This window comes from Lacticaseibacillus suilingensis (assembly GCF_016861845.1).
GTDB lineage: Bacteria > Bacillota > Bacilli > Lactobacillales > Lactobacillaceae > Lacticaseibacillus > Lacticaseibacillus suilingensis.
Genome location: NZ_BOLV01000013.1, coordinates 1 through 55,050 on the forward strand (window position 1 = coordinate 1; position 55,050 = coordinate 55,050).

Genomic DNA, 55,050 nt, shown 5'->3' on the forward strand with positions numbered 1-55,050 from the left:
ATTCTTGGTGTGGTTACTGATCCAACCACGGCTGGCGTAACGGACAGCGTTCAGGCACTGACGTATGACAAGCCTAAAAAGGAGGACAAGTAGCATGACAGTTTCTATTGATGGCACCATCAAGTACATGCAGCAGATGCGCGGCCGTGTGACATATAGCATGAATGGTAGCCGGTCTGGTGCAGACGGCACGGCCGATTGCTCAGGGGCCGTAGTCACGGCTCTGTGTAGCGGTGGTAAAGCCCAGCCAACAAAGACGTGGATATATAACACCGAGTACATGCACGACTGGATCAAGTCAATCGGCTATGTGTTGATTGCCGAGAACCACAGCTTCAACCCACAGCGTGGCGACGTTTTCATCTGGGGGCGGCGCGGACGCTCTAGCGGCGGGTTCGGCCACACCGGTATCTTTGTCGACACCGGTCACATCATCCACTGCAACTATCACGACAACGGGGTCAACACGACCGAGTATATGGATCGCTGGCTTGGTGCTGGTCGTCCGTATTACTACATCTATCGGTATGGCGGCAAGGCTGTTTCAGGCGTTGGCTCAAACTATTCCCCAACTTCGACCTGGGGAAAGTTGGTACTAGACGGTGACTGGGGCCGGGCAACCACACAGGCTTCGCAGCGGCTCTACGGATCACCTGTTGATGGGGAGGTATCTGCACAATACCCGTGGAACAACTTCAAGAACGCGGTATATGGCTTTACCTACGACACTACGAACCCAGCCGGTTCTCAAATCATCGCAAAGTTCCAGCGCGCCCTTGGCCTGAAACCTGATGGTCTGCTTGGTCCAAATACCATCAAGGCCATGCAGCACAAGCTCGGTACTCCAGAAGATAGTAAAATCTCCAAGAACAGCCGCATGGTTATCGCAATGCAGAAGAAGCTCAACGAAGGTGTTAAGCCATTCTAGCTTGCCACGATTAGCCTCACTCGCTTCGGCGGGTGGGGCTATTTTTTGTGTTATGATTACATCGAGTAAAAGATGGATCATCACCAGGGCCGGACTAGTCACCCGGACCGTCTTCCACGCCTTCCGCCCACCGGAAGGTTTTTATTTTGTCCTGAGCTGCGGACGAAGTGGTCGCCGGGATACAAAAAGCGGGACTGATTAAACCACAGAAATAATCGTTGAGAAAATCGTTGATATGAGGTGCCAACGAAGCAAGCAATGCAACCTCTGCAATCGTCAAAAAGCCTGCCGTTACAGCGTTCGTGGGAGAGTTGTGCCCCATGAAACCGGCCAGCCAATACAAACAATATGTTTGCCCTGCTTGGCCGGCCTGGGTTTGAGGATATGACCAAGGAACTGAACGCACGCTTGTAATGGCGCGGGTTATAGCGATTCTGAACCAGAAATAAAAGCAAAAAACAGCGTCCATAAAGGAGCGCCAAGGATGGGTGGTTACTATATTGGTTACCATCATCGAATTTTGGGAACCCGATTTCGGGTTCTTTTTTGTTTCCAGTGGTGAGGGCCCTCTTAGTGCATCAGCAAAATGTAAATTGAGAAGAATGGAAGTCACTCATCATTGAGGGTTATTTGAATTGCTGGAACCATGGCCATGCTATAATCAGTTCATGAAAAAAGAGGCGAGTTCGATTAATGGCGAAGTCCATCACTATGTAAAATTTTTTGACATGGGGCAAAGAGAGCAATTTCAGGATCTAAGTATTGCGGTGATGCATAGTTTTGCCTCACAAGCCAGGCTTCACGTGCCAAAGGGGACCAAAGTTGAAGCTCAACTAATTGTCGAAAGCGGTTTGGGCTATCTGCAGCTATCTTTGGAAGACAAAGCGGTCGAAACGGTCGGGCTGGTTGCTACTCCCGAGGTTTTGATCCCGGATTTGTCGATGTTTGAAGTCATCAATGAAATGGCTGAAAAACTGTTCCGGGAAGAATCGAGATACGGGTTGAAGGATCCTCAAAAACTGGATGCCATCATTAATGCTTGTATGGGTGAATTCTTTGGCCATGTTCAATATCCAGGCATCGTTGAAAAGGCGGCTGCCTTTTGGTTCAAAATCGCTGACGCGCAATGCTTCCACAATGGAAATAAACGGACGGCGTTGTTGACTGCCTTGTTCGTGCTCTCAATGAATGGGTTTGAGTTGGAAAACGTTGATGGCGATGAGCTTTATGCAATCAGCTTAAAAATTGCCAATAAGCAGATGGATCAGCCAGCAGTGGCTCAATTTATTCGGCGTAATCTTATGGCCAAACTATATCCTACCCGGACTGAGGCTGAGACAATTGAATCAAGCTTTGAAATTAACATGAAAATTGACAATTTTGACTAATGTCACTTATAATACTGGCACAGTAAAAGGGAGGTGCTTAACATGTCACAGGATATTGAGGTGGAATGGAATCAAGCGGCCTTGAACAACATCAAGACCTTCTCGCTTGATCAGGTCAAGCACGACTCCGCCGATGAGAAACGGCTTCAGACCGTACAGGCAGTCACCAATTTAATGCGGGATAAACAAGTTAATAAAGCGATGAAACTTTTAGCGGCTGAGTGATTTTCAGCATTTTGGCAAAGGTTCGTGAAGCAAAAAACGTCATGCTGAGGCATGGCGTTTTCGATTCTTAGCGCTTGGCTTTGCGATAGCCCGCGGCTTGGGCCTGTTGTTCGGTTTGGAAGTAGACAGCGTTGCTGGAATTCATGCGATACCCAGCTTGACCGGGGACGTGATAAATATGTGAATTGCGGTTGCCAATGATTTTGCCGCTATCATTGGTATTCATGTCACCGCGCTGGGTCGTGGTGGCAGCCGGGGTGCTGGCTTTAGCGGCCGGCGCCGGGGCAGCGTTTTGCGTGCTGGCTTGGGTGCTGTTGACGACGCTGGTGCCATCGGCATAATTCAAGGTGACGCCTTCCTCAATGTTGAAGATGTACACGTTGAAGCTGATGCCGTTGGCGCCGACACTTTGGGCCATCATGTGCACGCCTGAGGCCAGCAAGTTATCGCCTTTGAACACTGGCACCACGGAATAGCGCACATACGCCTGTGGGTTAGTTTTCATGAAGTAAGCAATATCATCTTCGTAGCGTAGCATCTCAGGACTATTCAGCGAGCGGGTACCGGTGATCAAATTCTTGGGGTTGTTGTTCTGACCGGTGAGCTGATAGCCAATCAGATGGCTGCGGTTGTACAAGTAGCCGCTCGCAATGCGCTTGTTGTGCCAGCCGGTAGGATCCCAGGTTAAGGGTTCCCGCTCGGCGGTCGGCATCATGGCTTTGTTCATCAAAGCTTCAGCGTCCACTGCTCGGTTCAGGCCATCGAGGTCCGCGTAGGTTTGCCAAGTGCCGTGGCTGGTGCTCAAAGTTGCAGCGTCAAACGTTGGCTTGCCGCCGTTGACGTCGATGGTTTGCGTGCCGTTGTAGGCCAAGTTGGCCAATTCGGGGTTGGTCGTGGTGGCTGGGGCCGGCGCCGAGCTGCTTGCCGCGCTGGCACTAGATTCGCTTGAGCTGGCTTCGGCCTCGCTACTGGACGCCTTGGTCGTTTTTTTGACATGATGGGTCGTGGTTTTGGGACTACTGTCAGTGTCGCTGCAGCCACTGAGGGTGGCGCCGGCCAGGCTCAACCCCAGCATGAGGGTCAATATGAGCTTCAGTGGTCGTTTGCCGTGCCCGTGATGGGACTTTATTTTTTTCATTATTTCTCCTCCGTGATGCCTAACTTTTCGCTTAAATTCAACCGCCGCCTTTGACCCGGTGCTGGGGCTGTGCTAGCGTGAAGATATCAAAAACGAAAAGGTGATTAGATGTTAAGTATTGGGGTTATCGGGCTTGGTAATATTGCCCAAAAAGCATATTTGCCCGTGTATGCAGAAATGCAAGATCAGGTGCAGTGGTATTTGGACACCCGTGACTTGGCCAAGCTTACCCGGCTGACCAACCAATACCATCTGCCGATGGCGGGGACGGATGTCAAAGATCTGGATGGCTTGAAACTGGATGCGGTGATGATCCATGCGGCGACCCCGGCCCACTTCGAACTGGCTAAGCATTTCCTGACCCGAGATGTGAATGTCTTCATTGACAAGCCGCTGGCCACCACCACGGCGCAGGTCACTGAACTCTACCTGCTGGCGGCGCAGCACCGGAAGCTACTGACAGTGGGCTTCAATCGCCGCTTTGCGCCATTGATGCAACAATTGCAGGCGGTGCCGAATAAGAACGTGATCGAAGTGGTGAAAAACCGGGTGGCGGATCGTCAAGTACCGGCCGAAGCGATTTTTGATTTGCTGATTCATCCGCTGGATACGGCCTTGATGCTGGCTGGGTTCCCAACCGACATCAAGCCGCACTACAGCATGCATGCCGATCAAGACGGCAACTTGCAACAAGCCACCATCAGCTTCGGCGTCAATGGCATGAGGGTCGAAGCCGGCATTAACTTGGTGGCTGGTGCGAACCTGGAAGAAGCAACAGTCAGCGCGACGGCTGGCGTCTACCGCGTGCAAGACCTGGCGCAGCTAACGGCTTATACCCAGGCCGGTCAGACCAGCACCAAGGCGCCGGATTGGGAACCGACACTCACCACCCGCGGCTTTGCGCCGTTGGTCAAGGCCTTTGTGAAGGCGGTCGCCGAACAAACCGATAACCCGATTGCACCGGAGTCAAGCCGGCTCACGCACCGGGTGCTGGCAGAAATGGCCGATCAGCTGCAAGCCTAGCGGCGAACGGCACTGTGAATCGCTAAAATGCCGCTGGCCAAAGCGATGGCGCCGCCGATGAGAGTGATGCCGCCGGCCACAGTGGTTAAGATGCCCAATGGTAGGGCTGGTTTGTTGGCCAAGATGGTTGCCTCCTTTCCCTTGCTTACCTCTAGTGTACGCGCTCACAAGGGGAAAGCCAGCAACATTTCGGCCATCCCACAAAATGATGATGGTTTGATGAGTCGACCGGTAGCCACCGGCCGACTTTTTTGCTGTGCAGAAAATAGGTTAAATGACGACCGTTATCAGTGCATGTAGAAAACTGAACATGCTAAGCTAAAGTTAAACCTGGTAAACAGTTATGGTTTAGATAAGGGGGAACCAATATGGAGAAGCCAGCTAGCGTCCCCAAGGTGAAAGCCCCGGCCAAAGCAGCAGGCCGGACAGGGACCATTATTACCTTAAGTGTCGGCATTCTGCTGGCCATTTTATTCGCCGCTTCCACTGCCTATTCCGGCATGAAAGCTGGTCTGACCGTGGCCGCCGGCATTCCTGGTGCCATCATCGGCTCGGCCGTGGTGCGCGCTTTCGCCAAGCGGTGCGGTTATGCCGGGACCAACGAAATGCAAGGCATGGCCAGCGGTGGGGAAACTATCGCCAGTGGCATGATTTTCGTTTTACCGGCGGTGCTGTTGATCGGCGCGCAAATCAATTTTTTTGAAGCCGTGCTGGTCGGCACCATGGGCGTGCTGTTTGGGATTGGCACGGCGGCGATTGTGGAAAACCACTTGATCATCGCCAGCAAAGATACTTTGCTTTATCCCGAAGCCATGGCCATCAGCGAAACCATTCGCGCTAGCGCGGAAGGTGGGGCAGGCCTGAAAATGATGGGCGCGGGTTTTGGCATCGGGGGCTTGCTGACGATGCTGACCGGGTCGATGTTTGGGCTCATCAACAATCATTTCGTCCTTTATGGGGTGCGCGAATTCAAATGGAAGTTTGAACTGGAAGTCAACCCGCTGCTGGCCGGCATCGGCTTTATCGTGGGGATGCAGGTGGCCATTCAAATGTTCGCCGGTTCGATTTTGGCTAACTTCGCCATTGCGCCGTTGATCGGGTACTTCACCGACATGGCGCATGGCTCCAATGAAGTGTGGAATGCCGCTGGCGTGACCGTCAACTCTTTAGGCTTTGATGGGATTGCCGGTGCATATAACCGCTACCTAGGCGCCGGCATGATGCTAGCCGGCGGGCTAATCGGTGCCATCAAGCTGATTCCGGTGATTGGCCGCTCATTGAAAGCCACATTAGGGGGTAATGAAAAGAAGTCGAAATTTGGCATCTTCCTGCTTGGCTTCTCCATTGTGGCGGTGTTCATTCTCAGCTCGCTGTTCTCTGGCAACTTGATGATTGGCCTGCTCGGCGGCGCTTTGGCCATGGTGTTGGCCTTCGTCTTCGTCGTTGTGGCCGCTAACCTGACTGGTACATTGGGGACCTCCAATTTACCGGTGTCAGGCATGACCATTGCTTCGTTAGTGCTACTGACGGTGCTGTTTGTGGTGATGGGCTGGACCTCAGAATTTGATCTGCGCTCCTTGCTCCTGCTGGCAACCTTTGTGGTGACCGCCATCAGTATCGGCGGCGGCTACTCGCAAACGCAAAAAGCCACCGAGCTGGTCCATGCTGACCGGCCGCAAATGCAGCGCCGGTTCCTGATTGCGGCAGTGCTCGGGACGATTACCGTGGTCGGGGTGATTGTGATGCTGGCGGGTCAGTTGGCGGATACCAGTGAAAATGCCAGCTTCGCGCTCCCGCAGGCGAACCTGATTGCCGCTTTGACCTCTGGTATCATCACCGGTAAGTTGCCATTCACCATTATTTTCATCGGCATTGCTATGGGGATTGTGCTGCACCTGTTGAAACTGCCAATCATGACAGTAGCGATTGGTTTCTACCTGCCCATGGCCACGACGGCGATTATCTTAGTGGGTGCGATTGTCCGCTTAATCGTGGAAGGCCGCAACAAAGAAAAGAACGCCGGCCGGGTGCAAAATGGCATCAGCATGGCTTCCGGTTTGATCGCTGGCGGCTCAATCATCGGGTTGACCGGCATTCTGCTGTCCATCAGTGGGGTGTTGACGCATGGTACGCCAACTGGCTGGCTTGCCGGCAATGCCGCGGCTGCAGCTTTGCTAGGGATGCTTGTCCTGGCGATGCTGTGGGTGCTTCGTAAACGTAATGTATCGGCAAAAGCAACGAAATAAGACACTGATAACGGATGAAGTCGAATCAATGTAGCGATAAAAGTGGCGTCAGATGTGAGCTGACGCCACTTTTTATATGGATAAAATAAAAAAGTTTGTAAACACGGTTTGACCTTTTGTAAAGTTTGTGTATAATAGAGTACATATTCAGGAAAGAATTAAGAATCTTCACGGAGCGTCTATCCAGACGGCGATGTTCAATCGACCCGCGGGGAGTCCGAATTTTTAGCAAAAAGGAGGATGACGCAGATGGTCATTTTATTAATCGGTGCTGCCGCACTAGCAATCAACGGGCTTTGGGTTTACGCCATGTTTGATCGTGCCGGCCAGACTTGTCAGCATCAAACATTCAACCCGACGATGGTGGTTAAGAAGTAATCCCGTCGCAACCTTGATAAAGAGGCCTCGCTGCAAATGCTGCAGCGAGGCCTTTTTTAGCAGACGGCTTACGGTTTGATGTAGGCAAAGCCTTCGTGCTGACGCTTGGCTAATTCGAAGACCCCAGCCGGCACGACCGTCAAGCCTGGCTGCAAGTCGGCCGCCGTGATGGCGTGACTGCGCATGGCGTTATTGCACACCGCGACTTCAATGCCTAACGCAGTCAGTTCGCTGAGTGCAATGTCACTGCCAGCTTTGGCTTGGACAATCGGATCACCGTTGATCAGAAGCTCAACTTGGCCCGAAACATTTTGATCCTGCGCGGTTTTCAGGTAGTTTTTGATGTTGCCGAACACTACCGGCCACTTGCTGCTTTCGTCAATATGGAAAATCACATCCATTATTATCACCTCGGCGTTAGTATAGCATGTTGCAGTGGCGCCACTGCAGGTGGATTTTGGCCGGTTTCTTGTTGACAACCGCCTGAATTCCTGTAAACTATTATATGTGCTCGAGCGAGTGCGAGCAGTTTATTGCCCGTTGGTCAAGAGGTTAAGACGCCGCGTTCTCAGCGCGGAATCATGGGTTCGATTCCCATACGGGTGATCATAGGTTAAAATAAAAGCTTTCGAAATGCCTTTATCAAGGCATTTCGGAGCTTTTTTCTGCTGTGTGAACGAGGCAACCGGGCGGATTCAGAACTTCAGCTCATCCTCGTCGTCATCTTCCGCCAGAATCTTCGCTTTTTGCGTGGCAAACTCATCCGCGGTAATCGCGCCTTCATCCAGCAACTGTTTGAACTGCCGAATGCGGCCGACTTTCGAGCCTTCGATGGCTTTTTTCTGGGCGGCGGCTTCCGCTTGCTTAGCTTGCATGGCTGCTGCGGCGGCTTCCTTGACGTGCTTTTGGTGCAGGTAGTACCAAACCGCACCACCTAAAACCGCCGCGGCCAAAAAGAGATACCAGTAGGTGATCAGGAGGGCGAGGCCAACGATAATGATGCCGACCGTCCAGCACCCGGCGTTATTTGAACTTTGATGAGACACGTACTTACCTCCAAAGTGAATATAAAACAAGGCGCCAGTCAAATGACCATCGCCAAGTTAGTCGTTATCAGGAATGAAGACGATAGGTAGTTGGTGTTGCTTGCCCATGATAATGGCCACGTCATGATAGCTGAGCTCAAGCACTTGGCCGCTGGGTTGGATGATGTATTCATCGCGCAGCAGGTACAAGCCGCCGAAAATAAAGACAAACATCAGCGGCACCACATCCAACGTTTTGATCGTCAGATGGACCGCAATTAAGGCAATCACCGCGGCAATCAGTAGGTAGAGGTAGCGGCCTTGCTTGCGGACGATTTGCGGCGTACCGCCAGTTTGGCGCATGAGGTCATTGAGCTGCTCATTGCGAAACAACCGGCCATCTTGACTGTGATACCGCACCATCATCTTCTTTCTTATTGGGCAAGGGTGGCTTTAAGCTGCGTCAGGGTACTGGTGTCCAAATCTTCATAAGCTTGGTACGCTTTGACGTAATTGCCTTGGGCCACGGCTTCACGCAGCGGCGTGAGACTATCCGTATTGAACAAGGTGCGGGCCGCCACTTCCGCGGTGGCACTAGAGACGCCTGTGGTGTTCTGCAGCAGGGTGGCCATTTTCTGCTCATCATTGGCGGCGGCGATAATGGTACTCATTTTGGTGGAATTGACCGTGTTGGCCGCGCGGTCGAGCAGGTTATCCGTGGCGGTGTTGCCGGTTTTCTGTGCTTCAATGCGCTTCACAAGTTCATTTTTCACGGCGCTATCGGCGGGGGTGTCATTGCCGGTGACGCTGCGGTAGGTGTTGTTGAGGGGCGTGAAGAAAACGATTCCTAGGACCACTGACAGGACCAGCAGGCCGACGATAATGCCGAGGACCTTGGGCCATTTTTTCTTTTTGGTTTGGCGACGTCTTGCTTGGCGCATGTGATCACTCCTTTTAGCATCCATTATACCGGTAATTAGGCTGGAGGGGGGCGGTCATTCCTCTTTCTTAATGGCTAAATGGACCACGCGACTGAAGCGCAGGTAAGCGAAGAAGTGAAAACCCACCCCGGCGACGAGTAGCAAGCCGGCAATCAGGTTCGAAAAGCTGGTGGCAATCATCGAGGCTAAATAGATGATCACACTGCGCGCCGGATCCAGCCGAATGCGGTCGTAGTGGGTCGCGATGCCACTGCGGGCCAGTGTTTGCAGTTCGGGGTGGCGTTCGAGGTAGCGATAGAGTACCAGAAAAGAAAACGAGATGAGTAGCGCCACGGCGTCGTACACGATGAAAGCCAGCTGGATATCGGCGTTATTACCATTGGACAGGGCCTCAATCAACAACACCATGGCATAGTTGATTAACGTGCTGGTGAACAGCACCCCGAGGTTGATGACGTTCAAGGTGCGGTTGGTGCGCTTGACATACTGAAAATAATCGTGGTGAAAGAGCCAGTTGGTGCCGACGTAAAAATACGACAGCAGGTACATCAAAAACAGCGGCGCCTGGTGAAACACCACGACATGCAAGGTGCCGGGTTTTACCGTTTCGGGTTGAAACTCCAAGATTAAAATCGTTAGGAGGATGGCAAAGACGCCATCACTCAAGGCATTAATCCGTGATTTGCTCATGGTGCGCCACCTCCAGATAAATTTGCTGCGTTAATCGAGCGGTTTCCCCAGCGGCCAAGACCTGCTCAAAGGGCAGTTGGTCGCCTTCGCGCCACCAGCGCCGCAAGTTGGTTTCCCCAAAAGGCGCTGGCTTGAGAGCATCGCGCCTTAGGGTGGCAGCGAAGTCCATGTTGAGATAATAAGCAAAGGCGGTGGGCCGGAATTGCGCGTACAGCGCCGCCAACATGTCGCCATAAACATCGCGGCGTAAAATGCCTTCAATGATGACGTAGCGATAATGCCGCTGGCCAAAGGTAGCCAACGTGGCGATTAAATCCACGGCGGGAGTGCCTGCGTGGTCGCTGGCATGCAGCAGCTCGCGGCGCAGCAGGTCCTGATGCAGCACCAACGTGGCCTTGGCTGGTAGCCGAGCGGCGAGCTGATTGGCTAAGGTCGTTTTACCGCAGCCAGAATTGCCACGTAGGAGAATCATTGTTGTCATACGATCACTTCCAATTGGCCTTATTATGCAATAAATGATAACAAAAAACACCTGCCGAGTCGGCAGGTGTTAACAACAGTGGTTTACAGGTTTTTGTCCATGTTGAAAGTCAGTTTGGATAATTCCAAGCCTTGCATCAGCATGCTGGCAATTTGGCGCTTGGCTTCAGCTTTAACCGCTGCCACCAGCTTGTAGTTGGCCTGGGTCAAAGCGTCGGTCAGGTCCTGACCAGTGAGGTCCTTGGTCGCTTCATCCGTGGCCGCAATATGAATCCGATACAAGCGATATTGTTCGGTCAAATAATCGCGGTTTTGCTGGATGAACTTGCTGTAGTGGCTTTCAACCAACATGCCTAAGCTGCGGTGCAACCAGTAGGCTGAGTCTTGATCAAGATCCAATTCCAGCGGCGTCTGCGAGTAGGAAGGATCGGTGTCGTCAGCGTTGCAGTAGAACGGCACGTAAGGGCTGTATTCCGGAATGCCGATGTTCAGCCACATGATAGCAGCGTGGCCTTCATCAATGTCATTGCGCAGCTGCAAAATATGGGAGTTCTGGGTCCGGTTCAAGCCAATCGGCCGGTAGCGCAGGCGGTCAGCATCGGTGCTGTCCTTGGCGAAGGGGTCAAAGCGCGTTTCGTTATAATGCGAGCCCAGGATTTGGGCAATGTCCTCGCGGGTGATCTTGTGATCTGTGCGCATAATGAACGGCATTTCGGCTGATTCCGGTGTTTCTGGGGTTTCCGGGTTTAGGATGTGATGGGCATACCAGACCCGCGGGGTGTTGTAGTGGCGGTCTTTTTCATTCATCGTCCCGAAAATGTGGCGGAAGTTCCAGCCACTTTGGTCCGGGTTTAAGTGATGCTCGGCGACGAATTCACGGATGCCTTCACTCCAGATGAAATTGTCCGCATCGTCGAAGTCAACTTGTTGAATGGAGACCTGGTTGGCCGCGACAGCGTAAGCATCATCAGGAATGCGTTGGGCGACCCAGTGATGGCCGGTGACGATTTCCATGTACCAAACATTGTCTTTATCCGAGAACAACACTGAGTTGCCAGCAGGGGAGCCGTATTGTTTGATTAATTGCCCCAGGTACTCCACCGCGTGGCGGGCACTTTCAACAAAGGGCAGGGTCATGTTGACAATTAAGTCTTCATCCAAGCCGTCTTTGACCAACGGATCGAACGCCAGGGTGCGTTCGTTGCCGTAGGTACTTTCGGTGGCGGACATGGCCACGTTCTTTTCGTTGATGCCACTTTCTTCGTAGTCACCGAGGTGTTCGGTGTCCACATTTGGCACCGCGTTGTAGCGGTAGCCGTTTTCTGGCAGTGGTGCTTCAAAACCGTTCAGCGGTGACTTCACGTGCAAGTCTTTTTCACCATGCCATGCGGGATGCATGTAGAAACGGTGTGGTGCTAGCACATGAAAGGTGTCATCGTTGCGGGCGATCATGGTACTGCCATCGATGCTGGCGGCTTTCCCCACCAAAATCGACGTGCAGGCAGATTCAATTTTCATTGTTACCCCTCTTTTCCACAAAGTCTATCGCTAGTGTACGCCAATGCGGCGAAGTTTGCAGGCTAAGGGCCGGTATTCTGAGAAGGCAATGGGATTTCGGTGAAATCGCTGACAGCAATTGACAAGCGCGCCATTATTTCGTAAGATATTACTCGTTCGTTAGTCTTATTGGGTAGTAGCGAAGTGGTAACGCAGTGGACTCTGAATCCATAATCATAGGTTCGATCCCTATCTACCCAATCAAATGCAGAAAGCTGTCTTGGCCGCGTTGGCTTGAGGCAGCTTTTTTCGTGAATTCACGATTTTTCGTTGACATCATCGCTGCTTTTTCCTAAACTGGTACTCGTGCTTAAGAATATTGGGTAGTAGCGAAGTGGTAACGCAGTGGACTCTGAATCCATAATCATAGGTTCGATCCCTATCTACCCAAGTGATGGCTGTCGCAGCGTGCGATGGCCTTTTTTTAAACTTTGACGGGCAAGAGGAGGCAATCATGAGCAAACGTAAACCGCAAATCGAGCTCCTCGCGGCTGTGCTGGCGCTGATTGGCCTGGTGTGGCTGTTGAGCCATTACCATGAGGTGTTTGCGCTGGTGCGGCATGCCGATTTTTCGCAGGCGACTTTAGTGCATGCCTTGCGCGGTGATTCCTGGGCCATTATTCCCTTGGTGATTTTGCTCAGTGCCGTGTCGGTCATTCCTGGGGCCCCGAACGCCGTCGTGGCGGTGGTGTCAGGTATCTGCCTTGGTGCACCGCTGGGCTTTGTCGCCAATGTGTTGGGCCTGACGATTGGCAACAATATTGGCGCTCTGCTGATTCATCATCTCGCGGATGAGCACAGCCAAGCTGATAAGCAAACCCGCGTGCTCAAGTGGTTGCAACGTTCCCGCAATCCGCGCTTGGGCTTGTTGATTGCTTATGCCGTGCCGTTTATTCCCAATACGATTACCCATGTGGCGGCGGCCCGTCTTGGCATCACGGGCAAGCGGCTGGCGCCAGTGATTGCCCTGGCGTCGGTGCCCACGGCTTTCTTTTATGCCTTTGGCGGGGATGCGGTGCTTCATTTGAACTGGCACCGACTGATTGTGGTTGGCGTGCTGCTCGGTCTGGGCGCGCTCGCGGCGTGGGCCGTGATGCGGCGCCGCGAAGATGAGCAAAAAACCGCACATTAATGAAAACGACCATTCCTACCGCTAGGAATGGCCGTTTTGATGTGACTGCTATTTCAGGTGAATCGCCAAGACCCCCGCGGCCCGCTCCTGGGCAGGGGTGTAGTGCGCATAAGTCTCCTGGGTCATTTTGGCCACAGAATCGTCAGGCGCGGCGCCCACCGCCAAGCCGCCAAACTGCGTGTACAGCGCTGTGAACGAATCAAAGTGATCAATGGCGCTGACTTGCTTGGTGATTTTTTCGCCAGTGTCCAAGTCGGTCAAGGTGAGGTGGTTGCCAGGCCGTAATTGGCGGCGCTTGGCGTCATTTAATCTAATTTCAATCGTTTTGGTGCCAGCTTCAATCAGTAAGAATTGATCGTGGGTAATGGCCATGTCCATCAGGATGCGCCTCCTTAATTTAGGGCGATTATACCGCATGCGCTGACAAGGCACCAATATCAGTGTTAAAATCAAGCCAATAGCTTGAACAAGGGAAGGGTGTTAGGGTTGCAAGATAAAAAACAAGCCTCGCAGTTTCTACTGCGGCAAATCATCGATCAGCTGCTGGCGTTGGTGATTTTGCTGGTGGCCTGGATGATGCGCGCGTCTTTGGCGGCGCGGTGGGCCAAAGGCATCGTCATTGTACTGATTGCCTTGCTCGTGGTGGATTACTTCATGCATTCACCAAAATTGCCAAAGAAAAAGCGTTAAGTTGAAGTAAAAAGAAGGCGGCGCCTGCAGAAATGCAGCCGCCGTCTTTGTGTCTATTTTTGGTTGACCCGCCATAAGAAGATGGCATAGCCGAAACATATTAACCCATAAATCAGCACCGCGATGACCACAAACAACAGCCAGCGCCAGCCGAACGCCATCGCGCTGGCCCATAGCAGCACGCCTAAAATCGCCGCTTGCACGGCGCGCTGCAGCATGGCGGCCATGGGTTTATTCAAAGGAAACCTCGATGAACAGCACGCCGGTGGCGGTGACGTGACTCAAAGTGAGCCAAATTGCCGCTGGCGTAGTGGGTTCATCGGGATTGATCAACTCAGCTAGCCACTGCACCAGCCGGCGGTGATGGCGGATAAAACCGTCATCGAGGCGAAAGGCGTTGAGGCGGTCGTCTGGGAACAAAGCCGCTTGCTGCGGAAAAATCACTTGATCCGGCAAGCGAAAGGCGACCACGTTTTGATAGCCGCGATTGATCAATTCAGCGCTTTGCGGGTGCGCTTGAAGATAACTCAAAATCATTTCTGCGCCGTCCAAGGCGTTCACCTCCGACTTTAGTCTGTGTGGGATTACCGCCGAATATGATAACATAAAGGTAAGTTAAAACCCAGAAAAGGGGGCTTTTTGATGACTGTTCACTTGTATCTGGTCAGGCATGGCGAAACCGAGATGAACCGGGCGCAGCGCCTGCAAGGCATCACAGATGGCCCGCTGACCGCCAAGGGGCTGGCAGCAGCGGCAACGTTAGGCACCATCCTGAAGCACGTGCACTTTGATGCGGCTTACAGCTCGGATCGGCGCCGCGCCAAGCAAACCGCCAAGGCAATTTTGGACCAGCATCCTGATGCCCCACCGCTGCAGGAGCTGACCGGCTTGCGGGAGTATTATTTTGGCGGCAATGAAGGCATGAAGAACACCGCCTTGATGCGCAAGACCCAGCGCCGCTTTGGGCTCGGGGCATTTGCCAAAATGTGGCTGGTCGCGCCGCAATTTCGGACTTTGGTGCGAAACTTCCACGCGATGGATGACACCGGCCAGGCCGAAACCTTTGACGCTTTAATGACACGGATCGACACCACCTTTAAGCAGATTGTCGCCGCTAATCAGCCAGAAGCCAATGTGTTGGTGGTGGCGCATGGGGTCAGTTTGAGCGCGTTAATTTACCAGCTGGCACCTAAGCAATTGCCCGTGACGCTATTGAAAAACACATCGGTCAGCCTGGTCGATGCTTGCGCCACTTGGCAGGTGCGGGGGGTCGATCTGACTTCTGAAAAGGCGGTGTTAGCGCTGACGCCTGACGCCAGGCCGATGGCGAACCACCCGGCTCAGTAGGCGGCACTTAAGGCCAGCGCCGCGCTGATTCAGCTGAACAAAATAAGTTTTGAAAATTCTGTGAAAATAGTTGTAAAATAACCTGAGGCGCGTATAATGACAGTTTGTCACATGACATTCTGTCATATTTATTTTGGCTTTTTTGCCAGAAAGGAGTCTCATGCCTAAACCAACTTTCTTCCGGCTGGCTGATGAAAAACGGCAGCGCTTGATCAAAGCCGCCTATGCCGAATTTGCTCGGGTGCCGTTTCAAACGGCCAGCATTTCGAACATCATTCGTGATGCCGGGATCCCACGCGGCAGTTTCTATCAATACTTTGAAGACAAAACCGATATCTTCTTCTATTTACTTGATCAAACCCGCATGCAAACGACCTCGCTTTACGAGCAGGCGTTAAGGCGGCACAACGGGGACCTGTTCGCCGCGCTCGATGAATTTTTCAATGCTGCGGCGGATGTTTTAATTGAAGGACCAGACGCAGAATTTTACGCCAACGTCTTTTTATACATGGACTTTCAAAGCGCCACGCATTTTTCCCCGAGTGATGCGAAGCCACCGCATAAAAAAGAACTGCTTCGCACTACCTTATCGTTGATTGACCGCGATAAACTGGTGGTAAGCAGCGATGAAGAAGTGGGCATGCTCTTTCGGCAAGCCATGTGGATTTTCATGCAATCACTAGGCCATTATTACCATCGACTACGCAATGGGGAACAGATTTCACTGGCGCAGTTGAAAGCGCGCATGGCAACCATGCTTCATTGGTTGCAATTCGGCGCCGGCGTTCAAAAGGAGGACTTACATGATTAAACTAGCCAAAGGCCGCGTGTCAGGCTGGCAGATTTTAGGCGCGGTGGCCTTTATGATCGTTCAGGTCATCACCAGCTTATATTTGCCCAATCTGACCGCGGACATCGTCAATAACGGGGTTGCCACTGGCAATATTAACTACATCTGGCAGGAAGGTTACAAAATGATCTTCTTCGCCGTGATTTCAGTCTTAGCCAGTGTCGGCAACGTCTTTTTGGCCGCCCGGGTTTCGCAAAAACTCGGCCAACGCATCCGGTCCGATGTGTACCGCAAAGTCATCAACTACTCGCATGACGAAATGGATCAAATCGGGACTAGTTCGCTGATCACTCGGACCACCAACGACGTCACCCAGATTCAAAACGTTTGGGTCATGATTTTGCGCATGATGATCATGGCGCCAATCATGCTGGTGGGCGCGTCCTTCTTGGCCTATCAGAAAAACCACACCTTGACTTTGATCTTCGTCGTGGTGCTGCCGATTATGGCGCTTTTCATCGGCATCATTATGAAGTTTGCCGTCCCGTTGTTCCGGGCGATGCAGCAAAAAACCGATAACATCAACTTGGTCTTCCGGGAAGGCCTGACCGGGGTGCGGGTCATTCGCGCGTTCCGGCAGGACAATTTTGAACAAGACCGTTTCGAAGGCGTCAACAAGGATTACACCAACAACGCGGTGAAAGTCTTCTCCATCATGGCGATGATGTTCCCAGTGATGACCCTGATCATGAGTGGGACCAACATCGCGATTGACTGGTGGGGGGCGCATCTGATTGCCCAGCAAACCATGCAAACCGGGAACCTGATTGCCTTCATTACTTACGCAATGCAGATTCTCATGAGCTTCATGATGCTGTCCATGATTTTCGTCTTCATTCCTCGGGCGCAAGCTTCGGCCATCCGGATCAACGAAGTGCTGGATCAAACCACGACCCTGACTTCGCCGACTACGCCTAAGTCCTTTGCCAACACCACGTCGCAGCTGCAATTCGATCATGTTCAATTCCGTTATCATGGCGCCGAAGAACCAGCACTGCAAGGCGTGGACTTCGATATGAAGGCCGGGCAAACTGTGGCGATTATCGGGGGCACTGGGTCAGGTAAGTCAACCTTGGTCAATCTGATTCCGCGCTTCTATGACGTCGAGAAAGGCGCGGTGCGGGTCAACGGCATGGACGTGAAGGATGTCGATTTGGATGAACTGCATCGGCAAATCGCCTTTGTGCCACAAAAAGCCAACCTGTTCTCCGGTACCATTCGCTCCAACATGCAGTATGGCAATGACAATGCCACTGATGAAGAAATCTGGCACGCTTTGGCCATTGCGCAAGCGGATGACTTCGTGAGAGCCAACCCAGAAGGCTTGGACTACCATGTTGAACAAGGTGGGGACAACTTCTCTGGTGGCCAAAAACAGCGGCTGGCGATTGCCCGGGCGTTGATCAAAGACGCCGCCGTGTATGTGTTCGACGATTCATTTTCCGCCCTCGACTTTAAGACCGACGCGCAGTTGCGCCAGGCCCTGAAGGATGACGAAAAGATTTCGTCACGCGTGGTGGTCATCGTCGGTCAGCGGGTGTCCACCGTGGCAGATGCCGACACCATCATTGTGCTGGATAACGGCGAAATGGTCGGTCGCGGCACGCATGCCGAACTGAAGGCCAATAACGAAACCTACCAAGAAATCGTTCATTCACAAATCAGAGAAGGGGATGAAGACTAATGGCTGAAACCAAAACTCCAAAGCGCCAAGGGATGGCTGGTGGTCACGGCCCCGGCGGCCAAGCCGGCTTAGTGGAAAAGCCAAAGAACTTCTGGGGCACCACCTTCCGTTTGTTTGGTTACATGAAATCACGTTTGGTGGGCATTGGCATTGTCCTGGCTTTCGCCATTGCCTCCACCATCTTTCAAATTCGCACCCCGAAAGTGTTAGGGGAGGCGACGACGGAAATCTTTAAAGGTTACATGAAAGGCGTGGCCCAGCAAAAAGCCGGCATCGCTATGGACCAGTTCCCGATTAACTTTGACAAGATCAAAGAAATCATGATTGTGGTTATCTTCATGTACCTGGCCTCAGCTTTGTTCTCCTTCCTGCAGCAATTTATCATGACCCGGGTTTCGCAGCGCACGGTTTACGACCTGCGTAAGGAACTCAAGGCCAAGATGAAGCGCCTGCCGATCAACTACTATGACACCCATTCTAATGGGGACATCATGTCGCGGGCCATCAACGATATGGATAATATCGCTTCGACCTTGCAGCAAAGTCTGACGCAGTTGGTCACCAGTACCTTTACTTTTATTGGGACCTTGTGGATGATGTTGTCGATTTCTTGGAAATTGACCCTGATTGCCTTGGTCACCATTCCTTTGAGCTTAGTCGTGGTTGGTCTGGTAGCGCCGCGTTCACAGCGCTTCTTCGCCGGTCAGCAAAAGGCCCTCGGTCTGCTTAACAACTATGTTGAAGAAAATTATGCCGGCCAGGTCATTGTGAAGTCCTTTAACCGCGAACAAGACGCCATGGACGCGTTTGAAGTGCAGAACCAAGCCTTTTACAACTCCGCTTGGAAAGCGCAGTTCGTGTCTGGGATTATCATGCCGCTGATGACCTTCTTGAATAACATTGGCTATGTCTTCGTTGCTATTCTTGGCGGCGTCGCTGTCGCTAATGGGACGGTCACCTTGGGGAACGTGCAGGCCTTCCTGCAGTACACCCAGCAGTTCAGTCAGCCAATTTCGCAGCTGGCGAACTTGGCCAACACCATTCAAAACACCGTGGCTTCTGCAGAACGGGTCTTTGAAGTGCTTGACGAACCAGAAATGGAAGACATCGAATCCGGTGTCACCCCAATCGAAGGCGATCAGCATCCGTTGGTCATGGACCATGTGAAGTTCGGTTACGACGGCAATCCGCTGCTCATGACGGACTACAACTTAACGGTTGAACCAGGGCAAATGATTGCCATTGTTGGCCCGACCGGTGCTGGTAAAACCACGGTCATCAACATGCTCGAACGGTTCTACGATGTCAAAGGCGGCTCGATTCGCATGTGGGGTAAGGACATTCGCGATATGAGTCGCGAAGACGTCCGTAGCCACTATGCGATGGTGCTGCAAGACACCTGGCTGTTCACTGGGACGATTTGGGACAACTTGAAATACGGCCGCGAAGATGCCACCGATGAGCAAATCATCAGTGCCGCCAAGGCCGCTCACGTGGATCAATTCGTGCGGCAGCTGCCGAAGGGTTACGATACCGTGCTGAATGAATCTGCCTCGAATATTTCGCAAGGGCAGCGGCAGTTGCTAACGATTGCCCGGGCGTTTGTGGCCAACCCTGAGATTTTGATCTTGGACGAAGCGACCAGCTCGGTTGATACCCGGACCGAAGTGCACATCCAGCATGCGATGGCGCGCTTGCTTAAGAACCGGACCAGCTTCGTGGTGGCGCACCGGTTGTCCACCATTCGCGATGCCGATAACATCATCGTCATGAATCATGGCTCGATTGTTGAAACCGGTAATCACGATGCGTTGATGGCTAAGCAAGGCTTCTATGCTGACCTCTACAACAGTCAGTTTAGCGGTAGCGTTACGATCTAAGGTTAGAAAAAGACTCGCTGCGGCGAGTCTTTTTTGCGTCTCAGGCGCGGCGGCGACCGCTACAGCGCCGGGGTGCGGTGGGCCGGCGGCGGGGTCGGCTGGAGCCAAAGGACGGTCTCCAGCCTCAACGCGAAGCCAGCATCGCGCTGCCGCGCTCAACGCTGTCTTCGCGTTGCCCCCAGCCAGCACAGGAGCAGCCTGCAAAAGCCGCAGTCTCCTCGTGTGCTGGCTGTTTCGCAGCTGGCCCACCGCGCCCCTCTGCCGCAGCGGTCGCCGCCGCTAGATAACAGTCAACTTTACCGAATAGCCTTAAGCAATCCCGGATCCGGCTGTAGGTGTCGCATTTGATCTAGGCAAGCAAAATGCTCGCGCTCCCCTTGGTTTGTGTTTACAATGACCAATACCAAAAGGGGGGTGCAATGATGGCGAGGTTAATTTTGAATCCGGCGACGCGCATTAGTTATGTGGCGTTGCGGGTTATTTCGATGGCAAAAATGGTGGCTTGGTATCAACAGGTGTTAGGGCTGGCGGTGCTGCAGGCTTCAGCCAAACGCACCTTGCTCGGCGTGCGCACCAACCGGCGGGTGCTGGTGCTGCTGGAGACTGGTGCCACTCAAATTTCAACGCAGGTGGCCGGGCTGACGGCGTTTAGCTTGGCGCTGCCGACGCGTGGGGCATTGCTTAAGTTAGCGGCTGGGCTACCGGAGACGGTGTTACCGGCGCAATGGTTTCGTAGCGGCTTTGGGCTGGGGGTGCGGTTGACGGATCCTGAAGGCACCCAGGTGATTTTGGAACATGATGCTGGCGTGCAGGCTATTCCCCCGCGGGGGTATGATTTTGCGAATGCCCAGACGCAGCCTATGCCAGCGCCCAAGTTGACTAAGGCCCCGCCTGAAAGGTTGTTGCCGGCGGGAGCGGCGGTGGGGCGCTTAGAAGTGACGACCTCACAGTATATAGCCACCATAGGGCACATCGAAACGGTGTTGGGGTTCGTGCGGCAACAAGAATCTGGCCAGCGGGCGTATCTAACCGTCGGCGACAATACGCATCACATTGGCATTGAACTGGTCGCTGATGCCCAGGCGCGGTTACGTGGGCCAAGCGATGCAGGGGCTGATTATGTGAGCTTGGTGGTGCCAGATGTCGCCACGCTGAGTTTGCTGCGGCAAAATCTGACTGCCAAGCAGTGGCAGAATTTTGATTACAATGCAGAACATCAATACTTGCGGGTCGCCGGGCCGAATCAGTTGATCATGTGGTTTTCGGTGGCATGATTATCAGTAAAATAAAAGTAGGGCCGGGGTAACCCGGCTTTTTTTGCGCGTATGCTTGCCAAAGCGCTATCAATCTTTCTATACTGAAACGGTTGGAGGCGGTGTGATGGAAGTTCTGAAAGCAGTCGAACAAATCATCACCCGGCAGACCGCGCCAGGCCTAAGCGCCGCGTGGCTGCATGATGGTGTGATTGAAACCAGCATCTTAGGGGTAGCGGCGACTGAGCCGCAGGTGTTGCCACTGCATTCGGGGATGTTGTACGATTTGGCGTCTTTGACCAAAGTGATTGGCACCACCACCGTCTTTTTGCAGGCCGTGGCGGAAGGGCGGGTGAAGTTTGATACGCCGCTGCAGCAGCTACTGCCAACCTTTCCGCACCAGACGACCTTTCGCCAGGCGCTGACGCATACCTCGGGACTGGAAGGGTACATTCCCCACCGCGACGAGCTGCCGGCACCGGCGTTGAAACAGGCGCTCATCACCCAGCTCAAGGTGACGGCCGAATGCGACCGGCAGGTGGTGTACCGCGATGTGAATTTGCTGCTGGTCGGGTGGGCCTTGGAAAATCTGTACGGCGAGTCCATTCAGCCGCTGATCACTAGGCGCGTGCTAAAAACACTGGGGCTGCAGCAAGCAACTTTCCAGCCGGACCCGCAGCGCTGTGTGCCGACCACCTATGATTCGGAAGCTGGGTTGCGGCGCGGCGTCGTGCATGACCCTAAAGCCGCGATTTTAGGTCAGCACAGTGGGTCGGCTGGACTATTTGCTAGTCTGCAAGACCTGATTACCTTCACCCAGTTCGCCTTTGGCCAGCGCCAAAGCCCGGCCTGGCCCGCTACTTTCAGTCAATTGGGTCAGGATCAAACCAGGGCGCACCTGGGCCGGACCATCGGCTGGGATTTGCGCCGTGATGCAGGTGGCCGGACTTGGCTTTATCACACCGGCTACACTGGGACGTTTTGGCTGATTCAGCCGCAAACGCAGGCAGCGCTGATCGTGCTGACCAATCGCGTGCATCCACAGGTGAATGATGACTTTTTGACCGTCCGCGATGAATTAATTGCGAATTTAATGTCAGCGCGTTCATGAAGCACTGACTGTGGTACACTTTGATTGAAAAGTATATACATTTATTGCAAGGGGGATTCAATTTTGACAGAACCGATTTTCTTGGAACCCGTATTTCACGAAAAAATCTGGGGTGGCCGCAAGCTGGCCACTGACTTTGGCTATGACCTGCCTGATGGTAAGATCGGCGAGGTGTGGGCCATTTCGGCGCATCCGAATGGCCCTGACACCATTGCTAATGGCCCGCTGAAAGGCAAAACCTTGGATGTTGCTTGGCGCGAGAATCAGGAGTACTTTGGCCACCAAAAGGAAAAAGTCTTCCCACTGCTGACGAAAATCTTGGATGCCAACGATAGCCTCTCGGTCCAAGTCCATCCCGATGATGCTTATGCGGCGGCGCATGAGCGCCCCGGCGAATTGGGCAAAACGGAATGCTGGTATGTGATTTCAGCGGAACCAGGCTCTTATCTGATTTACGGTCATCATGCTAAAACCCGTCAAGAGCTGGCGGACATGATTCACCGCGGCGACTGGGAGCACCTGCTGCGCAAAGTGCCGGTGAAAACTGGCGATTTTGTCTACGTCCCGAGCGGCACGATTCACGCGCTGAACAAAGGCATTATGGTGCTGGAAACGCAGCAAAGCTCTGACACGACTTACCGACTGTATGACTATGATCGTGTCGGGGCTGATGGCAAGAAACGTGAGCTGCACTTGCAGCAAAGCATCGACACCACCACCGTGCCGAGCCATGACCCAGAGCTGAACATCACCAAAACCACCAAGGATGATGCGACCATCACGACCTTCGTGACGGCGCCGATTTCCAAGTTCTTCTCGGTGTACAAAATCGACCTGGATGGCAAGCTGAACCAGACGCCAACTGCGCCGTACACCTTGGTTTCAGTGCTGGAAGGGGCAGGCACGATCGAAGCGGATGGCAAGTCCTATCCACTGAAGAAAGGCGTCCACTTCATCATTCCTAACCAGATTAAGGCTTGGACCTTTACCGGCAAGATGATGATGATTGTCTCCACCCCTGGCGCCGAACAATAATTTGAATCAAAAACAGCGGACCTTGTGCTTCCATTTCGGAAGGGCAAGGTCCGCTGTTGTGATTTAGAAGCCTGCTTTGATGTAGCCGGCTTGGCTGAATTTTTGCCGCATCTGCAGCACTGCGGTGTAGGTGGCGAGCAGATAGATCTGGTTTTCGTCGACTTGCTTCAGGTAGTCGATGACGTCGTTCAGATCTGGTTTGGTGGCCAAGGCATCATCCGGCACGCCGGCCACTTGCATGCGAAAGGCGATATCGCGATAACGTTCGCCGCCGACCATGTAAGACGTCGCCAGACCGCTTTGCACCAGCTGTTCCAGATTACCATCCCAGATCCAAGAGGTGTCGGTACCATCGGCATAATTCGCATTCAGTAGCATGGCAAAGGCAAAAGGCTTTTGCTGATGCTGAATCATGCTGAGCACTTCGTTGAGGCCCACCGGGTTTTTGACCAAAATCAGGGTCACGGTTTTGCCGTTAATGCTGATTTGTTCTTGTCGGCCAAAGACCTTCTCGGCTTCACCAAAGGCTTGACCGATTTCTGCTGGGGTGATCTCAAACGCCGCGCCCACCGCGTAGGCGGCTAGGGCATTGTAGATGTTGTACGTGCCGCCAATGGGCAGGTGGTACGGGTGACCATCAATGGCAAAATCCGAGCTGGTGGGGGTTTGCGCCGCCACGCTGGTGACCTGGTGGCTCAGCACTGGCCGCTTGAAACCGCAGTTCGGGCAGAAGAAACTGCCGAGGTTGCTGTAGGTGATGCCATGGTAGTGGAGAATATGCTCACACACCGGGCAGAGCACGCCATCGGTATTGGCCGGGGCGAAAATATCATGGTTGGCTTCCGCGGCCAATTCAAAGCCATAGTATTGCAGCGGGTTGGCCAGTTCCCGGGAGCTGAAAATCGGCGCGTCACCATTGGCAATCACCAAGGCGTCGGGATTGGCTTTGACGCCTTGCAGGATTTTGTCATAGGTGGTGTAAAACTCACCATAGCGGTCCATTTGATCGCGGAAAATATTGGTCATCACAAAGGCCTTGGGGTGCAGGTAATGCGCCACGGCTTTGACGTTGGCTTCATCGACTTCCAGCACCGCGATTTTACGCTTGGCGCCAGCTTGCTTTTTGTGCGCGAAGTAGGCACCGATGATGCCTTGCAGCATGTTGCTGCCGGTGGGGTTGGTGAGGATATCATCATATTGCTGGCTCAGGACTTTGACAATCAGCGCCGTGGTGAGCGTTTTGCCGTTGGTGCCGGTGACGATAATAGTTGGCCGGTCTTGGCCTAATGCCCCAAGGACGTCAGGGTCGATGCGGGCCGCCAGCTTGCCGGGATACGCCGAACCGCCATGGCGGAAGCGGTGCAGGTACCAGTAGCTGAAGCGTCCAGCCAAAATGGCGAAACGTGATTTGAGAGAAATTGTCATCGCAGTCGCGACCTCTTTCGTGTAAGTTTCTTGTCGCGTACTATCATAGCATAGGATGCCGGCAAATCCGGCAGGGCCGGTGTTAATTCCCTTAAGATTCCGTTATACTAGGAAAGGTGAATTTTTAGCGGCCGCGATTGGGCCGCGTAGGAGGTTCCGCATGGCACAATTATTCTTTCGCTATGGCGCAATGAATTCCGGTAAAACCATCGAGATTTTGAAAGTCGCGCATAACTATGAAGAGCAGCACAAACAAGTGATTATTCTGACTTCCGCCGTGGATGATCGCGCTGGTGTCGGAATGATTTCCAGCCGTATCGGCATGGAGCGGCCGGCGCATCCGGTGCAAGATAAGACCAACATTTTTGACTTGGTCAAGCAGATGAACCCCAAGGCCGCCTGCGTGCTGATCGATGAGGCGCAGTTTTTGAAGAAGCACCACGTCTTTGAATGTGCCCAAGTCGTGGACGAGCTCGGTATTCCGGTGATGGCATTCGGCTTGAAGAATGACTTCCGCAACGAGTTGTTCGAAGGATCGCAGTACCTGTTAACTTACGCCGACAAAATCGAAGAAATGAAAACCATCTGCTGGTTCTGCGCCAAAAAAGCGACCATGAACCTGCGCGTGCATGATGGCAAGCCGGTGTATGAAGGCGAGCAAATTCAAATTGGCGGCAACGAGAGTTATTTCCCGGTCTGCCGGCATCACTATTATTTTCCGCCGCAGCAGTTAGCCTAAGCGGCATCAAGCAAGGAGGAGCCAATGGATAAGATTTTTGCCCAATTAGATGGCCTGCTGGGCCGCTATGAAGAGCTGGAAGAGCTGATGAGCGATCCCGCTGTCATTAACGACACCAAGCGTTACATGGCCTTATCAAAAGAAGAAGGCGGCATGCGCGATGTGGTGGCCGCTTATAAGAAGTACAAACAGGTCAAAGCCGATTTAGCCGAAAGCGAAGCGCTGTTGCGTGAAAGCAAGGATCCGGACATGCAGGAGCTGGCCAAAGAAGACCTGGCTAGCTTGACGGAAGAACAGGCGACGCTGGAAGACGACATCAAAAAGTTGATGCTGCCTAAAGACCCCAACGATGACAAAAACATCATCATGGAAATCCGCGGTGCGGCTGGCGGCGATGAAGCCAGTTTGTTCGCTGGCGATTTGCTGACGATGTATATGAAGTACGCTGAAAAGCAAGGATGGACCACCGAAATTATCGATGAGAATCCCACCGAAGTCGGCGGCTACAAAGAGGTTTCTGTCCTGATTACCGGGCAAAACGTGTACTCCAAGCTGAAGTACGAAAACGGGGCGCATCGCGTGCAACGTGTGCCCGTCACCGAATCCGCCGGTCGCGTACACACCAGTACCGCCACAGTTGGCGTTATGCCGGAGTATGATGAAGTGGACCTTGAAATCGACCCCAAGGACATTCGCACCGATGTGTACCGTTCCAGTGGGGCTGGTGGGCAGCATATCAACAAAACCTCCTCGGCGGTGCGGATGACGCACTTGCCGACCGGGATTGTGGTGACCATGCAAGACCAACGATCCCAGCAGCAAAATCGCGCCAAGGCGATGCAGATTTTGCGCAGCCGGGTCTACGATTTTTATGAAAGCCAAAACGAAAGCCAGTACGCCGAAAAACGGAAAACCGCGATTGGTACTGGTGATCGCTCGGAACGCATTCGCACCTATAACTACCCGCAAAACCGCGTTACCGATCATCGCATTGGGTTAACCTTGAACAAGCTGGATCGCATCATGAACGGCGAGCTTGATGAAATCATCGAAGCGCTGATTGTCCAAGATCAAACCAATAAGATGGAACAAATCGATGGCTGAGACCTATGATCAGCTGCTACGCCACGCCAGTGCGGCACTGACGGCGGCAGGCATTGAGTCAGATGGCGCCCGGTATGTGCTGGAAATGCGCAGCGACTTTACACCCAGCCAGCTGCGACTGCATGCCCGCGACGCCGTACCAGCGCCAGTGGCCAAGCAGTTTGAAGCTGACCTGCCGCGGCTGCTGAACAATGAGCCGCCGCAGTACATTGTCGGCGTGGCGCCGTTTTACGGCGATCTGTTTCAAGTCACGCCGGCGGTGCTGATTCCGCGCTTTGAAACCGAAGAACTGGTAGCTTGGGCCGCCGCCGAGCAAACCCAGGCCCAAACCGGCCTAGATGTTGGTACTGGTAGTGGCGCCATTGGGTTGACTTTGGCCAAGCAATTGCCGCACACGGCCATGACCCTCAGTGATGTTTCCACTGCGGCGCTGGCCGTGGCCAAGCGCAATGCGACCAGTCTCAAGCGCCAAGTGACCTTGGTCCAAAGCGATTTATTTGCGGCGCTGCCTGCACGGTATGACTTTATCATTGCCAATCTGCCTTACATCAGCCGGCGTGAAACCTCGGTGATGGATGCCAGCACCTTGGCTTTTGAACCGGCGTTGGCACTGTTCGCCGCGGATGATGGCCTGGCGCTGTTTGAGCGGTTTGTCGCTGAAGTGTCCAATCACCTCAGGCCACAAGGCAGTGTGTACTTAGAATTTGGCTACCAGCAGCAGCCGGCGTTGGCCGAGTTGTTTGCTCGGGCATTGCCGCAGGCCCAAGTGACGTTCCGCCGCGATTTGGCCGGAAAGCCGCGGATGGTGAAGTTAGTTATTTAATGAAGGAAGCTAATCATGGAAACCAAAGTATTTAGCAAGGAAGAAATCGCTGACGCGGCAGCGTTGATCAAGGCTGGCGAAGTGGTGGCCTTTCCCACCGAAACGGTTTATGGGCTTGGAGCGGATGCCACGGATCCGACTGCTGCCGAGAAAGTCTTTCAGGCCAAACACCGGCCGGCGGACAATCCCTTGATTGTCACCGTTGCTGATCCAGCCATGGTGGCCAAGTTCGCCACCATTACGCCGGCGGCCAAGCAACTGATGGCAGCCTTTTGGCCAGGGCCGCTGACCATTATCTTGCCCATTATTCCTGGAAAACTCTCGATGATTGTCACCGGCGGTTTGCAAACCGCGGCCTTTCGCATGCCAGCCAACGCCTTGACTCGCGAGCTGATCACGCTGGCAGGGCGGCCGATTGTCGGGCCTTCAGCGAATTTGTCTGGTAAGCCTAGCGGCACGCGGCCGGCGCATGTGTTGCATGATTTTGACGGCGCCATTGCTGGCGTCTTGGACGATGGCCCGACCCAGGTTGGGGTGGAGTCGACGGTGATTGATATGACCGCCAACCCACCAGCGATTTTGCGGCCCGGTGAAATCACCGCAGCCCAACTCGAGCCCATCATTGGTCCGGTGCAAACGGATCAGCATAAAGTTGGGGCTAATGAAACGCCGAAAGCGCCGGGGATGAAGTATAAGCATTACGCCCCCAATGCCCAGGTGGTGATTGTGGATCATCCGGCAGACTGGCCGCTGGCGCTGCAGTGGGCGGTTAAGCAATCAGCTCCGTACGGCGTGCTGGCCACCGATGAGCTGCTGACGCAGGTGCCAGCGGCAGTGCCGACGTATTCGCTGGGGGAAGATTTAACCTCCGCCACCCATAATCTGTTTGCGGGGCTGCGCTGGTTTGACCTGCATCCCACCGTCAAACTGATTTTAGCGGAGGCCTTTTCACCCACTGGGTTAGGGGCAGCCTACATGAATCGCCTGAACAAGTCGGCAGGGAATACCCACTTTGACCGCGACACTCAGTGATTTGATTGTTATAATGAGAGCTGTGAAACTGGCAGCTCTTTTTTTGTTGGTTTCGGGCAAGACTGGCTTTTGCGTTTATTTTCTGAAAAAATGCTGAGTTGTGGCAACTCACGGAGGTAGGCACATGGACTTTAAAGCGTATGACCCTGCAGTGTTCACTGCAATCGAGAATGAAGAGAAACGGCAGCAGCACAATATCGAATTGATTGCCTCAGAGAACATCGTCAGTCCGGCGGTGCGGGCCGCACAAGGCAGCGTTTTGACCAACAAATACTCAGAAGGCTACCCGAAGCACCGGTATTACGGTGGTAATCAGTTCATCGATGAAATCGAGCAGATTGCCATTGACCGGGCGAAGGAATTGTTTGGCGCCGAGTTTGCCAATGTGCAGCCGCACTCAGGCTCGCAGGCGAACATGGCCACTTACCGCGCCTTCCTCAAAGATGGGGACAAGGTGTTGGCCATGGATCTGACCGATGGCGGCCACTTGACGCATGGTAGTCCCGTGAGCTTCTCTGGCCAAACGTATCATTTCTATCATTATGGCCTTGATCCGGAAACCGGGTTGCTGGACTATGCCAAGATCTTGGAACAGGCCGAGGCCGTGCATCCGAAGCTGATTGTCGCTGGGGCCAGTGCTTACAGCCGGGCCATCGACTTCAAGCAGTTCCGCGACATCGCTGATCACGTGGGGGCCTTTTTGATGGTCGACATGGCGCACATTGCCGGCTTGGTTGCTGGCGGTGTACACATGAATCCAGTGCCTTATGCCGATGTGGTCACCACCACGACGCATAAGACGTTGCGCGGCCCGCGTGGCGGCATGATTTTGGCTAAAAAGGAATACGGCAAGGCCATCAACTCCGCCTTGTTCCCAGGTATTCAAGGGGGCCCACTGGATCATGTGATTGCCGCTAAGGCCGTTGCCCTGGGCGAAGCGATGCAGCCAGACTTCAAGAACTATGCGGCTCAAATCGTCAAGAACATGCAAGCGATGTGCGAAGGCTTTGCAGAAGACCCGAAGTTGAAGATGATTTCCGGCGGCTCTGACAACCACATGGTGCTACTTGATGTCACTGGCTATGGCTTGACTGGCCGCGATGTCCAAGACCTGCTGGACTCGGTGATGATCACCGCCAACAAAAACCAGATTCCTGGCGAGCAAAACGGACCGTTCAAGACTTCCGGTCTGCGCGTAGGGACCGCGGCGATTACCACCCGCGGTTTTAACGAGGAAGATTGCAAGGAAGTGGCACATCTGATTACCGCCGCTTTGACTTACCGCGATGATCAAGAAAAACTTGATGAGATTCGCCAATCTGCTCTTGCACTGACCGGGCGTCATCCTTTATCATAGGAAAGGTTACGGCATGATGCCGGATAGCAAGTAAACAATGCTGTAATCGCGACTGCTTTCGTAGTCGCGATTTTTGTAAGCTTGCGCCACATTTAAAGGAGGACCTTTCTGCATGGGCAAATTTACGGTTTTGAACCACCCACTGATTCAGCACAAGTTAACCTTGATTCGAGACAAGAATGCTGGGACTAAAGAGTTCCGGGAAATTGCCAACGAAATCGCCGAGTTGATGGTTTATGAAATCACGCGTGACTTACCATTGCGTGATGTTGAAATCGAAACGCCAATGGGCAAGACAGTTCAAAAAGAACTGGCCGGCAAAAAGCTGGTCGTTGTGCCAATTCTGCGCGCAGGCTTGGGCATGGTTGACGGCGTTTTGCGTCTGATTCCAGCGGCAAAGGTCGGCCACGTCGGCATGTACCGCGACGAAAAAACGCTGAAGCCGCATGAATACTTTGTCAAAATGCCAGCGGATATCGATCAGCGCGACATGGTGATTGTTGATCCCATGTTGGCCACTGGCGGCTCCGCCAACATGGCCATCGAAGCGCTGAAGAAGCGTGGCGCGACCTCAATTCGCCTCGTGGTCCTGGTGGCCGCACCAGAAGGCGTCAAAGTGGTTCAACAGGAAAACCCAGATGTCGACATTTATGCGGCAGCCTTGGATGATCATTTGAACGAAAATGGTTACATCGTCCCAGGTCTCGGCGACGCCGGCGACCGCCTGTTCGGCACGAAGTAAGAAAGGCTGCGAAGGTCGGCGGGCTTAGCGTGACGAGTAGCCTAGCTCATAGCCCTGCCGGCGCCTTTTGCCCGTGAGGTTATGAGCGTAGCTAATCGCTCGCCCGTTGCCGCCCGGAGCGCAACTATAAAGCAGGCTGCGGAGGACGACCGCATTTAGCCGGATGGCTAGCCTAGCGCCACGCATTGCCGGCGGTTTTTGCCGGCGAGGCGTGGCGCGTAGCTAGACATTCCGGCGTTGGTCGCCCGGAGCGCAACTAAGCAGGCTGCGGAGCGGGGCGAATTTAGGATGACGGCTAGCCTAGCTCAACACATTGAAGCCGTACTTCGGCTTCGAGGTGATGAGCGTAGCTAGACGCTCATCCGTTGCCCCGTGGAGCGCAACTAAAGGCTGTGCAGTTATCGGCAACCACTCGCCGTTCAACCCAAATACCCAGACAATGTGACTTTAATCACACTGCTTACAAAGCGTCTTGGCTTGTGCCAAGGCGCTTTGTTCGGCTATGATGCAAGTAGCCTACCGCCGCTGCGCATGAAAGCTAGCACCGACTCAGTTTTTCGTTCAGGTCGTCCCGGACATTTACAGAAAAACAGCATTTTAAGCGGTTGCCTTGTTTTCAATTTGACTGACATTTTCAACCGGGTTGGCCAAGTTTAACCATGAAGCCGCTTTCTGTGTGAAAATCGTAATGAAAAGGGTTTGCAAAAAGTGATGAAAATCAACCGGCGTGCTTTGTTTTTTCATGCAAAAGGTGATAGAGTATTGAGTGTGTTTTGAAGGATGAGTATCCGGAAATCCGCAATTTTGACTGCGCTTGCGCATGCGCATGCCCCGCGATTAACGCCCGTACATAGGCTTGCGTGGACGGAGTCGACTTAAGGAGGTGAATTCTGTGAACGAAAGCTATCCCGTGGTTAGTTTTATGGGTCTGCGGTTTAACTTAGCGAATGATTTGGCGATTTTGATCTCTTGCATTCTGATTTTTGCGTTGGTGTTTTGGCTTGCTCGCAAACCAACGCTGCGTCCGAATGGTCGGCAGAACGTGCTCGAATATCTGATTGACTTCACCAATGGCATCGTCAAACAAGCGATGCCAGGGAAGGAAGGCAATCGTTTTGGTCTGTTTGCCTTTGTTTTGTTCCTATTCGTTTGGGTGAACAACCAACTAGGGCTGTTCCTTCAACTCGATGTTGGTGGCAAAACTTGGCTGCGGTCGAGTACTGCTGATCCCATCATCACGTTAAGTTTGGCGATGATGGTGCTGGTGCTTTCACATTTCTTTGGGGTCGTCTTTAACGGCACCAAAGGTTATCTGCGTGAGTACGTTTCGCCAGTCGCTTTTCTGCTCCCCATCAACTTGATTGAAAACATCACTAACTTTGTCACCTTAGCATTACGACTTTACGGGAACATTTACGCCGGTGAAGTGTTACTGCTACTGATCCGCCAGCTCGCCTTTTCGGGGCACGGGCTGCTCGGTGGGGTATCCTTCATTGGTGGCTTCGCGATCGAAGTGATTTGGCAAGGGTTCTCAGTCTTCATTGGTACGATTCAAGCGTACATTTTTGTTACCTTATCAACGGTCTACACGTCTGAAAAGGTTATTTCTGATTAATCATTAGGAGGATAAATCATGCAATATCTCGCTGCATCTATCGCCGCAGGCATCGCTGCTTTCGCGGCTTCATATGGTAACGGTAAGGTTATTTCCAAGGCCCTTGAAGGGATGGCTCGTCAGCCAGAAGCAACCGGCAACCTGCGTTCCACCATGTTTATCGGTGTTGGGCTGATCGAAGCCGTGCCGATCATGGCTATCGTTGTTGCGTTCATGCTTGTTTTGAAGTAGTTCGCCCAGCGGCAAATTAAGAAAGGGGAATGATTCACATGGCAACTTTTGGTGATACGCTCTTTCTACTCGCCGCTTTCGCTGTTTTATTAGTACTGGTTGGGACTTTTGCTTGGAAGCCAGTGACCAAGATCATGGCCGAACGTCAGGATAAGATCGATAGCGATCTGGATTATGCTGACCAAACACGCCAGGACGCCCAGAAGATGGCGGCCCAGCGCGAAGCAGAACTGAAGAGTTCCAAGGAAGACGCCGTTAAAATCGTCTCGCAGGCGAAGGAAAATGGCGAAGCACAGCGTCAGCAGCTGGTGGCTAATGCGCAGGCAGAAGTCACGAAGTTGAAGGCCAATGCAGACAAGGATATTGCCCAACAGCGGCAAGACGCTTTGAATGCGGCCCAAAAAGACGTTGCTTCCTTATCTTTGGCCATCGCTGAAAAGCTGATTGCGAAGGAACTTGACCCAGCCGCACAGCAAACATTGATTGATCAATACATCAGTGAGTTAGGTGACGCCAATGGCAGTCACTGATCGCGATGCCGCACCACGCTACGGGAAGGCGTTGTTCGAGGTTGCCCAAGAACAAGACCAACTCCAAGCGGTGCATGAAGAAGTCAATGAGCTGCAGGCAGTACTGAAACAAACCCCTGAGCTGCTTTCGGCTTTGACTAGCAAAAATCTCACTGCTGCCGACAAGGACCAATTGCTTAGCATTTTGCTACAATCACGGTCTGATTTGGTCACGCAGTTGGTGGGGATTGTGCAAGCCAATGGTCGTTTAGGTGGCCTCGCAGCGGTCTTCGATGATTTCGAAGCGCGCTACGATGTTGCTAATGGCATTGTGAAAGCGGTCGTGACGACTGCTGTGGCGATGTCGGATACGCAGCTTCAGGCGATTAAACAAGCCATTGCTACGAAGTTAAACGCGCAAGCCGTAGAAGTAACGCCGATCATCGATCAAAGTATCGTTGGCGGCGTTAAAGTGGTGGCTGATGATGTTGTCATTGACGGCACCGTCGCTACCCGGCTGGCCAAGCTTCGGGCAACGCTGCTTAGTAATTAGCGAAACGAGGTGAACCGGATGAGCACCAAGACAGAGGAAATTAGTTCTCTGATCAAGAAGCAACTTGAGAATTACAAAGATGACCTGAACGTTGATGAAGTCGGTACCGTGACCTACGTTGGTGACGGGATCGCCCGCGCGACCGGTCTTAAAAATGCAATGGCGAGCGAATTGCTGCAGTTCAGCAATGGCTCATACGGGATGGCCCAAAACCTCGAAAGTAATGATGTTGGTATCATTATTCTTGGGGCCTTCGATGACATTCGTGAAGGCGACACCGTTAAGCGGACCGGTCGCATCATGGAAGTGCCGGTCGGCGAAAACATGATCGGTCGCGTTGTCAATGCCTTAGGGCAACCCGTTGATGGTAATGGCCCGATTGAAACCACGGACACGCGGCCAATCGAAGTCAAAGCGCCTGGCGTCATGCAACGTCAGTCGGTCACTGAACCTTTGCAAACCGGGCTCAAAGCGGTTGACGCTTTGGTCCCGATTGGCCGGGGCCAGCGTGAGTTGATCATTGGGGATCGTAAAACCGGGAAAACCTCGATTGCGATTGATACCATCATCAACCAAAAAGACCAAGATATGATCTGTGTGTACGTGGCGATTGGCCAGAAGGAATCAACCGTCCGCACCCAGGTTGAAACCTTGAAAAAGTACGGCGCGATGGATTACACCATCGTGTTGACGGCGGGTCCTTCTGAACCAGCCCCAATGCTGTACATCGCTCCTTACGCCGGCGCAGCGATGGGTGAAGAGTTCATGTATAACGGCAAGCATGTTTTGATCATTTATGATGATCTGTCCAAACAAGCCACCGCTTATCGTGAATTGTCCTTGCTGCTGCGGCGCGCGCCAGGGCGTGAAGCTTATCCTGGGGATATTTTCTACACCCACTCCCGTTTGTTGGAACGGGCGGCTAAGCTCTCTGACAAGCTGGGCGGCGGTTCCATGACGGCTTTGCCGATCATCGAAACTCAAGCCGGGGATATCTCCGCTTACATCCCGACCAACGTGATTTCCATCACGGATGGTCAGATTTTCCTGCAAAGCGACCTGTTCTATTCTGGGACCCGCCCAGCGATCGATGCTGGGGCTTCGGTTTCTCGAGTCGGTGGGGACGCGCAGATCAAGGCCATGAAGAAAGTGGCCGGCACGCTGCGGTTGGACCTGGCGTCATTCCGGGAACTGGAAGCCTTCACGCAATTCGGCTCTGATTTGGATGCGGCCACGCAGGCCAAGCTGAACCGCGGCCGCCGGACCGTTGAAGTCTTGAAGCAGCCGGTGCACAAGCCACTGGCCGTTGAAAAGCAGGTCCTCATTCTTTACGCTTTGACCCACGGGTTCTTGGATGCGATTGCGGTGGATGACATCGAATCCTTCCAGCAAGGCCTGTTCGACTATGCGGAAAGCAATGGCGCTGACTTGCTGAAGACGATTCGTGAGACTGGCCAACTGCCAGACACTGATAAGCTCGATGCACTCATCAAGGGTTTTGCTGATGGGTTCACCGGCAGCGCCGCTAAATAAGGAGGTGCCGCATGGCTGAATCATTGATGGATATCAAGCGCCAGATCAACTCGACCAAGAAAACGGGTCAGATCACGCAGGCCATGCAAATGGTCTCCGGCGCCAAATTGAGCCAGATTGAAAAACGTTCCGGGCAATACCAACTGTACGCCGATCGGGTGCGGCAAATCGTGACGCACCTAGCCGCGGCTCAGCTGCTTGAGTTGGAACGCCAGGAAACTGAAGAGTTGACTAATGCTGATGCCAGCAAGCAACACCTTGAAGTGGCATCACTGCTGCAACAACGTCCCGTCAAGAAAACCGGTTATCTGGTCATTACCTCTGACCGCGGCTTGGTGGGCGCGTACAACAGCACGATTTTGAAGGCCATGATGCAAATGATCACCCAAGACCACCAAAACGACGCAGATTACGTCGTGATGGCCGTCGGCGGAGTCGGCGCTGATTTCTTCAAAAATCGCGGCGTTAATCTGGCTTATGAATATCGCGGTGTGTCGGATGTCCCGACCTTTAACGAGGTGCGAGAAATCGTGAAAACCGCGGTGACGATGTTCGATAACGAGGTGTTCGATGAGCTGTATGTGTGCTACAACCACCATGTCAACTCATTGACGTCAGCGTTCCGCGCTGAAAAAATGCTGCCTATCTCTGACCTTGATGCCAGTGAAGTTGCAGACACACCGATCGAATATATCACGGAACCTGATCCGGACGCAGTGCTGGAAGCGATTTTGCCTCAGTACGCGGAAAGCTTGATTTTTGGCGCCATTATGGACGCCAAAACTGCTGAGCATGCCGCTTCAACCACTGCCATGAAGAGTGCCACAGACAATGCCAACGATTTGATTTCCAAGTTATCGACGACTTACAACCGGGCACGGCAGTCGGCCATTACCACGGAAATCACCGAAATCGTCGGTGGGGCCAATGCACTTGAGTAGTAATCAACAGGGAGGACGATTTCATTGAGTAATGCGACTGGTAAAATCGTGCAAGTGATCGGCCCTGTTGTCGATGTCGAGTTTGCACTCGACGCAGATCTACCTGAAATTAACAACGCATTAATCGTTAAGCGCGATGAAGGCAAGGATTTGGTCCTTGAAGTCACCGTTGAACTTGGCGATGGCGTGCTGCGGACGATCGCGATGGATTCGACCGATGGCTTACAGCGAGGCATGACCGTCAAAGATACTGGCGGTTCAATCTCGGTGCCTGTCGGTAAGGATACATTGGGTCGTGTGTTCAACGTTTTGGGTGATCCAATCGACGACGGTGAAGAATTTGGCCCAGACCACCGGCGCGACAGCATCCACCGGGATGCGCCAAAGTTCGAGGATCTGAATACCAGTTCAGAAATCCTTGAAACAGGGATCAAAGTGATCGACCTGCTCGAACCTTACTTGCGTGGGGGGAAAGTTGGGTTGTTCGGTGGTGCCGGGGTCGGCAAAACCGTTTTGATCCAGGAATTGATTCACAACATTGCCGAAGAACATGGCGGTATTTCAGTCTTCACCGGGGTCGGCGAACGGACCCGTGAAGGTAATGACCTTTACTTCGAAATGAAGGAAAGCGGCGTGCTGAAGAATACCGCCATGGTGTTTGGTCAGATGAACGAGCCGCCTGGTGCCCGGATGCGGGTGGCCCTGACTGGGCTGACAATCGCGGAATACTTCCGTGATGTCGAAGGTCAAGACGTGCTGCTCTTTATCGACAATATCTTCCGGTTCACTCAGGCCGGGTCTGAAGTTTCTGCGCTGCTGGGCCGGATTCCGTCAGCCGTTGGTTATCAGCCAACGCTGGCCACGGAAATGGGCCAGTTGCAGGAACGGATTACCTCGACCAAGAAAGGGTCAGTCACCTCGATTCAGGCCGTTTACGTGCCTGCTGATGACTACACTGACCCGGCGCCGGCGACGACCTTTGCGCACTTGGACGCGACCACTAACCTGGAACGTAGTCTGACCCAGCAAGGGATTTACCCGGCGGTTGATCCGCTGGAATCTTCTTCCAGTGCCTTAACGCCAGAAATTGTTGGTAAAGAACACTACGAAGTTGCCACTCGCGTGCAGCAAGTGCTCCAGCGGTACCGTGAACTCCAAGACATTATCTCCATCTTAGGGATGGATGAATTGTCTGACGACGAAAAGGTCACCGTTGCGCGTGCGCGGCGGATTCAGTTCTTCTTGTCGCAAAACTTCAACGTGGCGGAACGCTTTACCGGCCAACCCGGCTCGTATGTGCCAGTTGAAGAAACCGTCAAGGGCTTCAAGATGATTCTCGATGGTAAGATGGATGAGTATCCAGAAGATGCTTTCCGGGCCGTTGGGCGGATTGAAGAAGTGGCGGAAAAAGCCAAGAAGATGGGCTTTGCCCCAGCCGATGATGCGGCTAGCGATGACCAACCAACCCAGGCAGCGGCTAATTAACGCCGCAGAAGGGAGGGGTTATCGTGGCAGAACAAAATGTCCTGACTGTTAACATCGTGACACCGGATGGTTTGGTTTATGATCACCATGCCAGCCTGGTGGTGGTGAAAACCACCACCGGCGATATGGGGATCATGGCTAATCATGAACCGGTTGTTGCACCACTTGTGATCGGGGAAGTGCGCGTTCGCCGCGTTGACAGCCCCGGCCATGAAAACATGATTGCCGTGAACGGTGGCTTCATGGAGATGTCGAACAATGTTTGTTCGATTGTCGCCGACTCTGCCGAACGGGCTCGCGATATCGATTTGACGCGGGCGGAGGCTGCGCGCAAGCGCGCCGAACGCCGCATCGAAGATGCCAAGAGCCATCGGGATCAAGACGAACTGCAACGGGCCCAAGTGGCCTTGCAGCGCGCCATCAACCGAATCCACGTCCGCAAGAGCGGCCTGGGCGGTTAATCAGACCATCAATTCAGCATCGCTTCTGGCGGTGCTGTTTTTGTATTCTGTGGTTGTGGTAGGCGGAGCCGCGGGTTGCGGCGGCGGTGGGCTCCGCTTGGCGGGGGTGCTGGCTGTGCGGCCGGTTCGAGCCGAAAACCGGTCTCGAACCTAAAGTTAAAGCCAGCCTCGCTGCGCTCGCTGCTGTCTTCAACTTTGCCGCGATTAGCTCTGGGCAGCCCTGCGCAAAAACCGCGCCGGTCTGCCTGTCGCTAATCGTTTCACTGCCAGACCCCCGCCAAGCTCCGCCCGCCACCACCGCAACCCGCTTCATAACAGTAGCGTACTACAGGTGACGCTTTCTCCGCAGAGGGTATGGCGACTTGCTTTCTTTTACAGCTATTTCATTGTCAGGCACTTCTGATACGGCCAAACCGAAACCTTTTGTTGAGGTTTCAGTACTTGACTGACTAGGGGGTGTAAACCTTTACCGGAAAAACTATGTTGTCATATGTTTACGGTTCTATTTTCTACGTTTACTGTTATCCAGTGGGTTTCGGTGGTGGGGACGGAGCTTGGGGCGTGAGGCCAGCAGTGAAACGATGAGGACTAGTCAGACTGCGCATTTGGCAGGCTGACCAGTCCTCATCGCGGCAGTTTAGAAGACGCAAGAGAGCGTAGCGACTGCGGCTTCTAAACTAGGTCGGAGACCGACCTTTGGCTCCGACCGGCCGCACAGCAGGCCGCGCGTCCCAAGCGGAGTCACCACCGCCGAAACCCACGACCGACTGAAGCCAGCGTGGTTAGAAAACTATTAATTTCAGTAAACACAGTCGCACTTGTTTGAAAAAATCGGTATAATTTAGACTGCATACGGAAACGGAGGCCACTATGGCGACTGATTTGGGCATTACCGGCGCCTTGACGCTGGTATCACATTTTGTATTTATCATGATCACCTTTCGGCTGCTTTTTGCGCTGCGATTTGATAAATTGCTCAAGGCCGGCCACGAGCGAGAAAGCCAGCTGCTGATGATTTTTTTGGCCATTGCCATCGGCTACAACGTCAGTGAATTTTTCCTGTCGTTGATTACTGCGGCTGGTAGCTTGCAGTACCTGATTCGCTAGTCCGCCTTCGGGCCGGTTCGGCGGCGCGCCGCCTGTGGTATAATCATCAGTTAGGACTGAAATGAGGAGAGAAATTCATGGCAAAAGATATTGGGATCGATCTGGGAACGGCGAACGTTCTGATCAATGTGAAGGGTAAAGGCATTGTGCTGAATGAGCCTTCCGTTGTCGCCATTGATACGCACACTGGCAAGGTTTTGGCCGTGGGGACAGAAGCCTACAAAATGGTTGGCCGCACGCCAGGTAACATCAAGTCCATTCGGCCTCTGAAAGACGGGGTGATTGCGGACTTTGATATCACCGAAGCGATGCTGGAGTACTTCATCAACAAGTTGAACGTCAAGGGCTTCATGTCCAAGCCGAACATTTTGATCTGTGCCCCAACTAACATCACCTCGATTGAACAAAAGGCCATTATTCAGGCGGCCGAAAAGTCTGGCGGCGGTAAGGTCTATCTGGAATTCGAGCCCAAAGTCGCCGCAGTCGGCGCCGGGCTTGATATCTTCCAGCCACAGGGCAACATGGTCATTGATATTGGTGGCGGGACCTCAGACGTGGCCGTGCTGTCGATGGGCGAAATCGTCACCAGCCGCAGCTTGCGGCTAGCTGGCGATAAGATGGACGCCGCGATTGCGGCTTACGTCAAGAACAAGCACAAGCTGCTGATTGGGGAACACACCGCTGAACAGCTGAAAATTCAAATCGGCGCGGTTTACGAAGCCGATCCCGAAAAGAAGATGGAAGTCCGCGGCCGTGATATCGCCACCGGCTTGCCACGTGAGGTGGAAGTCACCTCAGTCGAAGTCCAAGAAGCCTTGCACGACACGATGATCCAAATCGTGGCCGCTGCCAAGGAAGTGCTGGAGAAGACCCCGCCTGAGCTGTCTGCCGACATCATTGATCGCGGCGTCATGCTGACTGGTGGTGGGGCGCTGCTGAATGGCATCAACCATCTCTTTGCCAACGAGTTGCGAGTACCGGTGCTGCTGGCTGATGATCCGCTGGACGCGGTGGCCCTTGGCACTGGCGTATTGCTGGATAACATTGCGCATCACAAACAATATTGATGAGGAGGTCGATCATGCGTTCAGCTTATGCTAAAAGCGTTTTGCGAAAACTATTGATCGGCTTTTTGCTCATTGTGCTGGCGCTGGTGATTGGCGCGATGGTGGGCTATGCCATCAATGGTGGTAGTCCGTTCAAGGTGTTTGCCCCCAGTACCTGGCAGCATATTTTTGACTTTCTGAAGTAGAGGTGAAGGTAGTGCGCAAACTGGCGATGGCGCTAGTGAAATTCTATCAGCGCTTCATTTCTCCTTTGCTACCGGCGAGTTGTCGGTATTATCCGACCTGTTCGACGTACATGATTCAGGCCTTAGCCAAACATGGCGTGATCAAAGGGCTGATTATGGGGATTGCCCGGATTATTCGGTGCAATCCGTTTATCCGCGGCGGCTTGGATCCGGTCCCAGATTTCTTTACCGTGCGGCGCAATCCGGATCCGCATAAGAATCTGGCGGAAAGTGCACAGTTTGATTTTCACCGTTAAAACAAAGGAGTTTTCATGGCAAAAGAACAAAAAATCACCGTCAACCAGGAAGAAGTGACCCGCAACGGCCACACGGTTTCAGTGCTGACAGTGGGTAAAGTCGAAATCGGCTACATTGAACCGGAAGCAGACGGTAAGCATTTTCAGGGCTTCGTGGCTGGTAGCATGCAAGGCAACCGGTTTAAGAATTTGGCCGATGCTGAGAATTATCTATTGAGTGAATACCACCTGCATCGCGCCTAGCGAGCAGGACCACGTCAGCGGGTTGAGCCAGTAGACTCAGCCCGCTTTCTACCAGCTAGCGCTGGGGCGTGAGGCAGGGAAAGGAGTGACGGCATGGCAAAGGCAGTTTCAACGCGCCGCAAAAGTGAAGACCGCATCGACTACGGGATTATCCTGTCGGTGATGCTGCTGGCGTTGATTGGGATGGCAGCAATTTACATGGCCGTTTCGCATGATACGTCCTCGACCAGTACCACCCGGGCCTTGATTATGCAGGCTTTGTGGTATGTAATTGGCGGCATTGGCATTTTTTTCGTGATGCAATTCGATGCCGAGCAGCTGTGGCGCGTGGCGCCGATTTTGTACGGACTCGGGATATTTCTACTGATTTTGGTGCTGGTGGCCTACGACCGGTCAGTGTTTGTCCATACTGGCGCCAAGAGCTGGTTAGGGTTTGGCTCGTTCACCTTCCAACCTTCGGAAGTGATGAAACCGGCCTATATTTTGATGCTGGGCCGAGTGGTGACCAATCACAATACCAAGTATCAGCACAGCACGGCCAATGATTGGCGGCTGATTGGTGAAATGTTGCTGTGGACGCTGCCAGTGCTGGTGCTGTTAAAGTTGCAAAACGACTTCGGGACGATGCTGGTGTTCCTGGCGATTTTTGCCGGGGTGGTGCTGGTATCCGGGATTACCTGAAAAATCATCGCCCCAATTGGCATCGGGGCTGGGGCCATCGGCTCAACCGCCATCGTCTTGGTGGTGCAACCTTGGGGCCGCCGGATTTTGGAACACTTGGGCTTTGCAGCGTATCAGTTCAAGCGCATCGACTCCTGGCTTGATCCTAGTGGGGCCACGAGCACCAGTTCGTATCAGTTATGGCAATCCATGAAGGCGATTGGTTCTGGCCAAATGTACGGCCGCGGCTTCAACAACTTGAAGGTCACGGTGCCAGTGCGAGAATCCGACATGGCGTTTTCTACGATTGGCGAGGCGTTTGGGTTTATCGGCTGTGCCGCGGTGATTCTGCTTTATTTCCTGTTAATCTACCAAATGATTCGGGTTACTTTCGATACCCAAAACGAGTTTTATGCTTACATCTCCACTGGGGTCATCATGATGTTTGTGTTCCACATTTTTGAAAACATCGGGATGAACATCGGGCTACTGCCATTGACTGGGATTCCGCTGCCTTTCATCTCACAAGGGGGTTCGTTCTTACTGGCGGATATGTTGTCCGTGGGCATGATCCTCTCCATGCGCTATCACCACCAGAGTTACATGTTTAGCCAAGAGGGAGAGGAATTCGATCGTTAAGCAAGGAGGCGTCATCATGACGGCAAATTTTTGGCAAGAAAAGCACCAAGACACCATCACGTTGGGCTTAACCGCTGATGCCCAGCAGACGATGGGCAAAATCAAGTTTGTGGCGTTACCGAAAATCGGCACCCGGCTCACTGTCGGCCGCGCCTTCATGAATGTGGAAGCCGAGAAAACCGTGCTCGATCTGGACGCACCAGTGAGTGGCACTGTGGTCACAGTCAATGAAGCGGCCATTGATGATCCGAGCTTGCTGGATGAAGCGGCGCACAGCGCCAACTGGGTGGTCACGCTGAAGGCTTAAACCCAAGGAGGGCTTGCCATGCAGGTGTACTTCTTATACACGGGCAATGCGTGCCGCAGCCAACTCGCGGAGGCGCTCACCCAACAGCTGCTGCCCGGCTGGCGCGTGCAAAGCGCCGGCGTGCAGCCGACCGCCGCGGATACCATGACGGTCGAGGAGTTGGCCAAACGCGGCATTGATTGGTCTCACGCGCAGGCCAAGCCAATCGATATGGCCTATTTAAACGGCAGTGATGTGGTGGTAACCCTTTGCGGGGACGCTAGGGATCACTGTCCAGTGCTGCCGCCAACGACGCGCGCTTTGCACTGGCCGTTGGCTGACCCTGCGCAGGTACTAGGCGCAGCCCGCGCCGATGCCTTTACGGCGGCTGCCGATCAGATTGAAACGTTGATTCAGCGCACTTGGCTGACAGAGAATTCGCAGGGATGAAAATATTTCTCAGATATTTTTAATTTTAAGGTTGACACTGCCAAGCGAACTCAGTAAACTCTAGTTATTCTAAAGAGCAAACGAACGATGTGAGAGAGAAGCCACGCTAGACTGTACAGAAAACCTGCAACTGCTGAGAGCAGGGTAGCGCGCGAGGCCGAGAATGGCTCACGGATCGGTGTCCCGAACCAGTGCACTGGCAAGGCGGCAATGGGTGGCAACCATTATCTTGCACGCGGGTGATAGCCCGTTAGTGAGGCTAGTCTTTTTGACTAGTGAATTAGAATGGTACCGCGGTCAGTCCGCTTCTAACAAGTTGTTAGGAGCGGACTTTTTGTTTCGCTCAAAAAATTGGAGGAATAGAAAATGAAATTGTTCAAGAAACTGGCCTTAACGGCGGCCTTGGCCTTGCCAGTGCTCGCTTTAGCTGCATGTGGCAGCAACAAGTCAACGACCCAAACCCCAAAGACGGTCAAAGTCGGGATCATGAGTACCGACGTTGAAATTTGGAAGGATATCCAAAAACGCCTGGCCAAAGAAGACGTCAAAATCAAACTGGTTCAATTCACCGAATACAACACGCCGAACCAAGCCTTGCAAGATGGCGATATTCAGTTGAATTCCTTCCAGCATAACGACTTTTTGAACACTTGGAACAAGAAGCACAACGAAAAGCTGACCGCGATTGGTAACACCTACATCGGCCCAATGCGTGCCTTCTCCAACAAGATCAAGTCACTGAAAGACCTGAAGAAGGGCGACACCGTGTCTGTGCCAAACGATGTCTCCAACGAAGGCCGGGCCCTGGACCTGTTGGCGGCTAATGGTATTATCAAAGTCAAGGACGTCGCCACGCCAACCATTCACGACATCACCGAAAACAAGTTGGACCTGAAGATTACGGAACTGGACTCCGCGCAAACCGCGCGGAGCTTGAATGATGTGGATGCGGCCATCGTCAACAACGATATCGCCGTTGCCGCTAACCTCAAGCCTGCCGATGCCATTTCGGTGGAAAAGCTCAGTGCCAAGTCCAAGCCTTGGATCAACATTATCGCTGCTAAGTCCGCAGCTGATAAGAAGAACAAGACTTACCAGAAGATTGTTAAAGCGTATGAAACGAAGCGCACTGCTAAGCTGCTGAAGAAGTACTACAAAGGGGCCGTTATTCCAGCTTGGTAACCAGTTGCACCGCGTTCGTCGAGAAATGAGGTAAAGTATGGCAGAGCCGTTAATCACATTGAAGCAAGTGGATGTCGAATTCAAAGAGAAAACACGCAGCGTGCACGCCGTCGATCATGTCGATCTGACAGTTGAACGCGGCGATATCTACGGGATTGTCGGGTACTCAGGGGCTGGGAAGTCAACGTTGGTGCGCACCATTAATTTGTTGCAGCGGCCCACCAGCGGCACGGTGTCGGTGCTGGGGCAGGATATGCTGAAGCTGGATGCCGCCAAGCTGCGACAGGAGCGCCGCCGCATCGGCATGATTTTCCAGCACTTCAACTTGATGAATTCACGCACCATTGCCGACAACGTGGCCTTTCCGCTGAAAGGCACGAAGGTCACCGAAACGACGGCTGATGGTAAGAAGATTTGGCGGAAAATCAAAAAAAGCGAAATCAACCAGAAAGTCAGCGACCTGCTGGAATTGGTCGGGCTGGCGGACCGAGCGACCGCTTATCCGAATGAACTGTCTGGGGGCCAAAAGCAGCGCGTGGGGATTGCCCGGGCGTTAGCCTCAGATCCAGAAATTCTGATTTCCGACGAAGCGACTTCCGCGCTGGATCCCAAAACTACCTCTTCCATTCTCGACTTGCTGGCACATTTGAACCAGAAGTTGGGGTTGACCATTGTGCTCATTACCCACGAAATGGAAGCCGTCAAGCAGATCTGTAACAAAGTCGCGGTGATGGATGAAGGCCGCATCATTGAACGGGGGACTTTGCTCCAGATTTTTGCGCAGCCGCATGAACAGCTAACCAAGGACTTTATCGATACGACCATTCAAATTGAAAGTGCCATCGCGGCTGTGCGCAAGCAACCGGCAGTGCGCGACTTGCAGGCGCCAGATCAACTGGTGCGCCTGACTTATGTCGGCGCCTCGACCGATCAGCCGCTGGTGGCGACCTTGTTTAAAACGTACAACGTGACCGCCAACATCTTGTTTGGGGACATCCAAATCCTACAAGGCACCCCTTTTGGTAATCTGTTGGTGGTGCTGAGTGGGACGCAGGCGGACCTTGACCGGGCCTTCGATTATCTGCAGCAAAGTGACGTCACCGTTCAGCATCTGAGCGCCAATCAGGAAGGAGAGCAAGCATGAACATTATCGAAAAACTCTTCCCTAACGTGATTCCGATTTGGACCGGTGATGGTGGGGTGACCCAATCCATTGGTCAAACGCTGTACATGACCTTCTTCACGGCGTTGATTGCTGGTGTCCTCGGGATTTTGATCGGCATTTTCTTGGTGCTGACCGATGATCACGGCTTACTGGCGAACCGTCCGGTGTACTGGATTTTGGACAAAATCGTTAACATCTTCCGGGCGATTCCTTTCATTATTTTGCTGGCGGTGCTGAATCCGTTTACCCGTCTGATTGTGGGCACCGGCATCGGCCCGACCGCCGCCTTGGTGCCACTGGTGTTGGGCACCACGCCGTTCTTCGCGCGGCAGGTCCAAAACGCTTTGCTGACGATTGACCCTGGCGTGATTGAAGCAGCCGAAGCGATGGGCTTATCCCCAGCTGCCATTGTCTTTCGCGTTTACCTGCGTGAAGGCTTGAGTGAGCTCATCCGCGTCGGCGTCTTGACCATCATCAGTGTCATTGGTCTCACTGCCATGGCTGGTGCGGTTGGCGGCGGCGGCTTAGGTAACTTGGCCATTGCCGTCGGTTACCAACGCTTCCAAAACGACGTCACCTGGGTCGCCATGATCTTCATCTTGATTCTGGTGTTCCTGATTCAGTTTATCGGGGATCTGTTCGCGAAACGCCTGCATCACTAACAGGCTATGCAGGAAGGTCGCACCTAGCCAACCAGGTAGCCTAGCGCAAGGCCTTGCCGCCGATTTTGGGCGGTGAGGCCTTGAGCGTAGCTAGCTGCGTTGGCGTTGACCTTCCGGAGTGCAACTAAAGGCTATGCAGGGTGGCCGCTCTTAGCCGGATGGGTAGCCTAGCGATGTGAATATTGAAGCTGCTTTTTCGCTTCGATGCTCATCGCGTAGCTACCCACTCCGGCGTTGGTCACCCGGAGCGCAACTAACAGGCTACGCAGGAAGGTCGCTTTTAACCAACCAATCCAGCCTACCACTGGCACTGAAATTCGATAGTTTGCTTACAGAGGATGTGACTTGCTCACATCCTCTTTTGCATGCCGCTTTACCGAGGTGGCATTCTTCGTTAGAATGAAACGACAAGCAGGGAGGTGGCGACATGCGAAAGCACCGGGGATGGATCGTGCTGCTTTGTTGTGCCTTCTTGTACTTTAGTTTACCGGCCGCCGTGCATACCCGAGTGGCAGATGCGGTTGGGGCGGCAGTGAGTTGGGTAACGCGCCAGGTCGCCCCGAGTACGGCGCCAGCTGAGTCGTCAACCTCATCGGCCAGCACGGCGAGCACCGCGGCTACCCCAAAAGAAGCCATTGTGCCGACTGGGAAATTGGCAGCGCGCTACACTTATTCGTTTGCGCCGCATACCGACCGCACCGTCCAGCAGCTTTTTACAGCCGCCATTAATATCTATAACCAAACCGGCATCGTCAAGCTGACGCCGGGCAGGGCGGGCAGGTTTACCAACCATGTGACCTTGAGCAGTTATCAAAAGGGGCAAACGAATGGTGAAGCAGTGATTCTAGGCTTAGGCGGGCCGCAAATCACCCGCTGGACCGGGGCCAAGCAGGCCACCGTTAACCATGCCAGTGCTCGCTTAAACTTGGCTTATCGTTCGCGCTTGAACGTGGCCACAGCGGTGCATGAACTCGGGCATGCCTTGGGGCTAGCTCACAGCACTGCGCCGGATTCGGTAATGTTTCCAACCGATCGCAATGTCACCAAGCTGAGTCCGGCAGATTTGGCTGGGCTGCGGGCCATCTACAGCCAGTGAGCCGCGCCTTTTTTCGTTGGTCAAACTGCCGTACAATAAAGACAATTGGTATTCTTGGAGGTAAACCGTTGAGCACACTAGAGATTCGTGATTTACACGTCAAAGTCAAAGCAGAACCAGAGCATCCGGAAATTTTGCGCGGGGTTAATCTCACCATTAACAGTGGTGAAATTCACGCGTTGATGGGCCCCAATGGGAATGGTAAATCCACCCTGGCGGAAACGCTGATGGGCAATCCGCGGTATTTGGTGACCCAAGGCGATATCCTGATCGATGGGCAAAGCATTGTTGACCTGCCGGTGGACGAGCGGGCGCGGCTGGGGTTCTTTTTAGGTATGCAGTACCCAGCGGAAATCAATGGGGTGACGAATGCGGAGTTCATTCGCGCCGCGATCAATGCCCGGCGGCCGGAAGATGATCCGATTCCGATTATGGCTTACCTCAAGCAGTTAGATGAGACGATGGCGGTGCTGAAGATGCCAGAAGATATGGCAGATCGCTATTTGAACCAGGGCTTTTCTGGTGGTGAAAAAAAGCGCAACGAAATCCTGCAGCTGATGATGATCAAGCCGCACTGGGCGCTGTTGGATGAAATTGATTCCGGCCTTGATATTGATGCCTTGCGGATTGTGGCCAACGGGGTCAACCAAATGCGCGGCGCCGACTTCGCGTCCCTGATCATCACCCACTACGAACGGCTGCTGGATTACATCACGCCTGATGTCGTCCATGTCATGAAGGATGGCCAAATCATTGAAACCGGCGGCCCCGAGCTGGCCCACCAGCTGGAAGAAACCGGCTACGAACACCTCAAGGCAGGTGAGGGTAATGACTGAGCTAACGTTGCCGAACACGCCGAAGATTCCCTTGGCGCGTTATTTGAAGCAGGCGCCGGATGCTTTTGACCAGGTCAGCGTGCAAGCCGATTCAGCGGTGACCGTGAGTCAAACGGCTGCCGCTTGGCCGGTGCGGTCGGCGGTGGATGCTTGGCTCGGCGCGCCGCCGGTGACTGAGGTGTTCATTCCGGCGGGTTATCACGCTGAGGCGCCGGTGCAGGTCACCGGGCCCCAAACCGGGAGTGCACTGGTGATTTTGCATGTTGGGGCCGGCGCTCATGTGCGCTTGCAAGACCGCTGGGCGACCAGTGGCCAGCAGCTAGGCGTGGGGGTTTTGCTTGAGCTGGCGGCCAACGCTGAGGTCGATTGGCTGACTTATGACGCTTTCACCGCCCATACTGCGATTGTGCAACGGACGGCCGAATTGGCTGACCATGCCAAGCTCAACTGGACGGTGGCTGGGTTCGCGCAAAACAGTGGCGCCAGCTTACTGACGGTGAATCTGAATGGCACTGGCAGCCAGGCTACCATCAACGTCGGCGTGCTGGCTAGTGGCAGTCAGCACGTGGGGTACACCACCGCGATGACCAACAACGGCCGGCAAACGCAAGGGCATATCAACCAGCGCGGGGTGATTGTCGGCAAGGCCCATTTGATTTTCAACGGGATTGGCCACATCATCAAAGGCGCACGCGGCAGCGATAATCAGCAGGAAAATCGGGTGCTGATGCTGGGCAGTAAGGCCCGCGGCGATGCCAATCCGATTTTGCTGATCGATGAAAACGATGTGACTGCAGGCCACGCGGCGTCGGTGACGCGAGTGGACCGAACCCAGTTGTATTATCTCATGAGCCGCGGCTTGCCAGAATCGCTGGCCAAGCGGCTCGTGATTCGCGGCTTCCTGGAGGCAGGATTACTGGAAATTACGGACCCGGCACTGAAGCAGGCCTTGTTCAAACAAATTGATGAAACCTTGGTGATGGCAGATGCGTGAAAAATTTCCTTTTTTTGCTGCTCATCCAGACCTGGTTTACCTGGATAGTGCCGCAACCAGTCAAAAGCCGCAAGATGTCCTGACGGCGCTGCAAGACTACTATGTTAACGCCAATGCCAATGTCCATCGCGGCTTGTACGAATTGGCGTATGCAACCACGGCGCATTACGAGGCGGTACGGGCGCAGGTGGCAAGCTTTATTCATGCAGCCAAGCCCAGTGAAATTATTTATACACGCAGCACCACCGATGGCCTGAATCTGGTGGCGAGCAGCTTTGGCCCGCAAGTGGTGAAACCTGGGGATGAAATTCTTATTTCCGGCGCCGAACACCATAGCAACTTTTTGCCTTGGCAGCAGTTGTCCCACCGCCTGCAAGCCAAACTGGTGGTGGCGCCCGTGACCGCAACTGGGGATACCGATGTTGAAGCGGTGGCGCAATTGATCACGCCGCGCACCAAATTGCTGGCGCTGGCACAAGTGACCAATGTGGGCGGCGGGGAAGTGGCGCTGGCCCCATTGGCGCAGGCCATCCATGACGTTGGCGGTTACTTGATTGTCGATGGCGCGCAGGCAGTAGCCCATCTCAGCGTTGATGTGCAGGCTCTTGATGCCGATTTCTATGCTTTTTCCGGGCACAAAATGTACGGTCCGACTGGCATCGGCGTGCTTTACGGCCGCGAAGCACTGCTCGAACAGATGCCACCGATTCAGTTCGGCGGCGAAATGATCGATGAAGTGCTGGATCAAAGTGCCACCTGGGCTGAAGGCCCGTTGAAGTTTGAAGCGGGGACGCCGAATATTGCCGGGGTGTACGGCCTCGGGGCTGCCATCACCTGGCTGATGACCCAGGACCGGGCCGCCATCGCTCAGCAGGAACGCAGTCAAGTGCTGGCCCTGCGCCAGGCCTTGGCCGCTATTCCCGGGGTGGTGCTGTATGGTAGCGATGCCAGCATTGGCATCGTCAGCTTTAATTTGACTGGGGTGCATCCGCATGATCTCGCCACGTTCCTCGATGAACAGCACATTGCGGTGCGCGCCGGGCATCACTGCGCCCAGCCGCTGATGGCGCGCTTAGGCGTGCCGGCGACTGTGCGCGCTAGTTTTGGCGCGTATAATACCATCGCAGACGGGGCGCGGTTAGCGGCGGCGGTGCAGGAAGCAAGGGGGTTTTTCCTTGGCAATGACTAGATTGGATCAACTTTATCGCCAGGTCATACTGGACGAAGCGAGCCACCCACGCCATCACAGCACGCTGGCGGCACCTGATTATGCCGTCACGGTGCGTAATCCCAGCTGCGGCGATGTGCTGACCTTGCAGCTGCAAGTGCAAGAGGGTAAAATCATCGCCGCCGCCTTTGCCGGTAGTGGCTGCACGATTTCACAGGCTTCAGGCAGTTTAATGACGGACCGCATTATCGGCCAAACGCCGGCGCAAGTGATGCAGTTGGTGAGTGACTTTTCCGAGCTGGTGATTGACGGTCACAGTCCGGCGGAAGCGGCGCTTGGGGATGCGGCGGTGCTCAAAGGGGTGCACCAATTCCCGGCGCGCATCAAATGCGCCACCTTGGCCTGGAAAGCGGCGGCCCAAGCACTGGGGCTGCCAGATGCGGAGGACAACCATGACTGAAACCAAAAATACGAAGAACAACGAAACAGTGGCGGAAACCGTCGACTTTTTGCCGACGGAAAATCCCGGTGACTTCAAGGACCCGGTCAACCCAGTGTTCTCCACTGGGCGGGGGTTGACGGAAGCCACCGTGCGCGCAATTTCCGCAGAAAAGCATGAGCCTCAGTGGATGCTTGACTATCGCCTGGCTGCTTACCGGACCTACCAGAAACTGCCGATGCCCGATTTCGGCCCTGATCTGTCTGACCTGAACCTGGAAGAAATGCTTTACTTTCAAAAGGCCACCGACAAAACTTACCGGGATTGGGATGATGTTCCTGACACTATCAAGAAGACCTTCGACCGCCTGGGTGTGCCACAAGCTGAGCGCAAGTATCTCGCCGGCGCGTCGGCCCAGTATGAATCCGAAGTGGTGTACCATAACATGAAAAAAGAGTTCGACAAACTCGGCATTATTTTCATGGACATGGACAGTGCCTTGAAGGAATATCCTGATTTGGTGCGCCAGTACTTCGGCACGCTGGTCCATCCCAGCGATAACAAATTTGCGGCTCTGAACTCAGCTGTTTGGTCTGGCGGTAGTTTCATCTACGTGCCGGCCGGCGTCCAGACGGATGTGCCGATTCAGGCCTACTTCCGCATCAACGCGGAAAACACCGGTCAGTTCGAGCGCACCTTGATCATTGTGGCGCCGGGTGGCCACATCAACTATGTGGAAGGCTGTACGGCCCCGAATTACTCCAGTGACTCGCTGCATGCGGCGGTGGTGGAAGTGTTCGTTCAAGATGATGCCTACTGCCGCTACACGACCATTCAAAACTGGTCCAAGAATGTTTATTCGCTTGAAACCAAACGGGCTCAGGCGATGAAAAACGCCACCATGGAATGGGTCGACGGTAATTTAGGCTCGAAAACGACGATGAAGTATCCTTCCGTTTACCTCGATGGCGAAGGGGCCCGCGGCACCATGCTGAGCGTGGCAGTGGCGGGGTCCGGGGTCGATCAAGACAACGGGGCGCGGATGATTCATAATGCACCGAATACGTCCTCCAACATTGTCTCCAAGTCGATTGCCAAAGATGGCGGTGCTGTGGACTATCGCGGCACGGTGCGCTTCACGCCAAAAGCGGATAACGCCTTTTGTCATGTGGAATGTGATACCATCTTAATGGATGAGCAGTCCTCTTCCGACACCATTCCTTTTACTGAAATCAAGAATTCCACCGTCTCGATGGAGCATGAAGCCAAAGTGTCCAAGGTTTCGGAAGAGCAGCTTTATTATCTGGAAAGCCGCGGCATTCCTGAAGCTAAGGCCACGGAAATGATCATCATGGGGTTTGTTGAACCCTTCACCAAGGAATTGCCAATGGAATATGCCGTCGAACTCAATCGTCTCATTGGAATGGAAATGGATGGGTCGGTCGGCTAGAAAGGGGCAGCGATGACGGAAGATCTGAATGCTTTTATCAAAGCCCGGGCGCTGGGCATTCCCACTTTGAAACCCGACGAGAAACGTGCCTTTTTGGGGAATTTTCGCGATCGGGTGGCGATGGCAGTGACCATTCGCCAGCTGCACACCGAAGCGATGGCCCAGCTACTGGAGCAGGTACTGACCCGCTATCCGCAGTATCGCGTTTATCTGAATGGTTTGATGTCCCAGCCCTTGATTGATCAATACATGAAGCAGGCGCTGGCGCATGATATCCCATTCACCATTATGGCCCAGCCTGGCCTGCGCGTGAAAAAAACGCCACGCGCCGATGATTTCGGCTGGGTGTTGGCCGATCCCAAGCAAAAAATTGCGCGGCCGATTTTGCTTTAGAAAAGGAGATTATTTTTGGCGACTCAACTTCAAAGCGTGGCGCAAGCCGTCCGCGCTTTACGCGAACAATTACTGGCTGGCCAGCTGTTTCAGCAGCTGCCGGCCGCGCTGGATCACTTGATGGCTTCAGTGGCGGTGGAGCCGGCAACGCCAGTGGCTTTGCCCGACGATGATTTGGCAGCACTGGCCAAAATGCATACGATTCGCCAGCGAGTGAAGAAAACCGCCACGCCTAGTGTGAGCGATGATGAGCTGACGTTTCTGGTCGCGCATCTCGCCAGTCGCAGTCCCGCAGTGCGCGACAAAGGGGCTTTTTTCCTGCTGTCTGATTTGTTTCAGATGGATGCCTTCACCGCCGCGCAGGTGAGCTGGCTGTTTAACACGCTGCAACAACCCGACATCCTTTTTGCCCATATCATGGAGCCGCAAAACGATGCCGTTTTTCAGCGCAGTTTTGCGGTGATGCTGCTGTCGGGGCTGGTGTACGCCGACCAAAATCGCTACCATGCCTTGTCCAGCAAACAATATAGCGGCCTCCTGCAGCGTATGTGTGTTTACGTGCTGCTGGAGCGCGATGGCCGCGGTTATGTGGATGGCAGCGGCTGGGCGCATGCCTACACGCATATTGGCAATTTGGCTGATGAGCTGACGCAGGTGACTGGCTTGGCGCGTGGGGAAAAGATTTTCCTGATGGCGTCAATTTTGGCTGGCTGGCAGCGCATGACCGTGCCGTTGGTGTATGGCGAGGACCAACGGATCGCCGCTTATTTGGTTAATCTGGCAGTGAAGCATCAGTTCTATGCCGATTCGCTGGTGATGTGCCTGACGGCCTGGCAGACGCGCCTGCATGATGTGCGGCCGCAAGAGAATATCAATTTCTGGAATGCGTGGTACAACCGCAGTCGGTTGCTGGAAGCGCTGCTGATGCGCGGGGATCTGCCCAAGGTCGTGGTTGATTATCTGCAAAAGATTATCGATCTCTATTAATAACACACCTAATTAAAAAAATAACTGAAAGTAGAAATCAATCATTTGCCTTAGCCGCCGTAGACTATTTTACGGCGGCTATATTTATATTCTAAAATAAATACAATTTCAATCATGCCTATTTTTAATAATCCTAATCGTTATATTAGTATGTTAGCACTGAAATGAATAAGAAAAAGTAGTCAAAATGAATATTTGCGGGTATAATTTGCGTATTGATAACCTGAAAGGTGTTCGGCTTTTCGTTGGTTTCTAAAGGGAGTGAAGAAATGAGTAAAACGCAGCCGGCCTTACGCATCATGGGGGATCGCGTCCGGTATTTCCGCAAGCTCAAAGGACTATCGCAGGCGGAACTGGCGAAAGATATTTGCACGCAAGCCACGATTAGTTTGATCGAAAAACGCAACAAAGTCCCAAGTATGAATATCCTGATCCGCCTGACCAATCGCCTGGGCATCAGCCTCGATGATATTGTGGTGGAGAATCAAGACCGCACGCAAAAGGCGTTGTCCCAGGTGGGGCGGCAGGTGCGACATGGTGATTACGCCGCTGCCGCGCCGGGCTTGGCCAAAGTCAATGTGGCAAAATTGACCAGTGATAGCGATCAGAAACGCTACTATTACTATCGCGGCATGGTGGAGCTGTTCGTGAATCATGCCCAAGATGAGGCCATTTATTATTTTGGCCGGGTGCTGAATCAGCAAGGCCAGACCCATCAAGACCTGGCCGCGATCATGGCCACGCTGGGGTTAGGCATTGCCTATGCCGAAAAAGGCACCACTGACCGCGCCAGCGTTTACCTGCAGCAAGCTGATCAGTTGCTCAAGCAGATGCCGCTGAATGAGGGGCGCTACCTGGATGTCGAGCTGACCATTTATTGGCACAGCGCTCGCATTTATTTTGAACTGAAAGCCTATGATGAGGTGCTGAAGTACCTGCAACTTGGCATTGATCTGGCGGTCAAAAACGACAGCCTGTTCTTGCTCGCAGAGCTATACACGCTGCAGGCGCGCACCTATAAGCAGCTCGGGGATGCTCAAGCCAGCGGTGCTTACCAAATCGCCTTGGCCTTGGCGCAAGTGACGGCCAGCAGGGACTTGTTGACCCAGCTGCAAGCCGAGGCTGCTTCTGCTTAATCGTACCGATCATTTTGCCCTTCGCCCAAGCGCGAAGGGCTTTTTGCTTGACCTCGTGCGGACCCAAGCGGGAAATTATAAGGCGACTTATCTAAAACTGACCAAAAACCACAACTTATATCTGCGATAATTGACTTACGACTGGAGGCAATACATATGATTGATCCCCACAATCCCGATTACGGTGTCAGCAAGCTATACGCCTTGCGCGCTTATTTGACCAATGCCCTGAACTTTGACGGCCGGAGTACCCGGAGTGAATACTGGTGGTTGCTGCCTTTTTTGTGGCTGTTTGAGATTCTGACCTTTTTGACTATTGGCAATCGAATCCTGCCGCAGCTGACCGTGCGGGCCTTTTTACTCATACCCACTGCCGCCATCACGGCGCGCCGTTATCGCGATGCCGGCTTTGTCCCCGGGCTCGCCATTGCCCAGACGCTGTTCACCTATGGCACCTGGTGGCTGATGTATGCCAATGCCTCGGGCAGCATCAATAGTGGCTTGATTTGGGCGTGGCTACTCACTTGGGTGATTTCCCAGGTGGCCAAGCTGGTGATGACGCTGATGCCGACCCAGCAAGCCACCGCGGTGGTGACCCAATCGCAAGCCATTGCGGCCTATCGCGCCCAGCATCATCTCAGCGCCGACGAGCTCCAGCTATTCCGCGACACGATGAGCACCCTGAAGATGCAGATCCTGAAGCTCGGCGCCCAAAGCCGCAGTTCAGAGACGTTAGGTAAAATTATGCAAGCCACCGGCGGTTTGCATGCCGCACAGGAATTATTTCGCGAACTGATGGCGCATCCGCATGCGCTGACCGAACACGCCGATTTCTTATACAAAATGCTGCCGGCTCTGATTGAATCGTGTGATCAGTATCTCACGGCAGAGCAAGCCGAAGTCGGCACCGCCAGCGTGAATGCCGCCATCACCGAAATGGCCAGCGGCATTCAACGCCAGGCTGAAGCTATCGCGGCGGATTATGCCCGAGTGGTGACGACTGACGCAGAGGAGGTGACGGCTCATGGCTAAACGCAAAGCGCGCAAACCGGTGTGGT

General features: G+C 53.6%; 65 protein-coding genes, 3 tRNA genes and 2 pseudogenes (1 of these 70 only partly in view). 56 read left to right on the plus strand and 14 right to left on the minus strand.

Annotation, left to right across the window (positions count from 1 at the left end):
- The first annotated feature begins 9 nt into the window (after window positions 1-9).
- The 5 genes and pseudogenes from JUF11_RS08620 to JUF11_RS08640 all read left to right on the plus strand — a co-directional run bounded on the left by JUF11_RS08620 (window position 10) and on the right by JUF11_RS08640 (window position 2,541).
- Entirely contained in the window at window positions 10-93 is an 84-nt protein-coding gene (locus JUF11_RS08620) for a phage holin (RefSeq protein ID WP_236000505.1), read from the plus strand.
- Window position 94: 1 nt separating this feature from the next.
- Window positions 95-928, plus strand: a complete 834-nt coding sequence (locus JUF11_RS08625) for a peptidoglycan amidohydrolase family protein (RefSeq protein ID WP_204119243.1) — start codon at window positions 95-97, stop codon at window positions 926-928.
- Between the two features lie 333 nt (window positions 929-1,261).
- Window positions 1,262-1,342: pseudogene (locus tag JUF11_RS08630) on the plus strand (glucose-6-phosphate isomerase); the annotation flags it as partial.
- A gap of 221 nt (window positions 1,343-1,563) precedes the next feature.
- Window positions 1,564-2,316 (plus strand): type II toxin-antitoxin system death-on-curing family toxin, encoded by a 753-nt coding sequence (locus JUF11_RS08635; RefSeq protein ID WP_204119244.1) that lies wholly within the window; start codon window positions 1,564-1,566, stop codon window positions 2,314-2,316.
- Between the two features lie 42 nt (window positions 2,317-2,358).
- Window positions 2,359-2,541, plus strand: a complete 183-nt coding sequence (locus JUF11_RS08640; protein WP_204119245.1) for a hypothetical protein — start codon at window positions 2,359-2,361, stop codon at window positions 2,539-2,541.
- A gap of 67 nt (window positions 2,542-2,608) precedes the next feature.
- Here the strand turns inward: JUF11_RS08640 and JUF11_RS08645 are convergent, their stop codons facing one another.
- Window positions 2,609-3,679 carry a DNA/RNA non-specific endonuclease gene (locus tag JUF11_RS08645; RefSeq protein ID WP_204119246.1) on the minus strand — a complete coding sequence of 357 codons (1,071 nt, stop codon included), beginning with the start codon at window positions 3,677-3,679 and terminating at the stop codon, window positions 2,609-2,611.
- Between the two features lie 108 nt (window positions 3,680-3,787).
- Between JUF11_RS08645 and JUF11_RS08650 the strand changes: the two genes are divergently transcribed.
- A complete protein-coding gene (locus tag JUF11_RS08650) occupies window positions 3,788-4,702 on the plus strand; it encodes a Gfo/Idh/MocA family protein (RefSeq protein WP_204119247.1) in 915 nt (304 codons plus the stop codon).
- Here the strand turns inward: JUF11_RS08650 and JUF11_RS13305 are convergent.
- The gene (locus tag JUF11_RS13305) at window positions 4,699-4,824 is read right to left on the minus strand and encodes a hypothetical protein (protein ID WP_268886764.1); all 126 of its coding nucleotides are present in this window, start codon (window positions 4,822-4,824) and stop codon (window positions 4,699-4,701) included. The genes JUF11_RS08650 and JUF11_RS13305 overlap by 4 nt on opposite strands.
- Window positions 4,825-5,070: 246 nt before the next feature.
- Between JUF11_RS13305 and JUF11_RS08655 the strand changes: the two genes are divergently transcribed.
- Entirely contained in the window at window positions 5,071-6,948 is a 1,878-nt protein-coding gene (locus JUF11_RS08655; RefSeq protein ID WP_204119248.1) for an OPT/YSL family transporter, read from the plus strand.
- Window positions 6,949-7,197: 249 nt separating this feature from the next.
- The gene (locus JUF11_RS13310; protein ID WP_268886765.1) at window positions 7,198-7,326 is read left to right on the plus strand and encodes a hypothetical protein; all 129 of its coding nucleotides are present in this window, start codon (window positions 7,198-7,200) and stop codon (window positions 7,324-7,326) included.
- A gap of 68 nt (window positions 7,327-7,394) precedes the next feature.
- Here the strand turns inward: JUF11_RS13310 and JUF11_RS08660 are convergent, their stop codons facing one another.
- Window positions 7,395-7,727 (minus strand): DsrE family protein, encoded by a 333-nt coding sequence (locus JUF11_RS08660; RefSeq protein ID WP_204119249.1) that lies wholly within the window; start codon window positions 7,725-7,727, stop codon window positions 7,395-7,397.
- Between the two features lie 133 nt (window positions 7,728-7,860).
- Between JUF11_RS08660 and JUF11_RS08665 the strand changes: the two genes are divergently transcribed.
- Window positions 7,861-7,932 (plus strand) — tRNA-Glu (locus JUF11_RS08665).
- A gap of 89 nt (window positions 7,933-8,021) precedes the next feature.
- Here JUF11_RS08665 and JUF11_RS08670 read toward each other — a convergent pair.
- The 6 genes from JUF11_RS08670 to JUF11_RS08695 all read right to left on the minus strand — a co-directional run bounded on the left by JUF11_RS08670 (window position 8,022) and on the right by JUF11_RS08695 (window position 11,980).
- Entirely contained in the window at window positions 8,022-8,372 is a 351-nt protein-coding gene (locus JUF11_RS08670; RefSeq protein ID WP_204119250.1) for an SHOCT domain-containing protein, read from the minus strand.
- Window positions 8,373-8,429: 57 nt separating this feature from the next.
- Window positions 8,430-8,774, minus strand: a complete 345-nt coding sequence (locus JUF11_RS08675) for a hypothetical protein (protein ID WP_204119251.1) — start codon at window positions 8,772-8,774, stop codon at window positions 8,430-8,432.
- Window positions 8,775-8,785: 11 nt separating this feature from the next.
- On the minus strand, window positions 8,786-9,292 hold the full coding sequence (locus JUF11_RS08680; RefSeq protein ID WP_204119252.1) for a hypothetical protein: 507 nt from the start codon (window positions 9,290-9,292) through the stop codon (window positions 8,786-8,788).
- A 54-nt stretch (window positions 9,293-9,346) separates the two neighbouring features.
- Window positions 9,347-9,982 (minus strand): TMEM175 family protein, encoded by a 636-nt coding sequence (locus JUF11_RS08685; protein WP_204119253.1) that lies wholly within the window; start codon window positions 9,980-9,982, stop codon window positions 9,347-9,349.
- Window positions 9,963-10,463, minus strand: coding sequence for an AAA family ATPase (locus JUF11_RS08690; RefSeq protein ID WP_204119254.1), 501 nt, complete (start codon window positions 10,461-10,463; stop codon window positions 9,963-9,965). Before JUF11_RS08690 ends, JUF11_RS08685 begins: the two co-directional genes overlap by 20 nt.
- Before the next feature lie 83 nt (window positions 10,464-10,546).
- Window positions 10,547-11,980: a C69 family dipeptidase gene (locus JUF11_RS08695; RefSeq protein WP_204119255.1), complete on the minus strand. Its 1,434-nt coding sequence runs from the start codon at window positions 11,978-11,980 to the stop codon at window positions 10,547-10,549.
- A 169-nt stretch (window positions 11,981-12,149) separates the two neighbouring features.
- On the opposite strand from JUF11_RS08695, the gene JUF11_RS08700 reads away from it, so the two are divergent.
- From JUF11_RS08700 to JUF11_RS08710, 3 genes are all read left to right on the plus strand, one after another.
- Window positions 12,150-12,220 (plus strand) — tRNA-Gln (locus JUF11_RS08700).
- Between the two features lie 119 nt (window positions 12,221-12,339).
- A tRNA-Gln gene (locus JUF11_RS08705) sits at window positions 12,340-12,410 on the plus strand.
- A 63-nt stretch (window positions 12,411-12,473) separates the two neighbouring features.
- Complete coding sequence (locus JUF11_RS08710) at window positions 12,474-13,151, plus strand: TVP38/TMEM64 family protein (RefSeq protein ID WP_204119256.1); 678 nt, start codon at window positions 12,474-12,476, stop codon at window positions 13,149-13,151.
- Between the two features lie 48 nt (window positions 13,152-13,199).
- On the opposite strand, the gene JUF11_RS08715 is transcribed toward JUF11_RS08710, so the two are convergent.
- Window positions 13,200-13,529 (minus strand): ASCH domain-containing protein, encoded by a 330-nt coding sequence (locus tag JUF11_RS08715; protein WP_204119257.1) that lies wholly within the window; start codon window positions 13,527-13,529, stop codon window positions 13,200-13,202.
- Window positions 13,530-13,637: 108 nt separating this feature from the next.
- Between JUF11_RS08715 and JUF11_RS08720 the strand changes: the two genes are divergently transcribed.
- Window positions 13,638-13,841 (plus strand): hypothetical protein, encoded by a 204-nt coding sequence (locus tag JUF11_RS08720; protein ID WP_204119258.1) that lies wholly within the window; start codon window positions 13,638-13,640, stop codon window positions 13,839-13,841.
- A 53-nt stretch (window positions 13,842-13,894) separates the two neighbouring features.
- On the opposite strand, the gene JUF11_RS08725 is transcribed toward JUF11_RS08720, so the two are convergent.
- Together JUF11_RS08725 and JUF11_RS08730 are read right to left on the minus strand one after the other, a co-directional pair.
- Window positions 13,895-14,080, minus strand: coding sequence for a hypothetical protein (locus tag JUF11_RS08725; RefSeq protein ID WP_204119259.1), 186 nt, complete (start codon window positions 14,078-14,080; stop codon window positions 13,895-13,897).
- The gene (locus JUF11_RS08730; protein ID WP_204119260.1) at window positions 14,073-14,393 is read right to left on the minus strand and encodes a hypothetical protein; all 321 of its coding nucleotides are present in this window, start codon (window positions 14,391-14,393) and stop codon (window positions 14,073-14,075) included. Before JUF11_RS08730 ends, JUF11_RS08725 begins: the two co-directional genes overlap by 8 nt.
- Before the next feature lie 90 nt (window positions 14,394-14,483).
- Between JUF11_RS08730 and JUF11_RS08735 the strand changes: the two genes are divergently transcribed.
- The 7 genes from JUF11_RS08735 (at window position 14,484) to manA (ending at window position 23,001) form a co-directional block, all read left to right on the plus strand.
- A complete protein-coding gene (locus JUF11_RS08735; RefSeq protein WP_204119261.1) occupies window positions 14,484-15,188 on the plus strand; it encodes a histidine phosphatase family protein in 705 nt (234 codons plus the stop codon).
- Window positions 15,189-15,348: 160 nt separating this feature from the next.
- Entirely contained in the window at window positions 15,349-15,999 is a 651-nt protein-coding gene (locus tag JUF11_RS08740) for a TetR/AcrR family transcriptional regulator (protein WP_204119262.1), read from the plus strand.
- Window positions 15,992-17,722 (plus strand): ABC transporter ATP-binding protein, encoded by a 1,731-nt coding sequence (locus JUF11_RS08745; protein ID WP_204119263.1) that lies wholly within the window; start codon window positions 15,992-15,994, stop codon window positions 17,720-17,722. Before JUF11_RS08740 ends, JUF11_RS08745 begins: the two co-directional genes overlap by 8 nt.
- A gap of 32 nt (window positions 17,723-17,754) precedes the next feature.
- Window positions 17,755-19,602 carry an ABC transporter ATP-binding protein gene (locus tag JUF11_RS08750; protein ID WP_373305866.1) on the plus strand — a complete coding sequence of 616 codons (1,848 nt, stop codon included), beginning with the start codon at window positions 17,755-17,757 and terminating at the stop codon, window positions 19,600-19,602.
- A gap of 422 nt (window positions 19,603-20,024) precedes the next feature.
- Complete coding sequence (locus tag JUF11_RS08755) at window positions 20,025-20,876, plus strand: VOC family protein (protein ID WP_204119265.1); 852 nt, start codon at window positions 20,025-20,027, stop codon at window positions 20,874-20,876.
- A gap of 106 nt (window positions 20,877-20,982) precedes the next feature.
- Window positions 20,983-21,966, plus strand: coding sequence for a serine hydrolase domain-containing protein (locus JUF11_RS08760; protein WP_204119266.1), 984 nt, complete (start codon window positions 20,983-20,985; stop codon window positions 21,964-21,966).
- 63 nt (window positions 21,967-22,029) lie between these two features.
- The gene (gene manA / locus JUF11_RS08765; protein WP_204119267.1) at window positions 22,030-23,001 is read left to right on the plus strand and encodes a mannose-6-phosphate isomerase, class I; all 972 of its coding nucleotides are present in this window, start codon (window positions 22,030-22,032) and stop codon (window positions 22,999-23,001) included.
- Between the two features lie 63 nt (window positions 23,002-23,064).
- Here manA and JUF11_RS08770 read toward each other — a convergent pair whose 3' ends face one another.
- Window positions 23,065-24,426 carry a Mur ligase family protein gene (locus JUF11_RS08770; protein WP_204119268.1) on the minus strand — a complete coding sequence of 454 codons (1,362 nt, stop codon included), beginning with the start codon at window positions 24,424-24,426 and terminating at the stop codon, window positions 23,065-23,067.
- Window positions 24,427-24,586: 160 nt separating this feature from the next.
- On the opposite strand from JUF11_RS08770, the gene JUF11_RS08775 reads away from it, so the two are divergent.
- From JUF11_RS08775 to upp, 6 genes are all read left to right on the plus strand, one after another.
- Window positions 24,587-25,165 (plus strand): thymidine kinase, encoded by a 579-nt coding sequence (locus JUF11_RS08775; RefSeq protein ID WP_204119269.1) that lies wholly within the window; start codon window positions 24,587-24,589, stop codon window positions 25,163-25,165.
- 24 nt (window positions 25,166-25,189) lie between these two features.
- The gene (gene prfA, locus JUF11_RS08780; protein WP_204119270.1) at window positions 25,190-26,269 is read left to right on the plus strand and encodes a peptide chain release factor 1; all 1,080 of its coding nucleotides are present in this window, start codon (window positions 25,190-25,192) and stop codon (window positions 26,267-26,269) included.
- Window positions 26,262-27,092, plus strand: a complete 831-nt coding sequence (gene prmC / locus JUF11_RS08785) for a peptide chain release factor N(5)-glutamine methyltransferase (RefSeq protein WP_204119271.1) — start codon at window positions 26,262-26,264, stop codon at window positions 27,090-27,092. The genes prfA and prmC overlap by 8 nt, the downstream gene beginning before the upstream one ends.
- Before the next feature lie 15 nt (window positions 27,093-27,107).
- Entirely contained in the window at window positions 27,108-28,124 is a 1,017-nt protein-coding gene (locus JUF11_RS08790) for an L-threonylcarbamoyladenylate synthase (RefSeq protein ID WP_204119272.1), read from the plus strand.
- Window positions 28,125-28,248: 124 nt separating this feature from the next.
- Window positions 28,249-29,481: a serine hydroxymethyltransferase gene (gene glyA / locus JUF11_RS08795; RefSeq protein ID WP_204119273.1), complete on the plus strand. Its 1,233-nt coding sequence runs from the start codon at window positions 28,249-28,251 to the stop codon at window positions 29,479-29,481.
- Between the two features lie 112 nt (window positions 29,482-29,593).
- Window positions 29,594-30,223: a uracil phosphoribosyltransferase gene (gene upp, locus JUF11_RS08800; RefSeq protein WP_125581431.1), complete on the plus strand. Its 630-nt coding sequence runs from the start codon at window positions 29,594-29,596 to the stop codon at window positions 30,221-30,223.
- Between the two features lie 597 nt (window positions 30,224-30,820).
- On the opposite strand, the gene JUF11_RS08805 is transcribed toward upp, so the two are convergent.
- On the minus strand, window positions 30,821-31,045 hold the full coding sequence (locus JUF11_RS08805; RefSeq protein ID WP_204119274.1) for a hypothetical protein: 225 nt from the start codon (window positions 31,043-31,045) through the stop codon (window positions 30,821-30,823).
- A 70-nt stretch (window positions 31,046-31,115) separates the two neighbouring features.
- Here JUF11_RS08805 and atpB point away from each other — a divergent pair, with 70 nt between their 5' ends.
- The 30 genes and pseudogenes from atpB to JUF11_RS08955 form a co-directional block, all read left to right on the plus strand.
- Window positions 31,116-31,838, plus strand: coding sequence for a F0F1 ATP synthase subunit A (gene atpB, locus JUF11_RS08810; protein WP_204119275.1), 723 nt, complete (start codon window positions 31,116-31,118; stop codon window positions 31,836-31,838).
- Between the two features lie 18 nt (window positions 31,839-31,856).
- On the plus strand, window positions 31,857-32,069 hold the full coding sequence (gene atpE / locus JUF11_RS08815) for a F0F1 ATP synthase subunit C (RefSeq protein WP_125581425.1): 213 nt from the start codon (window positions 31,857-31,859) through the stop codon (window positions 32,067-32,069).
- A 38-nt stretch (window positions 32,070-32,107) separates the two neighbouring features.
- Window positions 32,108-32,599, plus strand: coding sequence for a F0F1 ATP synthase subunit B (gene atpF, locus JUF11_RS08820; protein ID WP_125581423.1), 492 nt, complete (start codon window positions 32,108-32,110; stop codon window positions 32,597-32,599).
- Complete coding sequence (atpH, locus tag JUF11_RS08825; RefSeq protein ID WP_204119276.1) at window positions 32,586-33,131, plus strand: ATP synthase F1 subunit delta; 546 nt, start codon at window positions 32,586-32,588, stop codon at window positions 33,129-33,131. The genes atpF and atpH overlap by 14 nt, the downstream gene beginning before the upstream one ends.
- 18 nt (window positions 33,132-33,149) lie before the next feature.
- Window positions 33,150-34,664, plus strand: coding sequence for a F0F1 ATP synthase subunit alpha (gene atpA, locus JUF11_RS08830; protein ID WP_204119277.1), 1,515 nt, complete (start codon window positions 33,150-33,152; stop codon window positions 34,662-34,664).
- 11 nt (window positions 34,665-34,675) lie between these two features.
- Complete coding sequence (locus JUF11_RS08835) at window positions 34,676-35,605, plus strand: F0F1 ATP synthase subunit gamma (protein ID WP_125581417.1); 930 nt, start codon at window positions 34,676-34,678, stop codon at window positions 35,603-35,605.
- A gap of 24 nt (window positions 35,606-35,629) precedes the next feature.
- Window positions 35,630-37,090 (plus strand): F0F1 ATP synthase subunit beta, encoded by a 1,461-nt coding sequence (gene atpD, locus JUF11_RS08840; RefSeq protein WP_204119278.1) that lies wholly within the window; start codon window positions 35,630-35,632, stop codon window positions 37,088-37,090.
- 20 nt (window positions 37,091-37,110) lie between these two features.
- On the plus strand, window positions 37,111-37,551 hold the full coding sequence (locus tag JUF11_RS08845) for a F0F1 ATP synthase subunit epsilon (RefSeq protein ID WP_373301047.1): 441 nt from the start codon (window positions 37,111-37,113) through the stop codon (window positions 37,549-37,551).
- 870 nt (window positions 37,552-38,421) lie between these two features.
- Window positions 38,422-38,658 carry a DUF1146 family protein gene (locus JUF11_RS08850; RefSeq protein WP_125581411.1) on the plus strand — a complete coding sequence of 79 codons (237 nt, stop codon included), beginning with the start codon at window positions 38,422-38,424 and terminating at the stop codon, window positions 38,656-38,658.
- A gap of 77 nt (window positions 38,659-38,735) precedes the next feature.
- The gene (locus JUF11_RS08855) at window positions 38,736-39,725 is read left to right on the plus strand and encodes a rod shape-determining protein (RefSeq protein WP_125581409.1); all 990 of its coding nucleotides are present in this window, start codon (window positions 38,736-38,738) and stop codon (window positions 39,723-39,725) included.
- 14 nt (window positions 39,726-39,739) lie between these two features.
- A complete protein-coding gene (locus JUF11_RS08860) occupies window positions 39,740-39,910 on the plus strand; it encodes a DNA-directed RNA polymerase subunit beta (RefSeq protein WP_204119279.1) in 171 nt (56 codons plus the stop codon).
- A 26-nt stretch (window positions 39,911-39,936) separates the two neighbouring features.
- Complete coding sequence (gene yidD / locus JUF11_RS08865) at window positions 39,937-40,206, plus strand: membrane protein insertion efficiency factor YidD (protein WP_373305867.1); 270 nt, start codon at window positions 39,937-39,939, stop codon at window positions 40,204-40,206.
- 15 nt (window positions 40,207-40,221) lie between these two features.
- Window positions 40,222-40,449, plus strand: coding sequence for a DUF2969 family protein (locus tag JUF11_RS08870; protein WP_204119281.1), 228 nt, complete (start codon window positions 40,222-40,224; stop codon window positions 40,447-40,449).
- 93 nt (window positions 40,450-40,542) lie between these two features.
- A pseudogene (locus JUF11_RS08875) lies at window positions 40,543-41,748 on the plus strand (FtsW/RodA/SpoVE family cell cycle protein).
- Window positions 41,749-41,764: 16 nt separating this feature from the next.
- The gene (locus tag JUF11_RS08880; RefSeq protein ID WP_204119282.1) at window positions 41,765-42,055 is read left to right on the plus strand and encodes a glycine cleavage system H family protein; all 291 of its coding nucleotides are present in this window, start codon (window positions 41,765-41,767) and stop codon (window positions 42,053-42,055) included.
- Window positions 42,056-42,073: 18 nt separating this feature from the next.
- Window positions 42,074-42,484 (plus strand): arsenate reductase ArsC, encoded by a 411-nt coding sequence (locus tag JUF11_RS08885; protein ID WP_204119283.1) that lies wholly within the window; start codon window positions 42,074-42,076, stop codon window positions 42,482-42,484.
- 366 nt (window positions 42,485-42,850) lie between these two features.
- Window positions 42,851-43,666, plus strand: a complete 816-nt coding sequence (locus JUF11_RS08890) for a MetQ/NlpA family ABC transporter substrate-binding protein (protein WP_204119284.1) — start codon at window positions 42,851-42,853, stop codon at window positions 43,664-43,666.
- Window positions 43,667-43,703: 37 nt separating this feature from the next.
- Window positions 43,704-44,810, plus strand: a complete 1,107-nt coding sequence (locus JUF11_RS08895; RefSeq protein ID WP_204119285.1) for a methionine ABC transporter ATP-binding protein — start codon at window positions 43,704-43,706, stop codon at window positions 44,808-44,810.
- Complete coding sequence (locus JUF11_RS08900) at window positions 44,807-45,493, plus strand: methionine ABC transporter permease (RefSeq protein ID WP_125581395.1); 687 nt, start codon at window positions 44,807-44,809, stop codon at window positions 45,491-45,493. The genes JUF11_RS08895 and JUF11_RS08900 overlap by 4 nt, the downstream gene beginning before the upstream one ends.
- Before the next feature lie 427 nt (window positions 45,494-45,920).
- Window positions 45,921-46,589, plus strand: a complete 669-nt coding sequence (locus JUF11_RS08905; RefSeq protein ID WP_204119286.1) for a matrixin family metalloprotease — start codon at window positions 45,921-45,923, stop codon at window positions 46,587-46,589.
- Window positions 46,590-46,657: 68 nt separating this feature from the next.
- Window positions 46,658-47,425 carry a Fe-S cluster assembly ATPase SufC gene (sufC, locus tag JUF11_RS08910; protein ID WP_204119287.1) on the plus strand — a complete coding sequence of 256 codons (768 nt, stop codon included), beginning with the start codon at window positions 46,658-46,660 and terminating at the stop codon, window positions 47,423-47,425.
- Window positions 47,418-48,419: a SufD family Fe-S cluster assembly protein gene (locus JUF11_RS08915; protein WP_204119288.1), complete on the plus strand. Its 1,002-nt coding sequence runs from the start codon at window positions 47,418-47,420 to the stop codon at window positions 48,417-48,419. The genes sufC and JUF11_RS08915 overlap by 8 nt, the downstream gene beginning before the upstream one ends.
- Entirely contained in the window at window positions 48,412-49,608 is a 1,197-nt protein-coding gene (locus tag JUF11_RS08920; RefSeq protein WP_204119289.1) for an aminotransferase class V-fold PLP-dependent enzyme, read from the plus strand. The genes JUF11_RS08915 and JUF11_RS08920 overlap by 8 nt, the downstream gene beginning before the upstream one ends.
- Window positions 49,595-50,047, plus strand: a complete 453-nt coding sequence (sufU, locus tag JUF11_RS08925) for a Fe-S cluster assembly sulfur transfer protein SufU (RefSeq protein WP_204119290.1) — start codon at window positions 49,595-49,597, stop codon at window positions 50,045-50,047. The genes JUF11_RS08920 and sufU overlap by 14 nt, the downstream gene beginning before the upstream one ends.
- Window positions 50,040-51,476: a Fe-S cluster assembly protein SufB gene (gene sufB / locus JUF11_RS08930; RefSeq protein ID WP_204119291.1), complete on the plus strand. Its 1,437-nt coding sequence runs from the start codon at window positions 50,040-50,042 to the stop codon at window positions 51,474-51,476. Before sufU ends, sufB begins: the two co-directional genes overlap by 8 nt.
- 12 nt (window positions 51,477-51,488) lie before the next feature.
- Window positions 51,489-51,869: a DUF1694 domain-containing protein gene (locus JUF11_RS08935; protein ID WP_204119292.1), complete on the plus strand. Its 381-nt coding sequence runs from the start codon at window positions 51,489-51,491 to the stop codon at window positions 51,867-51,869.
- A gap of 15 nt (window positions 51,870-51,884) precedes the next feature.
- Window positions 51,885-52,856, plus strand: a complete 972-nt coding sequence (locus JUF11_RS08940; RefSeq protein WP_204119293.1) for a DUF2785 domain-containing protein — start codon at window positions 51,885-51,887, stop codon at window positions 52,854-52,856.
- 269 nt (window positions 52,857-53,125) lie between these two features.
- Window positions 53,126-53,992, plus strand: coding sequence for a helix-turn-helix domain-containing protein (locus JUF11_RS08945; protein WP_204119294.1), 867 nt, complete (start codon window positions 53,126-53,128; stop codon window positions 53,990-53,992).
- Window positions 53,993-54,148: 156 nt separating this feature from the next.
- Window positions 54,149-55,024: a 5-bromo-4-chloroindolyl phosphate hydrolysis family protein gene (locus JUF11_RS08950; protein ID WP_204119295.1), complete on the plus strand. Its 876-nt coding sequence runs from the start codon at window positions 54,149-54,151 to the stop codon at window positions 55,022-55,024.
- On the plus strand, window positions 55,017-55,050 hold the 5' end (the start) of the coding sequence (locus JUF11_RS08955; protein ID WP_204119296.1) for a hypothetical protein. The gene runs 791 nt beyond the window's last position; only the first 34 of its 825 coding nucleotides appear in the window; it begins with the start codon at window positions 55,017-55,019; its stop codon lies off the right edge, out of view. The genes JUF11_RS08950 and JUF11_RS08955 overlap by 8 nt, the downstream gene beginning before the upstream one ends.

Coding starts and splice junctions, on each gene's coding strand:
- JUF11_RS08625 (WP_204119243.1), top strand. CDS start 95: ATGACAGTTTCTATTGATGGCACCATCAAGTACATGCAGCAGATGCGC.
- JUF11_RS08640 (WP_204119245.1), top strand. CDS start 2,359: ATGTCACAGGATATTGAGGTGGAATGGAATCAAGCGGCCTTGAACAAC.
- JUF11_RS08645 (WP_204119246.1), bottom strand. CDS start 3,679: ATGAAAAAAATAAAGTCCCATCACGGGCACGGCAAACGACCACTGAAG.
- JUF11_RS08650 (WP_204119247.1), top strand. CDS start 3,788: ATGTTAAGTATTGGGGTTATCGGGCTTGGTAATATTGCCCAAAAAGCA.
- JUF11_RS08655 (WP_204119248.1), top strand. CDS start 5,071: ATGGAGAAGCCAGCTAGCGTCCCCAAGGTGAAAGCCCCGGCCAAAGCA.
- JUF11_RS13310 (WP_268886765.1), top strand. CDS start 7,198: ATGGTCATTTTATTAATCGGTGCTGCCGCACTAGCAATCAACGGGCTT.
- JUF11_RS08660 (WP_204119249.1), bottom strand. CDS start 7,727: ATGGATGTGATTTTCCATATTGACGAAAGCAGCAAGTGGCCGGTAGTG.
- JUF11_RS08675 (WP_204119251.1), bottom strand. CDS start 8,774: ATGGTGCGGTATCACAGTCAAGATGGCCGGTTGTTTCGCAATGAGCAG.
- JUF11_RS08680 (WP_204119252.1), bottom strand. CDS start 9,292: ATGCGCCAAGCAAGACGTCGCCAAACCAAAAAGAAAAAATGGCCCAAG.
- JUF11_RS08685 (WP_204119253.1), bottom strand. CDS start 9,982: ATGAGCAAATCACGGATTAATGCCTTGAGTGATGGCGTCTTTGCCATC.
- JUF11_RS08690 (WP_204119254.1), bottom strand. CDS start 10,463: ATGACAACAATGATTCTCCTACGTGGCAATTCTGGCTGCGGTAAAACG.
- JUF11_RS08695 (WP_204119255.1), bottom strand. CDS start 11,980: ATGAAAATTGAATCTGCCTGCACGTCGATTTTGGTGGGGAAAGCCGCC.
- JUF11_RS08710 (WP_204119256.1), top strand. CDS start 12,474: ATGAGCAAACGTAAACCGCAAATCGAGCTCCTCGCGGCTGTGCTGGCG.
- JUF11_RS08715 (WP_204119257.1), bottom strand. CDS start 13,529: ATGGACATGGCCATTACCCACGATCAATTCTTACTGATTGAAGCTGGC.
- JUF11_RS08735 (WP_204119261.1), top strand. CDS start 14,484: ATGACTGTTCACTTGTATCTGGTCAGGCATGGCGAAACCGAGATGAAC.
- JUF11_RS08740 (WP_204119262.1), top strand. CDS start 15,349: ATGCCTAAACCAACTTTCTTCCGGCTGGCTGATGAAAAACGGCAGCGC.
- JUF11_RS08745 (WP_204119263.1), top strand. CDS start 15,992: ATGATTAAACTAGCCAAAGGCCGCGTGTCAGGCTGGCAGATTTTAGGC.
- JUF11_RS08750 (WP_373305866.1), top strand. CDS start 17,755: ATGGCTGGTGGTCACGGCCCCGGCGGCCAAGCCGGCTTAGTGGAAAAG.
- JUF11_RS08755 (WP_204119265.1), top strand. CDS start 20,025: ATGGCGAGGTTAATTTTGAATCCGGCGACGCGCATTAGTTATGTGGCG.
- JUF11_RS08760 (WP_204119266.1), top strand. CDS start 20,983: ATGGAAGTTCTGAAAGCAGTCGAACAAATCATCACCCGGCAGACCGCG.
- JUF11_RS08770 (WP_204119268.1), bottom strand. CDS start 24,426: ATGACAATTTCTCTCAAATCACGTTTCGCCATTTTGGCTGGACGCTTC.
- JUF11_RS08775 (WP_204119269.1), top strand. CDS start 24,587: ATGGCACAATTATTCTTTCGCTATGGCGCAATGAATTCCGGTAAAACC.
- prfA (WP_204119270.1), top strand. CDS start 25,190: ATGGATAAGATTTTTGCCCAATTAGATGGCCTGCTGGGCCGCTATGAA.
- prmC (WP_204119271.1), top strand. CDS start 26,262: ATGGCTGAGACCTATGATCAGCTGCTACGCCACGCCAGTGCGGCACTG.
- JUF11_RS08790 (WP_204119272.1), top strand. CDS start 27,108: ATGGAAACCAAAGTATTTAGCAAGGAAGAAATCGCTGACGCGGCAGCG.
- glyA (WP_204119273.1), top strand. CDS start 28,249: ATGGACTTTAAAGCGTATGACCCTGCAGTGTTCACTGCAATCGAGAAT.
- upp (WP_125581431.1), top strand. CDS start 29,594: ATGGGCAAATTTACGGTTTTGAACCACCCACTGATTCAGCACAAGTTA.
- JUF11_RS08805 (WP_204119274.1), bottom strand. CDS start 31,045: ATGCGCAAGCGCAGTCAAAATTGCGGATTTCCGGATACTCATCCTTCA.
- atpE (WP_125581425.1), top strand. CDS start 31,857: ATGCAATATCTCGCTGCATCTATCGCCGCAGGCATCGCTGCTTTCGCG.
- atpF (WP_125581423.1), top strand. CDS start 32,108: ATGGCAACTTTTGGTGATACGCTCTTTCTACTCGCCGCTTTCGCTGTT.
- atpH (WP_204119276.1), top strand. CDS start 32,586: ATGGCAGTCACTGATCGCGATGCCGCACCACGCTACGGGAAGGCGTTG.
- atpA (WP_204119277.1), top strand. CDS start 33,150: ATGAGCACCAAGACAGAGGAAATTAGTTCTCTGATCAAGAAGCAACTT.
- JUF11_RS08835 (WP_125581417.1), top strand. CDS start 34,676: ATGGCTGAATCATTGATGGATATCAAGCGCCAGATCAACTCGACCAAG.
- JUF11_RS08850 (WP_125581411.1), top strand. CDS start 38,422: ATGGCGACTGATTTGGGCATTACCGGCGCCTTGACGCTGGTATCACAT.
- JUF11_RS08855 (WP_125581409.1), top strand. CDS start 38,736: ATGGCAAAAGATATTGGGATCGATCTGGGAACGGCGAACGTTCTGATC.
- JUF11_RS08860 (WP_204119279.1), top strand. CDS start 39,740: ATGCGTTCAGCTTATGCTAAAAGCGTTTTGCGAAAACTATTGATCGGC.
- yidD (WP_373305867.1), top strand. CDS start 39,937: ATGGCGCTAGTGAAATTCTATCAGCGCTTCATTTCTCCTTTGCTACCG.
- JUF11_RS08870 (WP_204119281.1), top strand. CDS start 40,222: ATGGCAAAAGAACAAAAAATCACCGTCAACCAGGAAGAAGTGACCCGC.
- JUF11_RS08880 (WP_204119282.1), top strand. CDS start 41,765: ATGACGGCAAATTTTTGGCAAGAAAAGCACCAAGACACCATCACGTTG.
- JUF11_RS08885 (WP_204119283.1), top strand. CDS start 42,074: ATGCAGGTGTACTTCTTATACACGGGCAATGCGTGCCGCAGCCAACTC.
- JUF11_RS08890 (WP_204119284.1), top strand. CDS start 42,851: ATGAAATTGTTCAAGAAACTGGCCTTAACGGCGGCCTTGGCCTTGCCA.
- JUF11_RS08895 (WP_204119285.1), top strand. CDS start 43,704: ATGGCAGAGCCGTTAATCACATTGAAGCAAGTGGATGTCGAATTCAAA.
- JUF11_RS08900 (WP_125581395.1), top strand. CDS start 44,807: ATGAACATTATCGAAAAACTCTTCCCTAACGTGATTCCGATTTGGACC.
- JUF11_RS08905 (WP_204119286.1), top strand. CDS start 45,921: ATGCGAAAGCACCGGGGATGGATCGTGCTGCTTTGTTGTGCCTTCTTG.
- JUF11_RS08915 (WP_204119288.1), top strand. CDS start 47,418: ATGACTGAGCTAACGTTGCCGAACACGCCGAAGATTCCCTTGGCGCGT.
- JUF11_RS08920 (WP_204119289.1), top strand. CDS start 48,412: ATGCGTGAAAAATTTCCTTTTTTTGCTGCTCATCCAGACCTGGTTTAC.
- sufB (WP_204119291.1), top strand. CDS start 50,040: ATGACTGAAACCAAAAATACGAAGAACAACGAAACAGTGGCGGAAACC.
- JUF11_RS08935 (WP_204119292.1), top strand. CDS start 51,489: ATGACGGAAGATCTGAATGCTTTTATCAAAGCCCGGGCGCTGGGCATT.
- JUF11_RS08945 (WP_204119294.1), top strand. CDS start 53,126: ATGAGTAAAACGCAGCCGGCCTTACGCATCATGGGGGATCGCGTCCGG.
- JUF11_RS08950 (WP_204119295.1), top strand. CDS start 54,149: ATGATTGATCCCCACAATCCCGATTACGGTGTCAGCAAGCTATACGCC.